Here is a 57,671-nt window from a genome sequence, read left to right on the forward strand (position 1 = left end):
GGTACCACCCCTTCCCATCCCGAACAGGACCGTGAAACGACTCTGCGCCAATGATAGTGCTGCAACCAGTGTGAAAGTAGGTTATCGTCAGGCTCCCTATTGCTACCCCTCTCTGCTATCGCAGTGAAGGGTTTTGCTTTTAACGAGAACGATAAAAAGTTAAGAAATTAGGAAGTACGAGAAATATAAGAAGTAAAAAAAGTTTTAGGACTACAAGAAGTTAAGAAGTTAAGAAGTTAAGAAGTACCGGAAGTACAGGAAGTACAGAAAGCATCAAAATACCAAAGGTAAGGAAATATACCTCTTTACTTTACAACGATGAACGAAGCTCGTTGAGAAAGTGAAATCGATCCAGTAGTGTTGGTGTGACTTGTACCTTCCTACTTGTTAGATCGGCGAAGTCGGATTATCCGGCTTGTAAAGAATTTTGATTGATTGTGTTGCGCTCTCATGTAAGCACAAGAAATCACCCAGTTATGCCTGATGACCATAGCGAGTTGGTACCACCCCTTCCCATCCCGAACAGGACTGTGAAACGACTCTGCGCCAATGATAGTGCTGCAACCAGTGTGAAAGTAGGTTATCGTCAGGCTCATTATTCAGACCCCTCTCTGTGAAAGCAGTGAGGGGTTTTGTTTTTATTCAAGTCAATTGTTGACGTGGATCACATTGCCGATGCTGAATACGAATACGATAGGGGTACTGGGAATTTTCCTCACTTATTCAGGAGTTATTATGCAAGTTGACCATCATCCATTGGCAGTTGATTTTCCAGAATTCAAAGATCAAATCCATGTTCTGAAAGCGAATGACGCGCATTTCTCGAAATTATTCGATGAGTATGGCGTTGCAGATAAAGCAGTGAATCGTGCTGAGAATGGGGTAGATCATTTGGGTGACGCAGCACTAGAAAATCTCAAAAAAGTGCGTATCCATCTGAAGGATCAATTATTCCAATTATTGCAAGCGAGTGCTAAGGTATAACTGAAAAAGGCATTGGCTCATGAAATCGTCGCGTTAAAACGGCATTTCGACTAGCCCTGGATCAGTAACGATCAATAAGCGGACAAAGACTGTCCGCTTATTTTTTTTGTCGTGGTGGTCGGAATACATCACGATCGGCATAGAAAAGACGATCCTGCTCATTCCACCAATCTGGGATACCTAATACCGGGAGTGGGGTGTAGTCTGCGGTGGTTAATAGATGGTGTTTGAGGGTGTCCGCGATCTCTTGATCCAGCTCTTCTAAAGCAGCATCTCTGTTCAATAAGAAATGCGCAGGCTCCACCCTGACAACCCAAGTATGGGCTGTAATTGCTTTATATGGCGTGACCAACTTCTCCATCAGCGCATGGCCAAAACTCCATACCTTCGCACATTGATTGAACTTATGTCGCTGCGTGATAAAGGCTGATTCCCATTCGTGTTGACGCAAGGCCGAAATTAACTCATCACCCTCAGTGGAGTGTTCAACGACAAGCAGCGCGGCGTTTTCATCGAAAATTGTCGCAGCGTCGCGTGCGGGACCGCGTGATTTGCCTATACCCAAGGAGGCGATTTGGGCGGCTTGTAGCGCATTGAGTTGACGTTTAATCTGGGGGAAACTTAACCAGACGAGCGCATTGAAAAAATCATGCAAATTTTCCCTCGTCGGCACCTTACCCGTTGCACTGATATGCGCTTCATACGCGACGCCATCCGGTAACTCTTCCTGGGGGATGAATTCCAGCGCCATACCTTGATGGTTATGTAGTTGGTGCTCTTGCGCAAGTTGATTGAGTTTCGCGCGCCAGTCAGGCGCAGCGATCAGTTGCTGCGCCATTGGACGGACGAGGTCGAACCATGGTGCTGACCAAGTAATTTGATCAAAAAAACGCATCGACATGGGCCTATACTGCTTGAAGCTTCCAGTGCAAAGTTTCACCACTATTTAACGGCACGATGCTAGCGTCTGCAAAAGGCAGTTCTGTTGGCATTGTCCACTCTTCGCGGATTAATTGTACCTTGTCTGTGTTACGTGGCAATTGATAGAAGTCTGGACCATTGAAGCTCGCAAAAGCTTCCAATTTATCTAACGCATTCGCTTGCTCAAACGCTTGGGCATACAACTCCATAGCGTGGAGGGCGGTGTAGCATCCTGCGCAGCCACAGGCGTGTTCCTTGGCGCCTTTGGCATGCGGTGCGGAGTCTGTTCCAAGGAAGAAACGCTTGCTGTCCGAGGTTGCCGCTTTAACTAACGCCAGACGATGGGTTTCCCGTTTGAGAACAGGGAGGCAATAGTAATGCGGGCGGATCCCACCCTTAAAGATCTCATTACGGTTATAGAGCAGGTGATGCGCAGTGATTGTTGCTGCAATCGGTCCAGATGCTTCGGCAACGTAGGCCGCTGCATCACTGGTGGTGATGTGTTCAAACACCACTTTCAGCTCGGGCATATCCTTGCGGAGAGGCTGCATCACGCGGTCGATAAATACGGCTTCACGGTCAAAAAGATCGATGTCGGGATCTGTCACTTCACCATGCACCAAAAACGGCAAACCCACTTCTTGCATGACTTCTAATGTTTTATAACATTTTTTTAAATCAGTAACACCTGCATCAGAATTAGTTGTAGCACCTGCAGGATAGAGTTTGACAGCATGGACGAAACCACTCTCTTTTGCACGACGGATTTCGTCTGGTGGTGTGTTATTGGTCAGATACAGCGTCATCAGTGGCTCAAATTTCATGCCAGTTGGTAATGCTGCAAGAATACGTTGTCGATAAGCGGCCGCTTGTTCTGTTGTTGTGACGGGCGGTTTCAGATTGGGCATAACGATCGCTCTGCCGAATTGCGCAGCGGTATGCGGTAGCACGCTGGACATGGCAGCACCGTCGCGTAAGTGCAAATGCCAGTCGTCAGGGCGGGTAATCGTGAGTATCTGTTGGGCGGATGTGGACATGATGGCTTTCGGTATCTGATTCTCAATAGCCGTCATTTTACCTTTCTGCGCGATTCGCCGAAAGAATAAAAAATGCGCCAACGTGAGCTCATCAATCGTGTGACGGAATAACCGAACCGTCGTCGACGAAAAATGACGTTAGCGCATTCGCGAAGTACACCTTGTCAATTGGCAAGGTGTGGCACGTCTAGCTTAGTGCGAGATGATTTTTGCTAGAAAATCTCTTGCACGATCGGAGCGGGCGTTGGTAAAGAAATCATCTTTTGGACAATCTTCGACGATGACACCCTTGTCCATGAACACAATACGGTTGGCGACTTTCTTGGCGAAACCCATTTCATGCGTTACGACCATCATCGTCATCCCTTCTTGTGCCAGCCCAACCATGACATCGAGTACTTCGTTGATCATTTCTGGATCGAGCGCCGAAGTAGGTTCATCAAAGAGCATGGCGATCGGGTCCATCGACAAGGCACGTGCGATAGCAACACGTTGCTGTTGACCGCCGGAGAGTTGACCTGGAAACTTATCTTTTTGGTTTAATAAACCGACGCGATCTAAGTACTTCAAACCTCGCTCAATCGCTTCTTCTTCAGAGCGTCCCAATACCTTGACTTGCCCCAGTGTTAAATTTTGACGAATCGTCAGATGGGGGAAGAGCTCAAAATTTTGGAAAACCATGCCAATACGTGCGCGCAGTTTCGAGAGATTTGTTTTCGGATCGCCGACAGACATGCCATCGACGATAATTTCACCCTTTTGAAAAGGTTCTAAGCCATTAACGGTTTTGATCAACGTTGATTTACCCGAGCCTGATGGCCCGCAAACCACAACCACTTCACCTTTTGATACTTGGGTACTGCAATCGGTTAATACCTGAAATTGACCGTACCATTTACTTACGTTATTTAATGTAATCATGTTCTCTCCAACTTCCTTAAAGGAGTTTCGTCGCTTTCGTTGAAACGTTGTTTAACGAATAATCGCAACTTTTTGCTGTAATTTTTTAACCAGACTCGACAGACTAAAGCACAGAATGAAATAAATGACAGCGACAAAGCTGTACATTTCCACGAGTCGTCCATCACGATGCGCTACGGCATTGGCAGAGCCCACAAAATCAGGAATTCCCAGAACAGACACGAGCGAAACGTCTTGGAAAAGGACGATTGTTTGTGTCAGTAAAATGGGGATCATATTTCTGAAGGCTTGTGGCAACACGACATGTGCCATCGTTTGCCAATACGTCATACCAATGGCATAGCCGGCAGAAATCTGTCCGCGAGGGATGGATTGAATCCCTGAACGCATGATTTCGCAGTAATAAGCTGCTTCAAACATAATGAACGTGATCAGACATGACGAAAATGCACCAACCTGAACGGGTTCACTCGCCCCAATGATCCATGCGCCGATGTACGGTGCCAGAAAGTAGAACCAGAAAATCACCAACAACAAAGGCACAGAGCGAATCAGATTGACGTACCCGGTTGCGACCAACGAAATCAGGCGGTTACTGGAGAGGCGCATGAGCGCCAGGAGCGTTCCAAGGATAATTCCGCCTAACATGGCGACCACGGTCAGTTTGATCGTGAAGAGCAATCCTTCAAAAATCAGATGCTGCCACGTGCGTTGAATAACTTCAAAGTCAAAAGCGCCTAACATAGTCATTTTCCTTTCACTTTAGCTGATCCGGTGGTGATAAAGCCCGGGACGGCGGTAACACGTTCAAGGATATTGGACAGTACGATGGCAACGACGGAAATGCAAAGATAAATGATCGTGACTGCGGTAAATGCCTCAAAAACCTGCGCGGAGAATTCTTGCATCGAGCGTGCGCTCTGCATTAGTTCCACGACAAAAATACTCGATGCCACAGAACTATTTTTGATGATCGCCGCAACCTCATTGGTCAATGAAGGAATGATAATGCGGAACGCCATCGGAAGTAGCACGTAACGATAAGTCTGTGGCAATGTTAAACCCAACGCTGTACCCGCTAACCGTTGCCCACGTGGCAAAGCATTGATCCCTGCAGAGACTTGTACTGCCACGCGTGCCGAAGTGAAAAACCCGAGACTGAGTGCCGCAGTGATAAACGCCATATTGGGCAGTGATTTGAGCCAATCTCCCATCGCCGTCGGTACCACTTCGGGCATCACGAAATACCAAAGGAACATCTGCACCAATAAGGGGATGTTTCGAAATAATTCCACATAGGCGTTCGCTGACCTTGCCATCCATTTATTGGGGGCTGTCCGCATGGTACCGATGATCGCGCCCAACACTAACGCAATCACCCATCCTGCGCCCGCAGTGGCTAGCGTCCATTGCATACCGGAGATCAACGAGTCAAAATAGGTGCCCCCGCCATCAGGGGCATCTTCCCAGAAAATCTTCCAGTTCCAGTTGTAATTCATACTACCTCCTCAACCAACATCTGTTTTCCTTCCCCGTGTTGCTGTAGGGAAAGGATTACACCAAATAAAAGGGGAAGTGAATTCACTCCCCCCATTATGACTACATGACTCTTCACATTGTCTGAAAAACGAAACGACGTTGAAAAGTCGTTATTTTTTCTTTTTCAGTACGGCTTTTTGCGCTTCAGGGACAGCTGCGTAGGCAGATGGCTCACCTGAATCAGTCGGTTTGGCAATAACGGCTTTGAATTGCTCAGACATTGGAATATCGAGCGTGATATTTTTCGGAGGAATCGGCTGTAAGAACCACTTGTTGTAGATGCGATTAATATCGCCCGACGTCAAAATGTTGCTGATCGCAGTATCAACGGCTTTTTTGAACGCTGGGTCATCTTTGCGCAACATAATGCCGTATGGCTCGACTGACAAGGCTTCTTTGCTGATTTCATAATCAGTTGGATTTTTGGAATTTGCGGCGAGCGAAGCGAGCAAAATATCATCCATAACGAACGCAGCGGCACGGCCTGTTTCTACCATCAGGAATGCTTCTGCGTGATCTTTGGCTGGCAGGATATTGATGCCCAGATTTTGATCCGTATTCAGTGTTGCCAGTTGCTTCAGGTTAGAGGTGCCTGAAGTCGAAACCACGACTTTGCCACGCAGGTCAGCGAGCGTTTTAATATGTGCTGATTTTTTTGACAAAATCCGGTTCGCCGTCACAAACGTTGTTGGTGCGAAAGAGACTTGCTTTTGGCGCTCAAGATTGTTGGTTGTCGATCCACATTCCAGATCGATTGTGCCGTTTGCCATCAGCGGGATGCGTGTAGCGGAGGTGACAGGGTTGAGTTTGACATTGAGTGTACTCAAGCCAAGTTGACGCTGTACGGATGTGACAATCTTCATGCACAGGTCAACAGAGTAGCCCTGATAAGATTGCTTGTCGTCCAGATACGAGAAGGGAATCGACGAGTCACGCACACCCAGAACAATCGTGCCGCTGTCTTTGATTTTTTTTAATGTCCCTGTTTCTTGCGCCTGCGCTGCGTTCATCAACATGCCAGCAGCGCCCATCACTACGAGTGCTTTCAGTAATTTCATACGGTCTCCTAAATTAAACGACACTATTCGTATAACAAAGTGTATCAAAGTATACCGAAGTGTCGCTGTGAAATTAAATAAAGTGCCATCATCACAACAAGATCAACTCATTTGTAAGAGAAAGTTTCCCTTTTGAGATGGTCCTTAAGACAAGTCAAAAAACGATTCACTAGCCATTACTGTTATCCCTAGCAATTAGTCTGCCACCTTATCACTTGGAAAACGTAAATTGTCTCGCAACAGAAAACTCATTGGCATGTTTAAGTTTGCGTTATTGGGTGCAACCGGCTTTTTGAACCATTTATCGTACAGTTTTGTTATCTCGCCTTCAGTCATCATACGCGCCATTTCACGGTCCAGGAATTCTTTAAACGCTGGATCGTCCTTGCGCAGCATGATGGCATACGGTTCGGTCGATAACGCATCCCCAACGACAATAAATTTATCGGGTGTTTTACTGTTGGCACGTAATCCAAATAGTAATACATCATCCATACTGAAAGCGTCGGCTTGGAATTTTTCAACCATGTTGAATGATTCTTGATGATCCGAGCCTTCAAGTAAGCGTAAATTCAACCCTCGCACCTTATCACGATCGTGTAATAGTTTCACGGTGGTCGTGCCTTTGGTTGTCACCACTTTTTTGTCTTTTAAGTCTGTCCAATTTTTGATACCAGCATCGGCGCGCACCAACATCCGAGTTGAGGCGAAGAAATGCGGAATCGTAAAGCTCACTTCTTTCCGACGTTCTGCGTTATTGGTCGTTGAGCCGCATTCTAAATCTGCTTTTCCGTCACGAATCGCTTCGATGCGATTACTCGAAGTGACCAACAAATAGTTCACTTTTAATTGTGGTAATTTTAACTCTTTCTTAATACTGTCCACGAGTCTATTGCAAATATCAAGTGAATATCCAACAGGCTTGCCGTTAGCTAAATAAGAGAAGGGTAGTGAAGACTCGCGGTGAGCGATCGTGATGGTCTGGGTATCTTTAATATGACTCAGAGTGTCAGCGTTGCATGACAGGGGTACACCGACCGCCACGACGCAAGAAAAAACTGTCTTTAACCAGATTTGTACTACTTTCATAAGACCTCCGAGTGAGCTAGCTCAGGATGGTAATGACAAACACCACAGTTGTTCAAGAGAAATAGCGATAAATTGCAAAACTTTGTAAGGTAATTGTGGTATTTTTTTACTTAACATAAAGACAAATTTGTCATTTGCTTAATGATTTGAGAGTGATGAGCTAAATAACGATCAATTTATTCGGGTGGCTTATCTGACTGAGAGGATCGCTGGGTATCGTGTAAAGTAAAACGCCCATTCACCGGATGCCAACATGTAGCTTAGGTGATGGGCGGTGTGATTGCCATGACTGATTGATGCATTCAGTCATGGCATTTTCTTGTAGGCGTGTCGATTATGGATACAAACCACGTACTTCACGCGCTTGCAATACGCGGGAGCAGCCGATAATAAATGCCGCGGTACGCAATGACACTTTCTTATCTTCAGTCACCTGCCATACAGAGTTAAAGGCTTCTTTCATGATGCGTGTGAGGCGCTGGTTGATTTCGTCTTCGCTCCAGAAATAGCTTGAGAAATCTTGTACCCACTCAAAGTAAGAGACAGTCACGCCACCTGCATTGGCGATCACGTCTGGCACGACCAAGACGCCTTTGTCACGCAGAATGTCATCCGCCTCTGGTGTTGTCGGGCCGTTAGCGCCTTCCAGAATGATCTTTGCTTTGATCTGATCTGCATTTTTGGTAGTGATTTGCTGCTCCAGCGCTGCTGGGATCATGATGTCGCAATTGACGGACCAGAATTCGTGATCTGGCAATACAGCCTCAATACCTTCAAAACCGGCAACGCTGCCTTTTGCGGCCACGTGTTCCAATAACTTGTTCACATCCAAGCCGTTAGAGTGGAAAATCGTACCGCCATGGTCTTGAACAGCCACAATCTTCGCACCTGCTTCGGCGAATAAACGTGCAGCGATACCACCGACATTACCGAAACCTTGTACCGCAATTTTAGCGCCTGCAACACTCAGACCGCGCTTCGCTGCAGCTTCAGAGCCGACAACAAACACACCACGACCTGTTGCTTCGCGACGTCCCAAACTGCCACCGAGGGAGATTGGCTTACCAGTGACAACGCCAGTCGCTGTACGACCTTCGTTCATGGAGTAGGTATCCATCATCCACGCCATTGTTTGCTCGTTGGTGTTGACATCCGGTGCTGGAATATCTTTGTCTGGTCCGATGATGATGCCAATCTCTGACGTGTAACGACGCGTCATGCGCATCAGCTCGCCCTTGGACAAGGTTTTTGGATCAACGCGGATACCGCCTTTCGCACCACCGTATGGTACGTTGACAGCAGAGTTTTTAATCGTCATCCATGCCGACAACGCCATGACCTCAGACAAGGTCACGTCTTGGTGGAAGCGAACGCCACCTTTACCAGGACCGCGCGATGTATTGTGCTGAACACGATAGCCTTCAAAATGGGCAATCGTTCCGTCATCACGCTCAATGGGCACGTCAACCACCAGAATGCGCTTTGGACGCTTGAGTGTTTCGACCCAACGGGACAAATTGCCGAGGTAAGGGGTAACGCGATCAATTTGCTCGAGGTAAACGGACCAAGGACCGGTCTCTGTCGGGGTCAGATAGGACGGGATCTGGTGTTGGCTGGACATGGTATCTCCGATAATAATGGCAAAAAAGACAAATAAATGACTTCTTTTGGTGCGTTATTTTTAAAACTGCACTAAAAAGGTGAGGCATAGTAGTCTTTTCTGACCTTATTCAGCCAATGCTTTGTTTGCATTAATCTATGCGTCAAATGCATAACCTTGAGGTGGACTGTAGCGGTCGGGGATGACAGGGGGCATCCTTGCGCTAAAAAGCAGCAAGGGGGATTGTCGGTGGTGCGGTTGACCAGGGAGTGTTAGCCCGCTTTTTTGGCGGTTTTTTTATTGTCGGTGGTTTGTAATTGGGAGAGGTAATCCCACAGTCTTGAGACGATCATTTTTCCGGGACGTTGAAGCGAAGGACGTTCACGATAGAGCCGAATTTCCATGTTCACTTCCCATGCGCCACTGCCATCATCGGCGCGCGCGAGTTGTTTTTGCTTGAGTTCTCTGGTGACCGCAGACTCGGGTAAAAATGCGATCCCACGCCCTTCTAAGGCCATCATTTTCAAGCCCTCCGCCATATCGGTCTCGTAGCATTTTTCAAGATGCAATGGCGTGCGTGCATCATTGAGAATCAGATCAACCATGCGACCCAGATAGGCATTGTTGGCATACGCTAAAAACGGTAAAGGTTTATCGGTGTTGCCGGGCAATACGAATTCAGGCTGACCATGCTTATTGCAGCGCGTGTAGGCACGCAATGCTTCATTGCCCATGCTAATCATGTCGTATTGACTGGCGTCGAGCAGCAAGGGTTGGCGCGGGTGGTGATAGCACAACAAGAGATCACATCCGCCTTCGACTAACGTCATGACAGCATCATGAACATTGAGAGCCAGTAATCGACTATGAATCTCACCGAAAGCTGATTCAAGACCTGTGATCCACCGCGGAACGTAGGTGAGGGACAGCGTATGGGGAACCGCAAAATCGATGGTCGTTTGTGTCGTTGTCCGTTTGCCGCGCAGCAGGGCGCGCGCATTGTTAATCTGCCCAAGCATGGCGATGGCTTGTTCATAAAAAACTTCCCCTGCATGCGTGAGCCTTGTTGGGTACGAAGTACGATCAATGAGGTCACTGCCAAGCCACGCTTCCAGCGACTGAATGCGACGTGAAAACGCTGGTTGCGTTACATGGCGTAATTCTGCAGAACGGCTGAAACTATTGGTTTCGGCCAGGGATACAAAATCTTCTAACCATTTCGTTTCCATTCAGACTCCTGCTGCCATCAATGTTGCACTGTCGACGTCACTATTAGCGTCATTGTTGCCGTCGCTATTTTCTGTTTGTCCGCTTTGTTGGCGGTCCCACATTTGGGCATAAGCACCTTGCAGATTGAGTAGCTCTTGATGCGTGCCGCGTTCGATAATTCTTCCCTTATCCATGACTAAAATCTGATGCGCATCGACGATGGTGGACAAGCGGTGGGCGATCACCAGACTTGTGCGGCTACGTGCAATTTCTTTGAGCTGCGCTTGGATCATTTGCTCTGAACGAGAGTCGAGTGCCGACGTCGCTTCATCAAAAATCAGAATCGCTGGATTTTTGAGTAAAGTCCGCGCGATTGCGACACGTTGCTTTTCACCACCAGATAGTTTCAGACCACGCTCCCCCACCATCGATTGATAACCATCAGGCAGTGACTCGATGAAATCATGGATGTATGCAGCCTTCGCGACCGCGATAATTTCTTCTTTCGTGGCGCCTGGTTTTCCGTAGCCGATGTTGTATTCAATGGTGTCGTTAAACAAGACCGTATCTTGTGGAACGATGCCAATGGCCGCACGTACCGAGGACTGGGTCACATGGCGCAGATCCTGACCGTCGATGCGAATGGTGCCCCCTTGGATATCGTAAAAACGGAACAGCAAACGGGACAACGTCGATTTACCTGAGCCACTGTGTCCTACCACGGCAGTTGTGGTTCCTGCGGGAATCGTAAAATCCACATCAAATAAAATCTGACGCTTTGTTTCATAGCTGAAATCGACATGGCTGAAGACAATCTCGCCACCTTGTTGGTGCGTAATGGCCAATGGTTTTGCTCCTGCAGGATCAGCAATTTCCTGATGTTGGTCCAGCAGTGAAAACAATTTTTCCATGTCAGCCAAACTTTGTTTGATCTCACGGTATAGCACACCCAAGAAATTGAGTGGAACATACAATTGCAGCATAAAAGAATTGACCAGAACGAGGTCGCCAATCGTCATGCTTCCGTCCATCACACCCAAGGTTGCACGCCAGAGAATCAGCGTGACAGCTGTAGCGATGATGCTTGATTGTCCGGTGTTCAGTAGCGATAAACTACTCTGCGATTTGACTGCGGCTGTTTCGTAATTTTTGAGGCCTTGGTCATAGCGTTGGGCTTCGTATTCTTCATTGCCAAAATATTTCACCGTCTCGTAATTGAGTAAAGAGTCAATCGCTTTTGTGCTGGCTTTTGAATCAAGCTCGTTCATCGTCCGACGGAAGTGCGTGCGCCATTCGGTGACGGAGATCGTGAAGACAATATAGGTACTCAGCGCAACAAAGGTGATGACGCTGAACCACTTATCGTAATGCGTGCTGAGATAAATCAGGACCAATGTGATTTCTAACAGCGTTGGAACGATGCTGAATAAGGCATACGATACCAACGAGGAGACAGCACGGGTGCCACGTTCTATATCCCGCGTCACGCCGCCGGTCTGGCGATTTAAGTGAAAGCGTAACGACAAAGAATGTAAATGACGAAATACCTTTAACGCAATAGTGCGTACAGCACGTTGCGTGACTTTCGCAAAAATGAATTCACGCAATTCGGTAAAAATCGTTGTTGAAAGGCGCAACGCGCCGTAAGCAATAATTAAGCTGACAGGCAATACCACCATGGCGGCAGGGTGACTTGCCGTGACGGTCATACTATCGACGAGTTTTTTCAGTACCAGCGGTACACCAACCAGTGCCAGTTTTGCGCCTACTAACAGCGAAATTGCCAGCAATACGCGTATTTTGTATGCCCACAAATACGGAAGCAGCGTTTTGATCGTTGCCAAGTCGCTACGTTGCTGGCCTGCAGCAGGGGCAGACGAAGCTTGCGCGTGAGGAGGGGTATTGTTGTCTCGGCGATTACGCATCCTGAGAGTCTTTCGTCTAAGTAGTTTATGATGTCAACCCTGCAAAAAAAGGGGCACAGCATCGGGTCGTCAACGCCAAGCAGAATAGATGCGTCCTCATGCTGGATGTTGACACGCGTTGATAACCATTCGGTGCACGACATTTTGCGCTAAGCTGTAGATTGTAACCCCTCGCTGCACCAATTGTGCACCGTATGATGCCTTTGTAGCGGGCGCATTTTTTGCATAGAAGGTAACGATCGTGACTGCGTGACGCGCGCATGTCTCGAATCTACCCTAATGAACCGCTTCCTCCATTCAATGGATGGTCAGGGAAGTCATGATAGATTGTTTCATATTGATTGTTTTAGAGAGAAATTGATGTCAAGCCAAACTCAAACCACACTTCCACCGCATATGCCGACCTTGCGCGTTATGCCTATGCCCTCTGATGCCAACGTTCATGGTGACGTGTTTGGTGGCTGGATTATGGCGCAGGTGGATATTGCCGGCGCGATTCCAGCGGCACGCCGAGCGAATGGTCGTGTAGCAACTATTGCAGTGAATTCTTTTTTATTTAAGCAACCGGTGTTTGTAGGCGATTTGTTGTCGTTTTATGCCGAGATCGTCAAAGTGGGTAATACCTCGATTACGATCTCAGTAGAAGTTTACGCTGAGCGTAATCGCCTTCAGGCAGACACCGTCAAAGTGACAGAGGCGACACTGACCTATGTCGCGACAGGTGATGACCGCAAACCTCGTCAGATTCCTCCATTGAGTGCGATTGCAGGCCAGCCGTGATATGTGGTCACGTCGTCAATTTTTGCAACGTGGCTTGCAGTTAGGGTCACTTGCGGCGCTGGCGCAAGCTTTTCCTTCGTATGCGGCTGATCAGCTGCCAAGTGGTGCCACCTCTTATCCCTTCACGTTAGGTGTCGCGTCTGGTTCTCCACGTCAAGATAGCGTGGTCTTGTGGACCCGATTGCTGCCAGGGCCATTGAATGCGCTGTTATTACCCCCCGTGCCGTATAAGGTGCGTTGGGAAGTTGCGGAAGATGAGGCGTTTAGACGTATCGTGAGTAAAGGCGAAGCATTTGCATTACCTGAACTTGCGCATAGCGTTCATGTCGATGTGACCGATTTACGTCCTGATCGTTGGTATTGGTATCGCTTTATGTTGGGCGATGCGGTGAGTCCCCACGGCCGTACACGTACGGCGCCTGCGACCGATGCCATCGGCGGTAGTCTGAAGGTGGCTGTTGCATCTTGCCAGCACTGGGAATTTGGCGAGTACGCCGCACATCACCACATCGCACAAGCGACCCCTGATCTCGTTGCTTTTTTGGGCGATTATATATACGAGTGGGGACCTTATGACACAAAGCACCCATTACGCCCACGACGCCGCGATATTGAAAGTTTTACGCTGGATCAGTACCGGGCGCGATATGCTCAGTACAAAACAGATCCTTTGTTGCAAGAAGCGCATCACGCCGCACCTTGGATTGTGACGTGGGATGATCACGAGGTCAGTAATGATTATGGTAACGACCGTGATGAACGTCTTGATCCCCATTTTATCCAACGACGGGCAGCGGCCTATCAGGCATTTTATGAGCACATGCCAGTACGCTTGCAGCAGGTGACGACAACGCCGGATCAGTTTGCGCGTTTGCGTATTTATGATCGTTACGATTGGGGACGGTTGGCACGGTTTCATGTGGTTGATGATCGGCAGTACCGTTCTTATCAGCCTTGTGTGAAGGCAGGGCAGGGTGGGTCAAGCATTGTCAGTCGCGCGGAATGTAGTGACTTACGCGACCCAACACGGACCTTATTAGGGGCAGAACAAGAACAATGGCTGGCGCGCGGTTTCGCGAGTTCAGAAGCAAAGTGGAATGTCCTGACGCAGCAAACCTTGATGGCACAGTGCGACGTGGGTGCCGATTTTCATACGCCTGAGGCGAAGTTTTGGACAGACGGTTGGGATGGTTGTCCGGCAGGACGTCAGCGTTTATTTGATGATCTTCAAAAATACCGACCATCCAATCCCGTGGTCATTTCCGGTGACGTGCATACATTCTACGCAGCGAATCTGAAGCGTGATTTTGATGCGAGAGCGTCTGCGACAAATCCAGTGATTGCCACTGAATTTTGTGGAACGTCGATTACATCTAATTCTCGTCCGCAAGAAAGTACAGATCAAATTCTTGCGCGTAACCCGCATATCAAATTTGGTCGCAGCGACAAGCGTGGATGGATGCTGATGGAAATTTCAGAGAAAAAAATGCTCACGCATTTCATTGCGCTGGACGACGTGATGAAGGTGGATTCAGGCGCAACAACATTGCAGAGCTTTATTGTTGAGGACGGGAAAGCAGGTGTTGTGAAACTGTGATCTTATTTTATGGATCGCATGCTGGATTCTCTGTAGAGCGGAAGAATCCAGCATGGATGGTGTTGCATTGGTGTTGATACTGACGGATTTACGCCGATTTTTTCTCGTCGCGCAATTCACGGCGCAGGATTTTACCTACATTCGTTTTTGGTAAATCCATACGGAACTCGATGTATTTCGGCTTTTTGTAAGCGGTGAATTGCTCTTTGCAATAGTCCATGAGCTGGTCAACTGTGAGGCTCGGATCTTTGCGTACTACAAATAACTTCACTGCTTCACCAGAGTTGGCATCGGGTACGCCGATACAGGCACATTCCAGCACGCCAGGATGAAGAGCAACGACGCCTTCAATTTCATTTGGATAAACGTTAAAGCCAGACACCAAAATCATGTCCTTTTTACGGTCCACGATCGTTGTGTAGCCACGGAAATCCATGATGCCCACGTCACCGGTTTTAAAGAATCCGTCTGGAGTCATGACTTTCGCCGTTTCATCAGGACGATTCCAATAGCCCACCATCACCTGTGGACCACGAATAGCAATTTCACCTGGATGACCCAATGGAACAGGGTTGCCATCATCATCGAGAATCATGATTTCTGTGGAAGGAATCGGCATGCCTATCGTGCCAGAGAACTCTTTGGTGTTCGCCAAGTTCGCTGTCGCAACTGGCGATGTTTCGGATAAACCGTAACCTTCAGCAATGGCGCAGCCTGTCACTTTCAGCCATTTATCAGCAACGGCTTTTTGTACTGCCATACCACCGCCGCTACAGATCTCAAGACCAGAAAAGTCGAGCTTCGCAAAGTCTGGATTGTTTAAAAGACCGTTATATAACGTATTGACGGCAGGGAAGATGTTGACCTTGTAGTTACTGAGCTCTTTCACAAATCCCGGAATATCCCGTGGATTTGGAATCAATAAGTTCATTGCACCAACGCGGGTGCCGAGTAAGCTGCACACCGTGAGCGCAAAAATGTGATACAGCGGTAACGCGCACACAATGATTTTGGCTTCGTTCTCATGACCGGACATGCTTGGCGATAACCACGCATCATTTTGCAACACATTGGCAACGACGTTTCGGTGCGTCAGTGTTGCGCCCTTCGATACGCCAGTCGTCCCACCGGTGTATTGCAGGAAAGCGACGTCGGACGGTGTAATCGTGACAGGCTGAAAACGTAACTGACGGCCTTCCGCCACCACTTTATTAAAGCGGATTGCTGTCGGCAGGCTAAAGTCAGGCACCATTTTTTTGACTTTGCGCACAACGAAATTCACCAAGGTGCCTTTGAAACCGCCGAGCAAATCGCCCATGCTCGCCACAACGACATGTTTTACTTGGGTTTTGCCGATCACGTGTTCGAGTGTCGTTGCAAAATTTTCCAAAATAAAAATGGCTTCAGCGCCTGAATCTGTTAATTGATGTTCTAGTTCGCGCGGTGTGTAGAGGGGGTTGACGTTGACTACGGCATAACCTGCGCGCAAGATGGCGGCCATCACGACAGGATATTGCAACACGTTAGGCATCATGATCGCCACGCGCGCACCTTGCTTCAGACCGCGCTGTTGCAACCATGCAGCAACTTGGCGTGACATGTCATCGAGTTCACTATAAGTCAGAAATTTGCCCATACAGGCATACGCATTGCGGGAGGCAAATTTCTTGAATGATTCTTCTAATAACTGCACCAATGACTGATACTGCGTAACATCGATTTCCGCAGGCATCCCTTCTGGGTAGGATTTCAGCCAAAACTTATCCATATATTTCCTCGTCTCTGATTGTTGTTTTGTATGTAGGGTCATTTAGCATTGGTGGTACAGCAAAAAAAGCATGGTCGTACTTTTTAATGATCGCAGAATGCCAACACCTGATGCTATCGTCTAAATGTGTCTGTTGCAAGCATTTTGAAGGCAAACTGTCCCATCTTGTCGATGGCTGAGATATTGATAGATGGGTAAAAAAAGGATGGTCGGACGATCACGATAAAGGGCTTATGCTGGTGAGCAAGTAGCGATTGGCTACTCAAACACGGAGCATTCTGCGACAATAGCGACCCACGTCAGAACTGCGTTCATACTCCGAATGAATGCTATTTCGTAACAAATAACCGACATCGCTCCTCATTACGTCACTCGGCGTGGCGCCATGGTCTTGCATGATAGCGACCGATTGGCAGTGTCGCTTGTTGTGACCTAATTTGCACGTTGAAAGATCAGATGACAGGCATCAAAAAAAATATTGCATACATGATGCTCGTTCAGGGTGTGACTTATCTCGCTCCGCTGGTGACATTGCCTTATCTGACGCGGGTATTGGGCAATGAGACGTATGGCAGCTTTGGCTTTATTCAAGCGATTGTGCAATATTTTGTGCTGATCACGGATTATGGTTTTGGTATCACCGCGACACGGTTGATCGCTATACACCGTGATGACAAAAAGAATATCTCCTCGGTCGTTGCAAATACCATTGCCGTGAAATTGGCGCTGGCGCTGGTTTCTGCGGGCGTGTCTGTTGGGTTATGTATCCTGTTTCCGTCGATCGCTCAGCACGACGATGTGTTACTGGCGTGTTTTATTGGCGTGTTAGGTAACGCTTTATTTCCTACGTGGATGTTTCAAGGTTTGGAGCGCATGCGCGCACTTGCTGTCATTATTTGCTTGTCGCGGTTATTGCCATTGCCCTTTTTCTTTGTGTGGGTGCATCGTTCATCGGACGTGGTGACAGCTGCCGCGCTACAAAATATCCCTGGCATGATTGCTGCTGTGTTTTCGTTCTATTATGCGTGGCAACAGCAGTTGATAAGGATCGCACCGGTGAGTTTGCACCAGATGAAGCAGATGCTGAGTGAAGGCTGGGCGGTGTTTTTGTCGAACATCTCAACCAGTTTTTATACGACCGTGAACGGTATCTTGATTGGTATGTTCGCAGGCGCGGAGCAAGCCGCATTTTTCTATGCGACAGATAAGCTGCGGCTTGCCGCGCAAGGTTTGATACAGCCCGTGGCGTCGGTATTTTTTCCGCGCGTCGTCGTGTTGCACGAGCAAAACGATCAGTCTTCTGTTTCGCACATGATTAAAAAAGGAGGCATGTTTTTAATCTCGATGGAGCTGATCTGTGGGCTGGTGATGTTTTTTGGAGCGGATATCATCGCACGCCATTATCTGGGTGCTGGCTTTGTTCCTGCAGCGTTGTACCTACGCTCGCTGGCATTTTTACCGGTCATCATTGCCGTTGCTACCATTTTGTCGCAATGGCGTTTTCAAGCCGTTGGGCAGAGCGTTATTCTGAGTAAAATTTATTTGATTGCAGGTCCTTTGCATGCCCTTTACGCAAGTTACCTGACTTACCAATTCCATACCGATGGACTGATCATCAGTTTATATGTGACGGAAATAGGTATTACGGCAGCGATGATGATCGCGCTCAAGAAAAAACATATCGCTGTTTACTGATAGGGAGTTCGTTCAGTGAGTAGCAAACGTCTTATGACTGATTGATAGAAAATTGTAATTTTTATGCCAACGATTGACATTGCGCTCGCCGCTTATAACGGAGAAAAATATATCGCTGATCAAATTCAGTCGATTCTATCCAACCAAATCAATGTGGATGGATTCACGCTCGGAGATATCATTGTTTCCGACAATATGTCCACTGATCGTACACGTGAGATCGTGTTAGACCTTGCTCGTCAGTATCCGAACGTGAAGTATGTCCCCAATGAAAAGCGGGGTGTGGTGCATAACTTTAATTATGCAATCCAAAACACAACGGCGGCGTATGTGATGTTGTCCGACCAGGATGATATTTGGCTAGAAAATAAAATCGCGTTATCGATCACCAAGTTGCTCGAACTTGAAACGCAAGCCGGCAACGACAAACCGCTTCTTGTTTTTACTGATTTACGTGTGACCGACAGCGCGCTCAATACGATTCATCCGTCGTTTATGGCGTATCAAAAAATCAAAGTAGACGGCTATCGTTATCCAAAAAATATTTTTCTCTCGAACGTCGCACCCGGTTGCACAATGCTGATGAACCGCGCGTTGATCAACAAAGCGATCCCTGTACCTACCGGCGCTATCATGCATGATTACTGGCTCATTTTGGTGGCTAGTTCGTTTGGAGAAGTGGGTTATGTGGCAGAGCAAACGATGCTCTACCGACAGCACGAAAATAATCAAATTGGCGCGAAAACACGACGTTATCGCGATCTGTTTTTGTCCCCACATCTGAAATTTAAAGAGGCGCGTAGCAGTCTGGAAAATGCAGGTACGCAGGCAAAAACATTTCTTGCTAGCTTTCCTGATACGCCTGAAAAATGTCATGCAGCGATCCGTTATCTGACTGGGTTTAAGCAGATGTCACGTTTTCAGCGTGTACGTGGGCTGTATCAACAAGATATTGAAAACCGGACCTTTTTTGGGACAGTGATTCTCTATATGCTGGCGCTGGTATTGCCGCGCCGATAGTAGAAAGACGACGGTAATCGTCGTCTTTTACTTTACCTCAGGGCAAGACATTTTCTTTTGTGCCCAGACGATGTCCTAGATTATTCGCCTCGAGGGCGAGCAGGGCGGCTGAATGATCAGCGCTGGGGTGTTCGGCCAGTAAGGCAGCAAAAAGTGCAGTCACATGCTCCGTGAGCGGTAGTTCAAGTCCCGTACGGTGGGCCGCATCCATGATATTGCGCATGTCTTTCGCTTGCGATTTTACTTGTCCACCGGGGATGAACGTGCGATCAAGCATCCGCTGACCATGTACCTCTAAAATCCTACTCTCCGCAAAGCCGCCGCGAAGCGCTTGGCGGACGGCAGCGGGATCTGCGCCACCTGCCTGTGCCAAGAGCAATGCCTCAGCGACGATAGTGATCGTGCCGCCGACGATGAGCTGGTTACACAATTTTGCCAATTGTCCGGCACCAGGCGCGCCAACGTGAGTAGGGCGACCCAGCACGGACAGAATATCTCTGACTGCTGCAAAACTGGCATCACTGGCGCCCGCCATAATCGCCAACTGTCCCTGTTGCGCGCCAATCACGCCACCCGAAACGGGAGCGTCGATGAATATGACACCGTGTTCTTGTAATAACGCGTGAAAATGCTGCGCTTCAGACTGCTTTGTTGAACTCATATCAATGACGATACTGCCAGGCTTGAGGACAGGCAGGACCTGTTGTAATACCTCTTCAACAACGGGACCTGCATCGAGCATCGTAATGATGATATCAGCGGTGACCTGTGCCTCTTTGACCGCGTCAGTAGATGTGGTAGCAACGCGCGCGCCCAAGGCGGCAAGTGGCGCTGCTTTGGCGATGGTCCGGTTCCATACACTGAGTGGATATCCTGCTTGGCATAAGCGGGTTGCCATCGGCAATCCCATGAGGCCCAGCCCCAAAAAGGCGATATGTTCTTTATTCGGCATAACATGAGTGGTCAGAAGATGTCTTTGTGATGATAACGCTTTTCAATTCATGTGCCGTTGTTTTCGCTCATCGGATTTATGTTATTCTTTCGGGATACTGTATTGACAATGTGTAGACCTTAACTATGAAAATCTTAAATAAAAAGCTTCTTTTAGCGTGCTTGGGAATGGCGCTTGTTCATGCGAGCGCTTCGGCAGTCGACTCTGTGTCAGGTGAGGTCGCCACTGGCAACCGTTCACAATTCGTGAGAGCAGGCGCGCAGTGGAACTGGGACAATGAATGGTACAAATCCAATGGCACGTTTATCGGCGGTTATTGGGATGCCACACTGACCCAATGGCGCAATAACGCCTACAAAGGGATTCCAGGGGATACACAAAACATCACAGATATCGGCATTACACCTGTATTCCGTTTTCAGAATGACAGCCGTAAAGGCCTTTACGGTGAAGCAGCGGTCGGTATTCATTTGTTCTCACACATTTACAGCAATAACAATCGTCAGTTTTCTACCGCCTTTCAGTTCGGTGATCACTTAGGTGTCGGCTATGTCTTTAACAATGGTTGGGATGTGGCATTGAAAGTCCAGCATTTCTCTAACGGTGCGATTAAACATCCTAATCCTGGTGCTAACTTGGCTGTGATCAAGGTAGGACATAGTTTCTAATGTGGGTGGTTTGCGTTGATGGATGTGGTTAATGTGATTAAGGTGATTGATTTCTGATTCAATCGACTTGATCACTGAGACCGACGAAGTCAAGGCCACGCATGCAAAAAAAGGGAGCTTTCGCTCCCTTTTTTATTAGATCTGACGCTTCGTGAGAAAATTATTGCTCTCTGACCCAAATCTGTGAGCGACCAATGAATGGTGTGCCGATATAGCCGCGTACATTCAGTTTTTTGTAATTTTCTATGGGAGTGATTTTACTGCTGTAGAGTTTTCCACTACCTGGATCCAGGATTTTGCCACCTGAGTACTCGTCTCCATCCTTTTTTAAACCAAACAAAATCGTCATGCCAATGATCGGTTGGTCTTTATTGACGCCTTCGCATTTATCGCATTTTGGATTTTTATCTGCTTCACCTTCCAGGAACAGCCGCTCAATCTTGCCCTGCAATTCGCCACCGGATTCCGTGATACGGATCAATGCTTTTGGCTTACCTGTTTTGTCGTCGATGTTTTTCCACAGACCAACAGGGGAATCTTCTGCATGAGCAAGTGGTGCGAATGCGATGGCAAAAAGGATGGCAATGAGTCCGGTTTTTTTCATGGTGTCTCCGATGTAAAAGTCGATGGTTCTGTCGCTTTGTTTTTCATCATCCCGCGTCGTTTATGCATTGATCTTGACGCAGGTGCTGTACTGTGAAAATTAATTGTACGTGGTGAAGTGCATCACCACGTACAAAATTTTAGAGCAAGTCCTTTAACAATCGCTTAACAATACTTTTGCGTAAAACTAGGCGGTAGGCAATTTAGAGAATTGCTCGCGCAGTTTTGCCAGCGTCGCTGAGAAGTTGGCCATTCTTTCTTTCTCTTGTGCGACAACGGCTGCAGGTGCGCGGGCGACGAAACTTTCATTGCTCAGTTTGACTTCTGCTTTGGCAATCTCTGTTTCCAAACGTGTGATTTCTTTCGATAAACGTTCACGTTCTGCAGCGACGTCGATTTCGACTTTGAGCATCAATTTCGATTCGCCGACGATAGAAACAGGTGCAGGTGACTCTGGCAAGCTGTCGACGACGTCGACCTCAGACAATTTTGCCAAGGCTTGCAGGTACGGTGCAAAGGATTGCAGACGTGCTTTGTCATCCGCATTGGCTGCTTGCAACAGCAGTGGTACACGCAATGCGGGCGACAACTGCATTTCACCACGCAAGTTGCGGCAAGCGTCGGTCATTGCTTTGAGTGCGTGCATCCATGCTTCTGCTGATTCGTCCACATTGGCTGCAACGAACAACGGATAAGGCTGAACCATAATGGAATCACCAGCCGCATTCAATTGCTTGCCCGCTAATGGTGCTACGGTCTGCCACAGCGCTTCTGTCACGAATGGGATGATAGGGTGGGCCAAACGCAGGATAACTTCCAATACGCGCAATAAAGTGCGGCGTGTTGCACGTTGCTGTGCTTCTGTGCCGTGTTGTACCTGAACTTTTGACACTTCGAGGTACCAGTCGCAATATTCGTCCCAAACAAACTTGTAAATAGCAGACGAGATATTGTCGAAACGGAACTCACTAAAGCCTTTTTCAATGTCGGCTTCAGCGCGTTGCAGTGTGGAGATAATCCATTTATCCGCCAGAGAATAGTCCAGATCCGCGTCAGTGATCTCCGCGCCGAATCCGCAATCTTTCCCTTCCGTGTTCATCAAAACAAAGCGCGTTGCATTCCACAGCTTATTGCAGAAATTACGGTAGCCTTCACAACGGGCGAGATCGAAGTTGATGTTACGTCCGAGGGAAGCATAGCTCGCCATCGTGAAGCGGATCGCGTCAGTGCCGTATGCCTGAATACCATCAGCGTATTCTTTGCGGGTTGCTTTTTCAATTGCCGCCGCTTGCTTCGGATTCATCAAACCTACAGTCCGTTTTGCGACCAGATCATCGACATTGATACCATCGATCAGATCGATCGGATCGAGCGTGTTTCCTTTTGATTTCGACATTTTCTGACCGCTGGAATCACGCACAAGACCATGCACGTACACGGTGTTGAACGGGATTTTTCCGGTAAAGTGCGTGGTCATCATGACCATTCGCGCAACCCAGAAGAAAATAATGTCAAAGCCTGTGACCAGCACGGAGGAGGGCAAGAAGTGCTTCATGTCTGGCGTTTCTTCTGGCCAGCCCATGGTGGAGAACGGCACTAACGCCGAGGAGAACCAGGTATCGAGCACGTCGTCATCACGCTTCAATGCACCAGTGTAGCCAGCCGCCGCCGCTTTGACCTTAGCGTCTTCTTCATTGCGGGCAACGAACACTTCACCGTTGTCACCATACCAGGCTGGAATCTGATGTCCCCACCACAATTGGCGTGAAATACACCAATCTTGGATATTGTTGAGCCATTGGTTATAGGTCGTGGTCCAGTTTTCAGGGACGAACTTAATCTCTCCGGAGGCGACTTTTTCTAAAGCGACTTCAGCGATCGATTTGCCAGGGAAATGCGTTCCTTCTGGCGCTGGCTTACTCATTGCCATGAACCATTGGTCTGTCAGCATTGGCTCGATGATGACGTTCGTACGGTCACCGCGTGGCACCATTAACTTGTGCGGTTTGACTTCGGCTAACAAGCCTTGTGCATCAAGATCGGCAACGATTTGCTTACGTGCGACAAAACGGTCCATGCCTTGATAGGCAGCAGGCGCGTTTTCATTGATTTTGGCATCAAGTGTCATGATACAGATCATCGCCAATTGATGGCGTTGACCAACGGCATAGTCGTTCAGATCATGTGCTGGAGTGATCTTTACGCAGCCAGTACCAAATTCTTTATCGACATAACTATCAGCAATGATAGGAATCTCGCGGTCGGTCAGTGGCAATTTGAGCATTTTGCCAACCAGATGGATATAACGCTCATCCGTCGGGTCGACCGCGACGGCCACGTCACCCAGCAGTGTTTCTGGACGAGTTGTTGCAACGGTCAAATGACCCGTGCCATCCGCAAATGGGTAGCGGATGTGCCACATAAAGCCGTCTTCTTCTTCCGACACGACTTCCAGATCAGATACGGCAGTGCCCAAGACAGGATCCCAGTTGACGAGGCGTTTACCACGGTAGATCAGACCTTGCTCAACCAAGCGCACAAACACCTCGGTGACAACCTTGGAGCGCTCGGAGTCCATGGTGAAATATTCACGATCCCAATCTGCCGATGCACCCAGGCGACGCATCTGACCCGTAATGGTCGAGCCAGATTTTTCTTTCCATTCCCAGACTTTTTCTAAAAACTTTTCGCGACCGAGATCATGACGGGAAATCTTTTGCGCATCTAATTGGCGCTCCACCACGATTTGTGTTGCAATCCCGGCATGATCTGTCCCTGGAACCCAAGCGGTATTATGACCACGCATCCGGTAGTAACGTGTCAAGCCATCCATGATGGTTTGATTGAACGCATGCCCCATGTGCAGGGTGCCAGTGACGTTTGGTGGTGGTAACAAAATAGAAAATGACGGTTTGCCATCATCCATGCTGGCCGCGAAATAGCCGCGTTGCTCCCATTCAGAGCGCCAATATTGTTCGATTTCTGCTGGTTCGAAAGACTTCGCTAATTCCATGATGATCTGTTAGTAGTGTGCTAAACCGTTGATTATAAATGACAGTGACGCTCTTGAAGCCGCAATCGTCTGGCATTTCTCCTAAAAAATAAATGGATGTGGAGCATTAACGACTTGTTCAAATGAAAATCTTGGTTTTGCTGTCATTTTTTTCTTATTTGCACTTATAGTGGTAGGATGCAATGCATAGTGATCTTCACGCTTTGACTGCGAAATGACTACCTATGGTGAATAAACAGTTGCAGATGATCTTGCGTTTTTTGGTCTGTTTCCTACTGAGTTTGTTGCTCAGTGGACATGTCGCGTACGCTGACGACAGTGCCGAACTTGCACAAATTGCTAGTATTCAGACCATCGGCGACACCGACAACACAGAAGCACTCAAACGCCTTCTGGAGCTCAAGCAGAAACAAACGGCTTCCACACCTGTTCAGGTGCGACTGCAAACACTCAAAGTGCTGGTCGATTTATATTATGACGCAGGAAAAATTCAATCCAGTACGGCGACAATTAACGAATTAGTATCATTGGCAACGGCAGAGAACGATGCGGCTGGCATGCGCATCGGCCAAATCATGCTGGTCTACCAAATCATTGATCATGGCAAGCTTCAGGAGGGCTTGAGCCGGCTCAATGCCATTCAGGAAGCCCTTTCCCCCGACACGCCCGTTGAGGTACGGCTCCGACTAGACAGTGCTTTTGGCACCGTCCATTATCTCCTCGGAAACTTTGATTCCTCATTGAAGTACATGTTGGAGGCACTGAAGTTAAGCGATGATATGCCTTCCCGTAAGGTTCAGCACCGGATCCGTCGACTTGATGCAATCGCTAAGTTGTATATCAATATGAAAGATCCAGAAAAAGCCTTGGCGACGGTGGAGGAGGCGCTTGATATTTCTCCTTTGGCGAGGGCGCCGAAGGTGTTGGTCTCGCTGAGTATCAGCCAAGGGATTGCCTACTCGATGCTGAATCAGAACGACAAGTCGATTGAAGCATATAAAAGAGCGTTAAAAGTTTCTCGTGATGCTGGAATGATAACCAATGAGGTCATTTCCCTCATCAACATCAGCGACCACTATCTCACCCTCAATGAATACAAGCAGGCTGAGATTTATGCGCGACAAGGTTTACAGCGGTCTGAAGAGCTCGGCGATAAACAATCCATTTACATTGCGCGTGTGAATCTTGGCTTTTCTCTTGCTGGTCAAGGAAAAATGCAGCAAGGCGTTGAGATGGTCAATGCTGTGATTCATGACATGATGGAATCTGGACAGAAGTCAGATGCAGAAGGCATTATCGGTGAATTAGCGAATACGTACGAGCGGGCAGGGATGTACAAAGATGCATTGGCCACTTTGCGCCAACAGCAAAAACTAAGTGACGAATTATTTCGCTCGGATCGATCAAAGGCCGTTGCTTCGTTGCAGGAGCAATTTAACGCGGGACAACGACAAAAACAAATTGAATTACTGGCGAAAGAAAATGCGCTAAAAGATGCCGAAATTCGTAACCATCAATTGCAGCAAGTGATCACTTTGCTTGGTGCGCTTGTAACGGTGATGGGTGGTATTTTTATTTTCTTGCTATACCGCCGCGTTCAACGCGTTAATAAGCAACTACGTGAAGCAAATACACAACTTGAATTTCATGCTATTCATGACCCATTGACTGGCTTACATAATCGGCGGTCCTTTGTCGAATTGATGAATGCACGTGTGGCGCAAATAAATGCAGATCGTCGCGAAGCCCGAGAAGGGAACCCTGATTGTCTCATTCTGCTTGATATTGATCATTTTAAGCAAATCAACGATACGTTTGGCCATGCTGCGGGGGATACAGTCTTAGCAGAGGTCGCTCAGCGATTGCGTAAAGCGGTGCGTGACACGGATCGCGTGTTACGTTGGGGTGGCGAAGAATTTTTAGTGTATTCGCCAAAATCAGATCCTTCTCAGATTGCTGTTCTCGTTGAGCGAGTTCTGCATTCAGTGGGCGACACATCAATCACGACGAACGGTCATCCGATCCAAGTAACGATGACAGCAGGATTTATTTCATTACCGTTTTCAACGATTCCAGAGGAAAAACTGAATTGGGAAAAAGCACTTCAGATCGCTGATATGGCGCTTTATTTGGGAAAAGCGAACGGTCGCAATCGCGCTTACGGCGTTACCCGGGTGCTGGTGGATGCTGATGTAGCGATGCCCTATTTTGAAGAGGATTTGGCCGCAGCTGTCAGCAGAGGGATTGTTGAGTTGGTCGAAGTGATGGGGCCACCGAAGCGTGACGTCAGTCATTAAACACAGAATGACGTCATAGAGAATGGCTGACACGTGATTTCTTTTTATTTAAATTTGTGCAATTAGCGATATAATGTTGGCACGACGATAGCGTGAAACTAAAACGACACGCTGTGACGTAAAACAATGCTAGGGGTCCTGATATCGATGTGTGATATCGGGTGAGAAATACCCTCGAACCTGATCTGGATAATGCCAGCGAAGGGAAGCCGCTAAAAATCGTGCCCGTGATGGTTGTTGCTGTTTGTCATGCGCGCACTGTGTTTTTAGAAACTCCTTTGCTGGCTCCATGCCAACAAGCAAAGGAGCCAAACTACATGAACGCCAATCCGAAGTTTCTGTCTGCAACAGCGACAGTCGATGAAGCAGCAATCGCACCGCTGCCTAATTCCCGTAAAGTCTATATTCAAGGTAGTCGTCCCGACATCCGCGTACCGATGCGTGAGATCAGCCAATCTGATACCCCCGCTTCTTTTGGTGCAGAAAAGAATCCCCCGATTTATGTCTACGACACATCGGGACCCTATACCGATCCCAACGTCAGCATCGATATTCGCTCCGGTTTGCCCTCTGTGCGCGGCGCATGGATTGCAGAGCGGAACGATACCGAAGAATTATCTGGACCGACTTCCAAATATGGCCAGAAACGGCTCAATGATCCACAATTAGCTGAATTACGTTTTAATCTTAAACGTCTGCCGCGTCGCGCCAAAGCGGGTAAAAACGTATCGCAGATGCACTATGCGCGCCAAGGCATTATCACGCCAGAAATGGAATACATTGCGATCCGTGAAAATCTGCAACGTAAAGAGTATCTCGCCAATCTAAAAGCATCGGGTCCAATGGGGAACAAGCTGGCCGAGATGATGGGGCGTCAGCATCCAGGACAGTCTTTTGGTGCAGCGATTCCAGCAGAAATCACACCGGAATTTGTCCGTTCTGAAGTCGCTCGAGGTCGTGCGATTATTCCTGCCAACATTAATCATCCTGAAGTCGAGCCGATGATTATTGGCCGGAATTTCTTAGTGAAAATTAATGCTAATATTGGTAACTCTGCCGTCACTTCGTCCATCGGCGAAGAGGTAGAAAAAATGACGTGGGCGATTCGTTGGGGTGGCGACAATGTCATGGATCTGTCGACAGGCAAGCACATTCATGAAACACGCGAATGGATTATCCGTAACTCGCCCGTCCCGATTGGTACTGTCCCTATTTACCAAGCACTTGAAAAGGTGAATGGCAAAGCCGAAGACCTTACGTGGGAAATTTTCCGCGATACTTTGATTGAGCAGGCGGAGCAGGGCGTCGATTATTTTACGATCCATGCAGGTGTTCGTTTGCAGTATGTGCCATTAACCGCCAAGCGGATGACCGGCATCGTCTCTCGCGGTGGATCGATTATGGCGAAATGGTGTTTGGCGCATCACAAAGAGAGCTTTTTGTACGAACACTTTGAAGAAATTTGCGAGATCATGAAAGCCTATGATGTCTCGTTTAGTCTCGGCGATGGTCTGCGTCCTGGCTCGATTTACGATGCCAATGATGAAGCCCAATTGGGTGAATTAAAAACCTTGGGTGAATTAACCCAAATCGCTTGGAAACATGACGTGCAAGTCATGATCGAAGGTCCTGGTCATGTGCCGATGCATTTGATCAAAGAAAATATGGATTTGCAGCTGGAGCAATGTCACGAAGCGCCGTTTTACACGCTGGGACCATTGACGACGGATATCGCACCTGGCTATGACCATATCACGTCCGGTATTGGTGCTGCCCAAATCGGTTGGTATGGTACGGCGATGCTGTGCTATGTCACTCCTAAAGAACATCTAGGATTGCCCAATAAAGTTGACGTCAAAGACGGCATCATCACTTACAAAATTGCGGCGCATGCTGCCGATCTCGCCAAAGGACACCCAGGTGCACAGATCCGCGACAACGCATTGTCGAAGGCCCGCTTTGAGTTCCGCTGGGAGGACCAGTTCAACATTGGTCTCGACCCAGATAAAGCACGTGAATTTCATGACGAAACCTTGCCAAAAGATTCTGCCAAAGTAGCCCATTTTTGTTCAATGTGTGGTCCACATTTCTGTTCCATGAAAATTACGCAAGAAGTACGCGACTATGCCGCCAATCAAGGGATCTCCGAGATCGCCGCGCTCAAGCAAGGCATGGAAGTGAAAGCCGTTGAATTTGTGAAAAGCGGTGCGGAACTTTATCGAAAACAGTGAGCGTCATGATGGATTTGGAATTTGACATAGAGCTCAATGGCAGCGCGTATCAAGTGATGTTCGGTCACACGATTGATGACCTGATCGGTGTGCTGGCGCTACGTGAAAAAAACATCGCTGTCGCAGTGAATCGCCACATTATTCCCCGTAGTCAGTGGAGTGGCTTGTTACTGCAACGCGAGGACAAAGTTGATATCGTCCGCGCGATTGGTGGTGGGTGATCGCTCATTGTAGCCGAATACAAAAAGATGTTGCCCAGACCTCTAGCGTGGATGAGCAGCATCGTTCAAGCGTGATGTGAACAAAGGAAATCAAATGCAAACAACAGACGGCTTTACCATTGCCGGAAAAACCTACCGCTCTCGTTTATTGGTCGGTAGCGGTAAATACAAAGATCTTGAACAAACACGATTAGCAACCGAGGCGGCAGGTGCCGAGATCATTACCGTCGCGATCCGACGCGTGAACATCGGACAAGACCCCCACGCGCCGAGTTTACTCGATGTGGTACCACCTTCCCGCTATACGATCTTACCTAATTCTGCGGGATGTTATAACGCTGAAGACGCTGTCTACACCTTGCAGTTGGGGCGTGAATTATTAGGTGGACACAAACTATGTAAACTCGAGGTGCTGGGGGATGAAAAGACGCTATTTCCCAATATGCCTGAAACCTTGAAAGCAGCAAAAACGCTGGTGAAAGACGGATTTGATGTGATGGTCTACTGCAGCGACGATCCTATTCAAGCCAAAATGCTCGAAGAGATCGGCTGTGTTGCTGTCATGCCTCTAGCATCGCTGATTGGATCGGGGATGGGGATTTTGAACCCATGGAATTTATCCTTAATCATCGAACAGGCGAAGGTGCCCGTGTTGGTCGATGCTGGCGTAGGAACCGCTTCCGATGCAGCGATTGCCATGGAATTAGGCTGTGATGGCGTATTGATGAACACAGCCATTGCGGGTGCTCGTGATCCGGTGCGTATGGCCCGCGCAATGGGATTGGCGGTGGAGGCGGGAAGAGAGGCTTTTCTGGCAGGACGAATGGCACGTAAGTTTGCCGCCTCGCCGTCTTCCCCTATGGCAGGGCGTATTGTCTGATGACGCGCGCACAACGCCCCTGTGTTCTCGTGTTTGCGGGGCATGACCCGAGCGGTGGCGCGGGTATTCAGGCCGATATTGAAGCGATCGCTGCGCAAGGAGCGCATGCTTTGCCTGTCATCACCGCCCTGACCGTACAAGACAACGATCACGCTTATGCGGTGCATGCCGTAGACGCACAGATCATCCTTCAGCAAGCGATGACGCTCGTGGCGAAGATCCCTGTGTCTGTGGTTAAAATCGGTATTGTCGCTCACAAAAAAAATGCAGCGGCGATTGCGCGTTTTATCGAACAGTTGCGACAAAAACGTCCTCAACTGCACGTCATTGTCGACCCAGTTCTGGGAAGTGGACAAGGTGATCGCCTCTCGCTTGATGACGCCATTGAGGCAATCCAGCCTTTGTTATCGGTTGCCACACTGATTACGCCTAATTTGCCTGAGTTGTCGCGTTTATCAGCAAGCGCGGACGGTGTGGATGCGCAAGCGCAGGCGCTATTGCTGAGCACATCGGCAGATGTGTTGGTAAAGGGAGGGCATGGATGCGAGGATCAGGTGAGAAATAGTTGGTACCAGACCCAGCATTTGCAGGCGACCCAAGAGTGGCGATGGCCAAAGCTAGCGGGCGAATTTCATGGAAGCGGTTGCACACTCGCATCAGCGATTGCTGGTCGCCTTGCTATGGGTGATTCGCTACCGCGGGCATTGGATCAAGCGCAGCGCTACACTCAGGCATCGCTGGCACACGCCTATGCGATCGCGCCAGGGCAGTTGATCCCTCAACGAGAAAGAAGAAATGATCAATATGACTAAATTAAGCGGGTTATATATTGTCACCCCAGACTGGGATGAGACAGAGAGATTGTTGTCAGTCACAGAGCAGGCCCTACAAGGTGGAGCCAATATTGTTCAGTACCGCCACAAAACAGCGAGCCCTGCATTACGCCAAGAACAAGCCCAGGCCTTGCAACAGTTGTGTCGGCAATATCAAAAGCCGTTCATCATCAATGACCATCTCGATTTATTCTTAGCCTTAGATGCTGATGGGCTTCATGTTGGTGGGACGGACATGTCTGTTGCAGCGGTACGATCACTCGTTGGCCCCGATAAAATTGTGGGTGCATCCTGTTACGGAGATCTCTCACTCGCACAGCAAGCAGTCACGCAGGGCGCAAGCTACATTGCCTTTGGTGGATTTTATCCTTCACGAATTAAAAAGTACGCAGTGACGACACCGTATGAGATTGTGTCAACCGCAGGTGCGACGTGGCACATACCGAAGGTAGTGATTGGTGGCATGACCTTAGAAAATTGTCAGCCGCTCGTTCAACAAGGGGCTGAGATGGTGGCGGTCATTAGCAGCGTTTATATGGCAGCAGATCCCCAGAGTGCAGCACAGTCGTTTGCGCAACTGTGGGATGACGCTGGGAAATAGCCCAACGATGACGTACCCCCTGATATTGCTTCAATTGCATGTTTGTTGATGAGATAGCGATATCGGTCGAAAGACGTTAGGTTTGAGCGAGAGATCGGTGCATTGAACGGCGCAGCGGTCTCTCTCTCCCGTATAATCGGGGTATGCAAAATTTACTTCATAATCTTAATCCTGAGCAGCTTGCTGCAGTGACTCTTCCGGCGCAATCCGCCCTGATTCTGGCGGGTGCCGGATCGGGCAAGACGCGCGTATTAACGACCCGGATTGCATGGTTGATCCAGACTGGGCAAGTCTCGCCGGGCGGTATCCTGGCCGTGACATTTACCAATAAAGCGGCGAAAGAGATGATGTCGCGCTTATCGGCCATGTTGCCTATCAATACGCGTGGTATGTGGATTGGTACGTTCCACGGCTTATGTAATCGTTTGTTGCGCGCACATCATCGCGATGCTGGCTTGCCGCAAACTTTTCAGATTTTAGATTCGGGCGATCAGTTGTCGTTTATTAAACGCTTGTTAAAAGCGAATAATATTGATGACGAGAAATTCCCGCCCAAAACCTTGATGTACTTCATTAACAGTGCCAAGGATCAAGGCTTGCGGGCCGCCCAAGTGGATGCGTACGACGATTTCAACCGCAAAATGGTGGCTTTGTACGATTTATATGACGCACAGTGCCAACGCGAAGGTGTGGTGGATTTTGCCGAGCTGTTATTGCGTACGTATGAATTGTTGAGCCGTAACCAACCGCTGCGTGAACATTATCAAGAGCGTTTCCGCCATGTGCTTGTGGATGAGTTTCAAGATACCAACGATTTGCAATACAAATGGCTCAAACTCATGGCAGGTGCGGGTCAGCGCCGCGCGGGTGCCGTATTTGCGGTGGGGGATGACGATCAGAGTATCTATGCGTTCCGCGGTGCCAATGTGGGCAACATGTCGGCGTTTGAACGTGAATTTGAAGTCAAAAATCTGATTAAACTGGAACAGAATTACCGTTCCCATGGGCATATTCTCGATAGCGCCAATGTTCTGATTGAAAACAATAGCAAGCGACTGGGTAAAAATTTACGTACCGATGCCGGACACGGTGAACTGGTCCGCGTTATGGAAGCAAGCAGTGATATCCAAGAAGCGAATTGGATCATCGAAGAAGCAAAAAATTTGATCCGTGAAGGGTCGTTGCGTAGTGAAATTGCGATCTTATACCGCTCTAATGCGCAATCCCGCGTGATCGAGCATGCTTTGTTCACGGCCAATATTCCGTACCGTGTGTATGGCGGGCAACGCTTTTTTGAACGTGCGGAAATTAAGCATGCGATTGCTTATTTGCAGCTAATGGATAACCCACACAATGATTCTGCATTTTTGCGTGTGGTGAACTTCCCGACGCGCGGTATTGGCGCACGGTCTATCGAGCAGTTGCAAGACGCCGCCAAGCAGCAAGGAAGCTCATTGTATGCCGCTGTGCGCCACGTAGGAGGCAAAGCTGGATCCTCCTTAGCGAACTTCGTGAAACTCATTGAGGGTGCACGCTTCGAGACGCAAAACTTGCCGTTGCCCGAGATGGTGAAGATCGTACTCGATCTGAGTACCTTGATCACGCACTACCAAACGGAAAAAGAAGGCGCAGACCGGATTGAAAACTTGGAGCAGCTCGTCAATGCGGCGACCTTGTTTGTTTCCGAAGAAGGCTTTGGCAAAGAAGCGCCGGCGTTTAGCGGCCCCGCCAGTAATGCCGCCGTGCTCTTAGACAATGGTGACGGGACCAGCATCATTGATGCGGATGCAGCACTACCGACGTTGATGTCGCCATTGTCAGCATTCTTGTCGCACGCTTCGTTAGAGGCGGGTGATAACCAAGCGCAAGCAGGTCAGGATGCGATGCAATTGATGACGGTTCACTCCGCCAAAGGCTTGGAGTTTGATGCGGTATTCATTACGGGGCTTGAAGAGGGCTTATTCCCTCACGAAAATAGCGCGCAAGAAGAATCTGGTGTGGAGGAAGAGCGACGCCTCATGTACGTCGCCATCACCCGTGCACGCAAACGCCTCTATCTGAGTTTTTCACAAACACGGATGTTGCACGGTCAAACCCGCTACAACATGCGGTCACGTTTTTTTGATGAGTTGCCTGAGGACTCGTTGAAATGGTTATCGCCCAAAGTGCAGCCAAGCTGGTTTGGGCAAAGCAAAAAATCAGCGTGGGATGACGTGTCCATGGACGATGCTGGACACGATGCCAACAGGATTGCGCAGCAAATGACGAAGCAAAGTTCGTCGATGACCTGGCGCATCGGTCAGGGCGTTGCTCATCCGAAATTTGGTGAGGGTGTCATTGTCAACATTGAGGGCAGTGGGACCAATGCACGGGCACACATCAATTTTGGCCAATTTGGTATGAAGTTACTCGATTTGAGTGTGGCCAAGTTGGAAAAAATCTAATAGACATCACCAAGGTCATGTCGTGGCGTTCACTGTCGACGGCGGTCTCTTTGCGGGATCGTCCGTCCATTGTGATCGTTAACCGGAACAAGGAAGTACGATGGTAAGAGATCAGTTACTCAATTATGTCGCAGCAGGACTGTTTGGTCTGGCGGTGTTGCATACCTTTTCGACAAAATTTTTTCTTAATCTTGCACACCGTAGTCCGCGACATGCGGGGTTGTGGCATTTGCTCGGTGAGGTAGAAGTTGTTTTCGGTTTTTGGGCGTTGGTGCTCGTGGCGTTAATGGGCGTCATGTTGGATCAGCATCACGCCATTGCCTACCTTGAGGCGCAGAACTTTACAGAACCACTTTTTGTGTTCGTTATTCTGGTGATTGCTGCGACCCGTCCGGTGTTGTGGTTGGTTGAGGACATCATTGCACGGTGCGCTCGGGTTCTCCCTTTTGCCCCGACTTTATCGCTGTATTTGTTGTGTTTAACCCTGGTGCCGTTGCTGGGATCATTCATTACTGAACCAGCAGCGATGACCTTGGCTGCCTTGATGTTGAAGGAGCATTTCTATCAGAAAAATATTTCCTCACGCATGAAATACATGACGCTTGGGGTGTTGTTCGTCAACATTTCCATTGGCGGTGTATTAACGCCATTTGCAGCGCCGCCAGTGCTGATGGTGGCGGAAAAGTGGGGATGGGATATCGCAATGATGAGCAGCGCTTTTGGTTGGAAGGCAGCTTGCGCCGTTGTCTTAAATGGGTTGCTGCTGACGCTGTGGTTTAAACGTGAGTTACTCAGCTTACCCACAGCGAACCAAGAGAAAAATGCGGTGCCAATGCCTTTGACGGTGGTTGCAATACATTTGTTATTTTTGGCGATGACGGTGTGGTTCGCGCACTATCCGGTCGTATTTCTAGGGTTGTTTATGTTTTTTTTGGGCTACACCGAAGCCTATCAGCGCTATCAGGACCGATTGATGCTCAGAGAAGGTCTGCTGGTGGCGTTTTTTCTGGCAGGCTTGGTCGTACTGGGTGGGTTACAACAATGGTGGCTACAGCCGCTGTTAGCGGGGCTCAATAGCACGGTACTCTTCTTTGGCGCGCTGTCATTGACCGCGATTACGGATAATGCCGCATTAACTTACCTTGGTTCGTTGGTGAGTGGCTTATCAGAGCCGGCGAAGTATGCCCTGGTCGCTGGCGCAGTAACAGGTGGCGGATTGACGGTGATTGCAAATGCACCTAACCCGGCGGGCTACGCTATTTTGAGGGAATGTTTTGACGAGGGGGCAATCAGTCCCAGTGGATTACTTCTCGCAGCGATCATCCCAACGATGATGGCGGCGTTCTTCTTTCTCGTGTTTTAAAAAAGCGAGCGACGTATCAGCATTATCCGGTGATGACGTTGTTTTACTGTGATGTCATCAGCCCTCTAATTCAACGCCGTCATTCTTCCGCATTGCAGCAAGTTATTGACAGCGTTGTATTCGCTTTATTAAATGTAATACGCCGTTGTCGTCATGACTTTTGCCATGCACTTCATTCCAAGACGTACAGGCAGTGGTAGCTCGCTGGCACCGAGTGACTTCGCCGCTGCCCCGTGGGCCACTTCATCAACGCGCATCTGTTCAACAATCGCACGTGATTTGATATCGTTGGCTGGCAGGGCTTGTAAATGACTGGCGAGATGGGCTTCGACTTGGCGTTCGGTCTCGACAACAAACCCAAGGCTTGCTGCGTCGCCACATTTAGCCGCAACAACGCCGCAGACATAGGCACCGGCGTACCACAATGGGCTCATGAAGCTGGTGTGGGAGTTCAATTCTTTCAACCGCTGTGCGGTCCAGGCGAGATGATCTTCTTCTTCGATACAGGAGTGTTGTAGCTGGCGAGCAACTTCCGGTGTGTGTGAGAAGCTGCTTTGCGCGTCGTACAGTGCTTGTGCACAAATTTCACCGACATGGTTCACTCGCATCAGCCCAGCACTGTGCTTTTGTTCCTGTTCTGACAGTGCATCAGCGGCAATATGTGCAGCAGGGTTGGGGCGTGAACTTTTTGCTTGTGCTGACACCGTGCGCAGCGCACGATCAAAGGCAATCAATAGACGATCAGGACGAGGTAAAGACATAGCGTGACTCAATCTGGCAATGTGGATCTTGGATGATTGCTATTGTAGAGCAGATAGACGTCCACCGCCTGACACGCTTCTTTGCGCTAACGTAATCTTTCTTCTGATTTTTTTAGGAAAAGATTTTTAACGCACATTTTCAATTGAAAACTTTGTTGCGCCATCACCACAATTAATGCCTTTAGATACGATCGTTCGCAAATTTGCTTTGCTCAAAATCGACTAGTTTGATTCAATCAGACTTAGCTTCTGAATCGACAAATAAATCAATAGGTTTCGAAGTTTTAGCGTTAAAACACAAAAAGAACCAATTAGAGTTCGTTCCATCGCTGGATAATCAATCACAAATTTGGAGACACCCACAATGAAAAAATCACTTATTGCTTTTGCCGTCCTCGGTGCTTTTGCTGCGTCCGCATCAGCGCAATCCAATGTAACGCTCTACGGCATCATTGATGCTGCCGTGATGTACAACACCAATCAGACTGCTGCTGGTGGAAATAAATTGACCCTCGATGCGGGCCAGTTATTAACATCTCGCTGGGGTATTAAGGGTAGCGAAGATCTGGGTGGCGGTATGAAGGCGATGTTCAACCTAGAGGGTACGCTGGCGAACGATACCGGTGCTGCTGGTGCAGGCTTTGGTGGTAATTCTTTCACGCAGGCTGGTAACAGCACTTCGTTGTTTGACCGTTTGTCTTGGTTAGGTTTGAGTGGCGACTTCGGTACTGTTACTGCAGGTCGTAACAACATTTTGGGTGTTGATTCAGTCGGCTTGGCGGATCCAATGGGACTGGCACATGCTGGCAGCAATCCTAACGTGATGTTCAGTGCATTGAACGCGGGTTCGTTATTCGGCGGTTTCGGTACAAACCAAGGTGGTACAGGACTGCGTCAGAACAACTCTGTTAAGTACGTGTCTCCTTACCAAAACATGAACGGCTTCGGTGTTGGCTTAATGTACGGTGCGGGTGAGCAGGCTGGTAACACATCGGGCAGCCGTTATATGGGTGCATCGACATTCTTCACTGATGGTAAAAACGGCGCGGCAATTTCGTACGCGAAACTGAACGATGTCACTGGCAACGCTTCCTTGGCTGGTTTTTCTCTGGGTCTGAAATACTACGTGACACCAGACGTAAAGCTGAACTTCACCTACTCTCAGAATAAAGTAGATGGCTCGATCAAGATTCCTGTGAGTGCTACGTTGGCATTGGATGCAAATCAACGCAAAATCGCTGTGATTGGCGCTGGTGTTGATTATTCTCTGTCTCAGCAGACAACATTGACTGCGGCTTACTATGACACGAAGCGTTCTGGTGACGTAGGCGGCCTGCTCGATGGTAAAGCGGATCAGTACATCTTGCTTGGCAAGTATGCATTGAGCAAGCGTACGACAGCGTATGCGTCGGTTGTGTACGCAAAAGCAGGTTCTTCAGAATCCAAAGATACAGGCCTGTCCTTAGGTATTATCGCAGCCGGCAACTCAACAGCTGTCCGCACAGCAGTGGGTGTGTTGCACTCCTTCTAAGCTGAAGATAATTCGCTAAATTTTAAATTCGCAGTATTTAAAAGCCTCATTCGTGAGGCTTTTATTTTTTTATTTTCCCGAATTATTTTTTTTGAATGAGGCTCAAAAATTTTAATCAGACGATAACTGTTGTAAAACAGCGAAAAAATTATATAAATCATAATTTTCGTTGCTAAAGTGAGACATTTTTGGCTCAACTTCGGTCAATAAGGGCGAATTTGCTTGGCTGTAAGCGGTCATATTTGGTCAAATACGTTAACTTCTCGTTTGCCGAATAAGTAGTTTTAAGTATTAGCACGACATCCGAATGATGTATCACCAGTTCGCCTCGTGCTTCATCAAGTTGTTTTGTATTCAAATCCTTTGGAGAAAAAAATGAAAAAATCACTTATCGCTCTGTCAGTATTGGCAGCTATCTCTGGTGCGGCACAAGCGCAATCCAGCGTAACAATCTACGGTGTTGTTGATATGGCTTTCCAAGCTGAAAGCAACGGCGCAGGTAAAAAATACGCTATCGACAGCGGTGAGCAAGCTGGTTCCCGTCTGGGTTTCAAAGGTACTGAAGATCTGGGTGGCGGTCTGAAAGCAATCTTCGATCTGGAAGCTGGTATCTTGGCTGACAGCGGCGCATCCCAAGGTGGCCTGACATTCGGTCGTCAATCATGGGTTGGTTTGACTGGTGACTTCGGTACAGTAAAAGCTGGCCGTCAATACACACCACAGTTCTACTTCTTCGACGCAGTTGACCCATTTGATCTGGGATTCACTTCCGGTAACGCTGGTGCTTCCACTTCCACAGGCGGCGTATTCGGTTTCTTGTCCGCAAGCTCATGGCGCGTGAACAACAGCGTTAGCTACCAAACAGCTAACATCGATGGCTTCAGCGCAATGGCATTGTATGCTGCTGGCGAAGTTGCTGGTGACACATCTGCAAACCGCTCTGTCGGTATCAGCGCTCAATACGCTGCGGGTCCAGTGTACGTTGGTGGTGTTTACTACTCTCAAAACGACGCTAAAGGCGTTGCTTTGAAATCTGGCTTGTTGGGTGCAACTTATGACTTCGGCGTTGCTAAAGGCGCAGTTGGCTACTCCCAAGACAAAAAAGACGACAACACTATCGATCGTAAAGGCTACACACTGGGCGTAACAGTACCAGTTACAGCAGCTGACAACATCTTGGCAACTGTTGCACGTCTGAAAGACAACGCTGCTAACGGTAACAGCACACAATTGGCAATCGGCGCAACACACGCATTGTCTAAGCGTACTAACCTGTACACTTCTGCATCCCGCGTAAGCAACGATGCAACAGTGAACGGCGGTGGCTTGGCTGCATTCAAAGGCGCAAAAGACTACCTGTTCAACTTCGGCGTTCTGCACTCCTTCTAATATACGGCAGGCGTAAGCCTGCTTGGTTAAAGAACGAAAAAAAAGCACCTTCGGGTGCTTTTTTATTTGCGCTCAAAAAATGTAGCTTGGTATCAGATAGATATTCGGATGACTGAAGTTGGCGCGGGAAGTGGGTGTGTGAAGTGGAGGGTGATCTGGCGTGATGTTGGCGGCACCACACCGAGTTCAATACTCAATAGGTGTGGTATCCGCGAAGGCTCGTGGAGAGCGTAATGCTGCCCTCAGTCGGGCGTATTAGACTGGTTGGGTGGAGTAACGCCAAAGTGCTCGTAAGCCAACGTTGTCGCAATTCGACCGCGTGGCGTCCGTTGCAAATAACCTTGCTGGATCAGATAGGGCTCTAGGACGTCTTCAATCGTGTCTCTTTCTTCACCAATTGCTGCAGCAACGTTATCGAGGCCGACAGGGCCGCCGCCGAATTTAAATAGGATTGCTTCGAGTAGCTTTCTGTCCATCAGATCAAAGCCTACCGTATCGACATCGAGCATCTTTAATGCCGCATCGGCAATGGCTTTCGTGATTTCACCATTGCCTTTGACCTCCGCATAATCTCTCACACGGCGTAGCAAGCGGTTGGCAATACGTGGTGTGCCTCGGGCACGGTTAGCGATCTCACGTGCACCGTCTTCTTGGATTGGTGCATTGAGTAATGATGCTGAGCGTGTGACGATGCGGGTTAATTGTTCCGGTGTGTAAAACTCCAAGCGCGCCACGATACCAAAACGATCCCGTAATGGATTGGTGAGCATACCTGCACGCGTCGTTGCACCAACGAGTGTGAACGGTTGCAAATCAAGTTTGACTGAGCGCGCAGCTGGCCCCTCGCCGATCATGATATCGATTTGGTAGTCTTCCAGCGCGGGATACAAAATCTCTTCCACGACCGGTGATAAGCGGTGGATTTCGTCGATAAATAAGACGTCGTTGGCTTCTAAGTTCGTGAGCAGGGCGGCGAGATCGCCTGCGCGTTCAAGCACCGGGCCTGAGGTCTGGCGCAGATTCACCCCCATTTCGCGGGCAATAATGTGCGCTAAGGTTGTTTTACCTAAACCTGGTGGTCCGAACAACAAAGTGTGATCGAGTGCTTCTTTGCGCTGGCGCGCTGCCGTAATAAAAATCTCGAGCTGTGAACGTATTTTTTCCTGTCCTACGTAGTCGTCTAATTGCTTAGGACGTAACGCGCGCTCGATCGCTTCTTCACTGGAGGAGACTGGTGTCGCAGAAATAATCCGCGTCTCTGCCACTTCGGAAAAGAGATTGTCGGTTTGTATGCTCATCGCTTACCCTTTTGACAGTGCTTTAAGAGCCAGTTTGATGCCTTCAGAGACACCGCTGCCCGCAGGTACGGATTTCATGGCAATCGTGGCTTCTTTGTCTGAATATCCTAGGGCAAGTAAGGCATTTAAAATATCGCCGCTATGATCGCCCGCCGCCATGGCAGCGCTGGCGCTAAATAAGTCTGCGCCGAGTTTACCTTTGAGTTCAAGCAATAGACGTTCTGCTGTTTTTTTCCCAATGCCCGGAATCCGCGTCAGTCGACCGGCTTCCTGCAAGGTAATCGCTTGTGATAAGTCTGCCACTGACATCCCAGATAAAATCGCCAGCGCTGTCCGAGAGCCAACCCCACTGATTTTGATCAGTTGGCGAAACGTGGCGCGCTCTTCAGCACTCCCAAAACCAAACAAGACATGCGCATCTTCACGGATAGCCAGATGCGTCAGTAACGCTACTTTTTCACCGAGTGGGGGGAGATTGTAAAACGTGCTCATTGGCACATCGACTTCATAGCCAACCCCTTGGCAATCAATCAGCAATTGTGGAGGATTTTTTTCGAGTAGCGTGCCTGCAATGCGACCTATCATGAGACGGCTTTCATACTGTATGAATAAACAGTGATCATAAACGATTCTCTTCCACTTGACGAGAACCATTGCGATCTTGGTGTTGCAGGCATTCGATCAGCGTTTAGCCAATCAAACGTCCCCCTTTGACGCGCAATCCTTTTTTGGCTAACTCAGGTGCAATCGCGCTCAGCGTGGCTAATGCTTCACCGCTGTGCGCGTGGCAGATCGCCACCCCTAATGCGTCGGCAGCATCAGGACTAGGTTTGCCTGAGAGCTTTAATAAGCGTTGCACCATATCCTGCACCTGTTCTTTTTTCGCTCGACCATGACCAACAACGCCTTGCTTCACCTGCAGCGCGGTATATTCAGCGACGGGTAAGTCGGCCCCAACGAGTGCACAGATGGCCGCGCCACGTGCTTGTCCCAGCAGCAAGGTCGATTGTGGATTGACATTGACGAAGACGATTTCAATCGCAGCACAGTCAGGTTGGTAGGTGCTGACTACTTCAGAGACGCTCGCTAAGATTGTTTTTAGACGCTCAGGTAAGGACCCTTCAACGGTTTTAATGGTACCCGAGGCAACATAAGTGAGTTGGCTTCCCTGCTTTTGAATAATGCCAAAGCCGGTAGTGCGAAGACCGGGGTCGATGCCGAGAATTTTCATTGTGGGTCAGGTGTTCCAGTGTCGGCTGGATGGTTGTGGCGTGATGCGATGGGAGAATGATAGCCCAAACTGGCGGGATCTGGCAGCTTCGTCGCATTGATGGGATGCGGGAGATAGATGTCAGAGGTCCAAGCACGTCGGACACGAATCAAGGGCTGGACCATAGCGTCTTCCTAAAAAAAAGCCCCCAATAGGCATTGGGGGCGATATTTTCACGATGACACTGCGTGAGCAGATTAATGACGGAAGTGACGTGTTCCTGTATAGACCATCACAACACCGCGTTCATCGGCTGCATCGATCACTTCTTGATCGCGCATGGAGCCACCTGGGTGAATCACACACGTTGCACCTGCATCGACAACAACGTCGAGGCCATCGCGGAATGGGAAGAATGCGTCAGACGCAACAGCAGACCCAGCCAGTGTCAGACCTGCATTTTGTGCCTTGATGGATGCGATCCGTGCGGAGTCGATACGGCTCATTTGACCTGCACCCACGCCCAATGTCATTCCGTTACCGCAGAACACGATTGCATTGGATTTCACATACTTCGCCACGCGCCATGCAAACATCATGTCCGCCATTTGTTGTGGCGTTGGTTGCAATTTAGAAACGACGCGCAGTTCTTCTTGCAACACATTTTTCGCATCAGGTGCTTGCACTAACAATCCACCGCCGACGCGTTTGACGTCGTATTGGTTCACAGCATTGCCCAACGAAATTTCTAACAGACGCACATTTTGTTTTGCGGCAAAAATGGCTTTGGCTTCTGCTGTGAAAGACGGCGCGATCAATACTTCAACGAATTGTTTGGCAACGATTTCTGCCGCTTTACCATCGAGTTCACGGTTGAAGGCGATGATGCCACCGAACGCAGACGTCGGATCGGTTTGCAAGGCTTTGCTGTAGGCTTCAAACGGCGTTACACCGAGAGCTACGCCACATGGATTAGCATGCTTGACGATCACACAGGCAGATTCATTGAACGACTTCACGCATTCCCATGCTGCATCAGCATCGGCGATGTTGTTGTAGGACAGTTCTTTGCCTTGCAATTGCTTGTAGTTAGCCAATGCACCATCAACCGCTTTTAAATCACGATAAAACGCAGCAGATTGATGTGGGTTTTCGCCGTAGCGCATTTCTTGTACTTTGTCGAAATGCAGGTTCAGCGTTTGCGGATAAGCGCTGCGCGTTGTGTGTGCTTTGTCTTCGCCGAGGCTGGTCAAATAGTTGGTGATCGCACCATCGTATTGTGCTGTGTGAGCAAAGACTTTTTTTGCCAACGTGAATTTCGTGTCATAGCTCACGACGTTATTGTTGGCTTTCATTTCAGAGAGCACAATCGCGTAATCGCTTGGATCAACGATCACAGTAACGTCTTTATGATTTTTAGCAGATGAACGCAACATCGTTGGACCACCGATGTCGATGTTTTCAATCGCGTCTTCTAAAGAGCATTCTGCTTTAGCAACAGTTTGCTGAAATGGATACAAGTTCACGACGACCATATCGATCGTTGGAATACCGTGCTCTTCGAGCGCAGCGACGTGCTCAGGAAAATCGCGGCGGGCCAAAATACCACCGTGCACTTTAGGGTGCAGTGTTTTGACGCGGCCGTCGAGCATTTCTGGAAAGCCCGTGTAATCAGCAACTTCAGTCACGGCGAGACCGTTATCTGCAAGTAACTTCGCTGTACCGCCAGTCGATAAAATCTTGACACCGAGTGCCGACAATTCACGTGCAAAATCGAGCACACCAGTCTTGTCTGAGACGGATATGAGGGCTTGTTTGATCATGATGAGAATGAAAGAGTAAGGAAATCGGTGTCAGAGAGCGACATAATGTTGGGTGGATATGGCTTAAAGCAAACCGTGATGCTGCAATTTTTTGCGCAAGGTATTCCGGTTAATCCCTAACATGTCCGCTGCTTGGGACTGGTTGCTATCAGCGCGTGTCATGACCATTTCAAGCATAGGTTTTTCCACGGCTAATACGACCATATCGTAAATATTGGATGCAGGTTGCTCACCCAGATCACGGAAATATTTTTCCAGATTTTTGTGAACGGCGTCTTGGATGCTATCTTTGCTCATATTTTTATTGTCACTAATTGGTTATGCTGGCCAGCGAAAAGTCCACTTTTGGCGGACGTTCTGGCGCCATGGTTGTTACTGTGTTGCTCAGGTTTTACAACGAGTGCGCTATGCGGCCATTTTTTCTTCAAAGGGGCGGTATTGTAACCGTTCCCCAGCCATGCGATCAAAAAAATGACTGACTGCTGCTAACTGCTCGTTGCAATCGGTCAGGAGATTCATTTCTTGCCTGAATTCCTCACCACCTACCAGATCCTGTACGTACCAGCCGATGTGCTTGCGTGCCGTCCTAACACCAAGATACTCACCGTAAAACGCGTAATGCTCTTTCAAGTGGTTATCCATGAGACGCCGGACTTCACTGATCAGTGGTGGAGGTAAGTGTTCACCTGTGCGTAAGTAATGGTCAATTTCCCTGAAAATCCACGGTCGACCTTGTGCGGCGCGGCCTACCATGATGGCATCAGCACCGGTGTATTGCAAAACGAACTTCGCTTTTTCTGGTGTCGTAATGTCACCATTAGCAACAACCGGAATGCCAACAGCCGCTTTGACAGCAGCGATGGTGTCGTATTCGGCATCACCTTTGTAGCCATCGGCACGGGTTCTACCGTGTAGCGTCAGCATTTGGATGCCCGCTGCTTCGGCCATTCGTGCAATCGTTAGTGCATTTTTGTTGGAGCGATCCCAGCCAGTGCGGAATTTCAGCGTCACGGGGACATCCACAGCCTTTACAACGGCATCGAGAATCTGCCCAACAAGGCTTTCGTGTTGCAAGAGCGCAGAACCACACCACGCGTTGCATACTTTTTTGACTGGGCAGCCCATATTGATATCGATGATTTGCGCACCTTTATCGACATTGAACTTTGCACAGTCAGCCAACATGACAGGATCTGCTCCTGCAATCTGCACAGCCTTCGGCTCCATTTCACCTTCGTGATTGGTGCGTCGGGTTGATTTTTCGGTTTCCCATAATTTCGGATTTGACGCCGCCATTTCAGAAACAGCATAGCCCGCACCCAGTTCTTTGCATAATTGCCGAAACGGCCTATCTGTTACTCCAGCCATCGGAGCAACAAAAATATTATTACGCAAGACATAGGAACCGATTTGCACGATGAGGATCAGGGGAAATTTGAAGAAGCGCTATTCTACCTGAAACTTGCCTAAATAATTGGCAAAATTCCCCACGGTTTATAGGAATATTTATTTCTATGAATAGCTGTTTTAGATAGATTTAGACTTGCTATTCTAAATTAGCGATAAAAATTTGTTCTTCGTTATCTTCATCGCGCAATGTCTCGCTGATTTTATTGCGATGCAGTGAAAAAGAATGGCGATTTTTGCTTGATCGACAAAGTGATCACCTCAACATCGTGATCACTTTTTGTTTAGCATCGTCGCCTTTTTTCTAAGAGCAGATCATTTTTTTATGTATTTTGATTAATTTCATCGATTGCATCGGCATCGAGATGCGCGATGTCACCCCAAGAAATTAATTGCAAACGAGCATTTTCATAGTGAAAGCGATTAATGCTGGCGTTGTAAATGGTGACTTCCCGTGGGGCGTTTAAGGGGAGATCTTTTGAGGCGCGATAAGCACACTCTAACACGCCACCATGCGCCACGATGGCGATTTTCTTGCCACTGAATTGCTCTGCGTAGTGATTGAGGTGTGTCACGATACGCTGATGAAACTGACGTATGGTCTCGCCCTGGTTTTCTCCGGGAGGAAACGCCGCATCCGGATCGTGCGATTTCCATGCCGCATGCTCAATGGGAAACAGATGCGGTAAGTCGCTATACAATTGACCTTCAAAGCCACCGAAACAGCGCTCACGTAATCCCGCATCGAGCCGCGTGCTCAACCCCTGAAGCCGCGCGATTTCACCTGCGGTTTGTACGGCTCGCTGCAAATCACTTGAAATGATGGCATCTAACTTTTCATTTTGCAGCGCTGCAGCAAGCGCCTTGGCTTGGCGAGTACCTTCCCCATTCAGGGGAATGTCTAAGTGACCTTGCAGACGTTTGATCGCGTTCCATGCAGTTTCACCATGGCGTATTAATAAAATTTCAGTCATGAGGTAATGATTGTTATGCAGCGCGTTTGGTTTCTAACCAAAACGTGACCGGACCATCGTTGGTCAGGGAAACCTTCATATCCGCGCCAAACTGCCCGCTGGCAACGTACGGATGCAAGCGTTGAGCTTGCTGAAGAAAATAGTCGAACAATTCCTTGGCAATCGCCGGTGGCGCTGCTGGCGTGAATGAGGGGCGCGTACCAGAGTTCGTATCAGCGGCAAGTGTAAATTGCGGCACGAGTAATAAGCCGCCACCGGTCTCTTTAATACTGAGGTTCATCTTTCCCGCAGCATCAGAAAATACGCGATAGCTCAGTAATTTGGTCAGTAACGCATCCGCTTCTTTTTCTGTGTCGCCACGCTCTGCACAGACTAACACCATCAGACCAGCATCGATGGCGCCGATGGTGATGCCATCGACAACGACACTGGCCTGCGTTACCCGCTGTAATAATGCGATCATGCTGACAAGGTCACGCGGGCAAATTTACGTTTGCCCACTTGCAGGACAAATGTGCCCGCGTCCAGTTTCAGTCCTTTGTCACTGATCACGCTGCCGTCAACGCGAACACCACCTTGTTCCACCATCCGCAAGGCTTCCGATGTGGAGGCGCAGAGATTTGCTTGTTTGAGCAATTGAGCAACACCCACTGGTGCACCGCTCAGGCTGACTTCTGGAATGTCATCCGGAATGCCGCCTTTAGAGCGATTGACGAAATCGGCTAAGGCATCCTCGCCGGCTTGTTTACTATGGAAGCGAGCGACAATTTCTTGCGCCAGGGCGACTTTGATATCGCGTGGATTTTGTCCTTCAGCAACCGCTTTCTTGTAACTTGTAATTTGTTCTATCGAGGTGAATGACAACAAATCATAGTATTTCCACATCATTTCATCGGAAATACTCATTACTTTCGCAAACATGGTGTTGGCGGGTTCTGTAATGGCGATGTAGTTGTTTTTGGATTTTGACATTTTTTCAACACCATCCAGACCTTCCAGTAATGGCATGGTCAAAATGCATTGTTGTTCTTGTCCATAATCTTTTTGCAACTCGCGCCCAACTAACAGATTGAATTTCTGGTCGGTACCCCCAAGTTCGAGATCGGCATGCAATGCCACCGAGTCGTAACCTTGCATTAATGGATACAGAAATTCATGCACAGAAATTGGTGTGCCAGCTTTAAATCGTTTGGTAAAGTCGTCGCGCTCCATCATGCGGGCGACCGTGTATTTAGACGACAACTGGATCATGCCGCGTGCACCGAGGGGATCGCACCACTCTGAGTTGTAACGGATTTCTGTTTTGGCGGCGTCCAATACCAAACTTGCTTGTTTAAAGTAGGTCTGGGCGTTGGCTTCAATCTGCTCGCGCGTCAGTGGTGGACGCGTGGCATTACGACCAGATGGATCGCCAATCATGGAGGTAAAGTCGCCAATCAGAAAGATGACGGTATGGCCCAGATCTTGCAACTGGCGCATCTTATTGAGCACAACGGTATGACCTAAGTGCAAATCTGGTGCAGTAGGATCGAGACCCAGTTTAATACGCAAAGGCTTGCCAGTTTGCTCACTACGTGCGAGTTTTTGGGCGAATTCAGATTCAATGAGTAATTCGTCAACACCGCGTTTCGTCACAGCGAGTGCATGTTGAACCGCATCAGAAAGTGGCAATGTCGCCGGGGAGGAATTGGAATTTTGTACAGAAGTCATAGTTAATTTACATCACATTTTTTTGTAACACCGCTGGTCAGGTTTCGTATTCTGAATCCATAATCAGCGTTTGCCAAATTCTGGGTGTTGGTTTTATTGATGGGACCAGGCTAAGTTGTTTTATAATCCCGTCTTCGTTTGTCGCCGAGGTGTCTCTCCTAGTACGTTGAAATAGTTGATATTTATTTCACAAGAGGCACATCACTAAGGGTAGGTGTCGAGCACAATGTGCTGAACATTGTTCCACAGACCATGACGACAGCAACCACGAATTTTCGATTAAAACAGTTAATTTTAACTTATTGCATGCGTCCATTAGATAAATTCCTTCATTTCGCTTCTGGCAGAAGGCAGCTTTTCGGATCCAGTCGCGTTTCTCGCGCGGTATCGATTTCTGCTTTGTTCTTTGCCGTGTGCGCGATTGGCGCGGCCGCTGTTGCTCCGTTGGCGCCAGATGCCGCGGATTTGCCAGTCAAAAAAATTATCCAAGAACTGCCGCTTCCTAAGCTCGACGAACAGATCGCTGCCATTGAAGACAGCGAACAGCATTTTGTTCGTGAGGAAACCATCCGTCGTGGAGACACCTTGAGTGCATTGCTATTGCGCTTGGGTGTGGAAGACGAAGAAGCGGATAAGTTCATCAAGACCGACAGCGTTGCACGCGCATTACTGCAACTGCGTACGGACAAAGCGGTTCGTGTCAAAACCAATGACGAAGGTGAACTTGAATGGTTGCAAACGACCATCGTCGATGGTGGCGATAAACCTGCCCGTATTTTGGAAATTACGCGTGACAAGAACGGCCATTTTAAGGCGGTGGATTCCGAAGCGAATCTTGAGCGTCGTGTCGAAATGGCGTCGGGTAACATTGTATCGTCCCTGTTTGCGGCGACGGATGATGCCAATATTCCGGATAGCATTGCTTCGCAGATCATCAGCATGTTTGAAACCAACATTGATTTCCGCAAATTACAACGCGGCGATCAGTTTAATGTTGTGTATGAAAGCTTTTGGCAAAATGGCCAAAAAGTAAAAACAGGTCGTGTATTGGCAGGTGAATTTACGAATGCAGGTAAAAATTATCAGGCAGTTTGGTTTGATGAGGCCGCCGGTCAAGGTGGCTATTACACATTTGATGGTAAATCACTCAAAAAAGCGTTCCTGAAGTCGCCATTGGCATTCACGCGTATTTCTTCTGGTTTTTCGATGCGTGTGCATCCGATTTCTGGTCAATGGAAACAGCATAAAGGTGTTGATTTTGCGGCGGCGTTGGGTACGCCAATTCGTGCTACCGCGGATGGTGTCGTTGATTCGGCGGCGATGAGTGGCGGTTATGGTAACTTGGTGGTGATCAAGCATTGGGGTGGTTACAGCACGGCTTATGCCCACATGATGCGATTTGCACCCGGTATCCGCAAAGGGGCGCATGTGTCCCAAGGTGACGTCATTGGTTATGTTGGTGTGACTGGTTGGTCAACCGGCCCGCACGTTCATTACGAGTTCCGCGTGAACAATGATGCCCGTGATCCAATGTCGGTGGTTGTGACGAATGTCCAAGCGTTATCCAACACTGATTTGCCGCGATTTAAGGCCGTTGCCAATGATATGCATCACCGCTTTGATTTACTGCGCCCTGAGCGTCTGGCTCAAAATGGTAAACCAGCAGCGAGCTAAATCGATTCTGAATCATCAGGCCGAACTGCATGTTCGGCCTTTTTTTTATGTGAGCCGTCATAGATTGCCTAGGGAGGCTGAGGGTGTCGATGAAATACGTTACGTCTGAGGAAGGGCTGCCATCTTCCATCTATATCGGACTCATGTCGGGGACGAGTCTTGATGGTGTGGATGGCGTGTTGGTACGCCTACCCGTTGCCGCTGGAGAGCCCATGGCATTACTCGGCACTGCTTACGTTCCCTTTAACGAGGCACTGCGTTCAGAGGCTGCGCAATTGCAGCAAGCGGGTGACAATGAAATTCATCGTGAGGCCTCGCTGGCGAATGCATTGGCGCATGCTTATGCAGCGTGCGTGTCACAGCTATTAACGGCGCTATCTACGCCGCACCCACGAACCGCGGTCCGTGCCATCGGTGTTCATGGTCAAACCATTCGACATCGTCCCGAACTCGGCTTTACACGACAAACAAACAATCCTGCCTTATTGGCCGAGTTGACGGGTATTGATGTGATTGCAGATTTCCGTAGTCGTGACGTGGCGGCTGGTGGACAAGGTGCTCCCTTGGTCCCTGCTTTTCATCGGGCAATCTTTGCTCATGCAGGGCAATGTCGCGTGGTGGCGAATATCGGTGGCATTAGTAATATTAGTGTCCTTGGTGAGGATGGCACGACAATCGGTTTTGATACCGGACCGGGCAATGTGCTCATGGACTATTGGATTGGACGCCATCAGCATCGCAGTTACGACGCGGATGGTGCGTGGGCTGCGCAAGGTATCGTGAACACAGCCTTATTACAGCGGCTGATGGCTGAGCCTTTTCTGGGATTGCCCCCACCTAAAAGCACCGGGCGCGATTTATTTCATACCGATTGGCTACAAACACATTTACAGCATTTCCCGACGATCGCTGCGGTCGATGTGCAAGCGACTTTATGTGCCTTTACTGCACACAGTCTCGCGCAAGCAATCGTTCGCAATGCGACGCAAGCGGAGACCGTCTATGTCTGTGGCGGTGGCGCTTACAATGCAACACTGATGCGTTCGTTGCAGGCGGCATTAACCGAGGCCGGATCCGACGCGCAAGTCCAAAGTACGGCACAATTAGGTGTTGCGCCGGAACATGTTGAGGCTCTCGCCTTTGCTTGGCTGGCGCAGCAGTTTTGTTTGCGTCAGCCGGGTAATTTGCCGGCAGTGACAGGCGCGCATGGTTCACGGATTCTTGGTGCGTTGTACCCAGCATAGCTGGATGGTCTCGGTGTCGGTTGCAAAAACAGCCAGTTGATATCGAGGTGCGCTGGAATGTATGACGTCTTCCATACTTACTCACTACTTTTATGCCACATTTTATTTATATCGCTGACCCCATGTGTTCTTGGTGCTATGGATTTGGTCCTGAGCTCACGGCACTTATGAACGAGACACCTAACGCAAGCCTCGAAATTATTGTGGGTGGTTTGCGTGCTTATAACAAGCAGGCCATGGATGACGCGCAGCGCACGATGATTCGCGGGCACTGGCAGCATGTCGCAGAAGCGAGTGGATTACCGTTCTCAGACGTCGGCATGACACAACCTGGGTTTATTTACGATACAGAGCCCGCTTGTCGCGCCCTCGTTGCGACTAAAATCATTGCAGATCATTTGAACGGTCAGCAATTACTTCAAGTATTTCACGCGATTCAGGCTGCATTTTATGCGCAGGGCCGCGATATTACGCAAACATCGGTGTTAGCCGAGGTCGTTGTTAATGCGCTCAATAACATCGATGGTGAAGATAGTTATGACCAAGAAAGTTTTATAGAAACCTTTGTCTCGCCACAATGTATGTCAGACGTTCGTGCTGAATTTGAGCAGTGCCAGCGTTGGGGTATTCGTGGATTTCCCGGCTTACTGATTGTGCACAACGAAGCACTGCATATGATCGCTGCTGGTTATACCAAAATCACCGAATTACGCGCTGCGATCAAGCATGTGTTGAGTCAACAATAATTCTGCTCGTCCAATCATCAATCTACTTCAACATCGTCGATAAGCCCTATTTCTATGACGCTTTCATCTCCTTCTTCTCATCTTCCCCGCATTCAAATCGCTCCGAATGGACCGGAATTTTCTCGTGTCGTCCTTGGTTTATGGCGGTTGGCCGATTGGCGTATGTCGCCGCAAGAGCGCGTCAGCTTTCTGAAACAAGCACTTGATCTGGGCATCACTACGATCGATCAGGCGGATATTTATGGTGACTACCAAAGCGAAACTTTGCTGGGCGAAGCTTTACAACTGGCACCAGAATTGCGCCACCAGTTTCAATTCGTCAGTAAGTGCGGCATTAAACTGATCTCCGCAGCGCGTCCAGCACACGGCATTCAACACTACGATACGAGCCGTGCGCATATTATTGCTTCGGCAGAAAATTCATTGCGCGCGATGCAGATTGAACAACTGGATTTATTGCTCATCCACCGTCCTGATCCGCTGATGAACGCCGATGAAATGGCTGACGCTTTTGATTCCCTGCAACGTAGCGGTAAAGTGCGGCATTTTGGTGTCTCCAACTTTACGCTGTCTCAATTTGAATTATTGGCATCACGCTTCCCTCTGGTGACGAATCAAGTCGAATTGTCGCTCTTGCATCTCAATCCGCTGCACGATGGTACCTTGGACTTATGTCAGCGATTGCGCATCGCGCCGATGATCTGGTCTGCGTTAGGGGGAGGGGATTTGTTCCGAGCATCGGCAGCGACAGATCCGCAAGTGGTCCGTGTCAGAGAAGTACTCTCTGCGTTGTCTGCTGAGTTAAATTTACCTGCGAGTACGATTGCCTTGTCTTGGATTTTGCAGCATCCCTCTCGTCCACTGGTGCTGACAGGCTCGGGTCGGGTCGCTGCGTTGCAAGAGGCGGCGTTGGCTTGTCAACATACCTTATCGCGCGAACATTGGTTCCGATTATGGTGTGCTTCCGCAGGCAAGGGTGTTGATTAGGATCGACGTAACGAGGCAAGCATTGAGGGATCAATCGGGGGAGCGAAGACGCTTCCCCGATTGTTTATGCGACGTAAAATAAAATCGCGAAATACTGTGACATACTGCCTGCGAGAACAAACAAATGCCAGATGCCGTGACCATGTTTGAGTTTTTCATCGGTGGCATAAAAAATGATTCCTACCGTATAAAAAACGCCGCCGAGTGCCAGCCAATAAAATCCATTGTGTAAGATGGCGATGAGCGGCACGATAACGGCGATGGCGAGCCAACCCATCATGACGTAGATGGCGAGTGATAACCATCGCGCGCCTTTGGCGAACAGAATTTCTTGAACGATGCCAATCACGGCGAGTCCCCATTCCAGTCCAAAGATAATCCACCCTGAATGCTCTCGCAGCGTCACTAGGGTGAACGGTGTATAGCTACCAGCGATCAGCAAGTAAATGGCGCAATGATCTAGTTTCTGAAAGACATTTTTCGCTTTTCCACGCAGGCTATGGTAGAGCGCGGATATCGCATACAGTAAAAAAAGCATCGCCCCATAAATGCTAAAGCTCACAATTTTCCAGGGATCACCAAGCCGTGCACCCACTGTAATGAGAACGGCCGCACCGCCAATCGCTAATGCAGCGCCTGCGAGGTGGGTAATGCTATTGAACTTCTCTCCGTAATACATAAAGCAACGATCCTGTGATGACGATTGAGTGAACATTGTGCACCAAGTTGCGCTTTGGCGTTGGCTACCTCGTCCCGTCGGTGACTTGATGGTTCGCAATGCATGTGCAATAAGAGGTGCAATAAGAGGTGCAATAGGAGGTGCAATGGAGCGTCCAGTCGCCTCATCGCCCACACATAAAAAAACAGAGCAGACGCATTGAGGATGCGCTGCTCTGACCTTTTGTCTCAAACGAGGAAGACGCTTTAGTGTGCTTTAAAGCGCTTTAGGAAGTTTTAGGACGTTTTTTGGGTGTCAGGCGTCTGAAACGTCGATTGCATCCAATTGATAAAGATGTCGACTTCCGGCCGCAACACGGGTTGCGCTTCATGTACAAGATGATAAGCGTGCGGAGGCGTTGCGAGTTGGGTGTCGAAGAGTCTGACCACTTCGCCAGATCGAATCATGTCTTCTGCAAAATGCTGCCTTGTTAAACCGACGCCATGGCCATGCTTGATTGCCTCGAGCAATAACCCGAGATCATCAATACGCAAGCCGTTTGCGGGTTCGGGCCAATCTAATCCTGCTACTTCGAACCAAGGCTGCCATGGCTCCAAGGCAGAACGCAACAAATTGGCATGGCGTAAATCAGCGGGGGTCTTGATGGGTGGAATTGTTTTTAAATAGCCGGGACTAGCAACAGCAAAGCTGGGTTCGACGAACAATTTTTTGGTGACCAAGTTCGGATATTCGCCCGCGCCAAACCGCACTTCAACATCGCTCTCCGATAAACTCAGATCATAGAGAGGAACAAACAAATACACCTCGATTTCAATATCGGGATATTTCTTTGCGAAATCAGCCAGGCGTGGCATGAACATATACCGAGCAAAGGTCGGTGGAACCGTGACTTTGACGCGCATCTGATTCTGCGTCACTTTATTGGGCAAAGGGAAATCAGATAAGGTCCGCAGTGCTGCTCTGACGACATCTAAATAACGGCGACCAAATTCGGTGAGTGTGACGCTACGTCCTTCACGAACGAACACGCGTTCACACAGATGCTCTTCCAGTAGCCGGATGCGGTGTGACAGCGCAGAGGGAGTAATACAGAGCTCTTCAGCAGCAATTGCAAAAGAACCAAAGCGCGCCGCCGCCTCGAAGGCCGAGAGTGCATGCACTGGGGGAAGTCTTGTTGCCATTCTTTATCCTGATGTCTTCTTTGTTATGACGTGATGAGCACATGGATCGTCCGATCAACGGTGGTCGGGAATGATTCATGTTGCCGTATTTTTACTGCACCGGTATTACTGCATCAGTACGCATATGCTGTCGGTCGCCTCAAGACTGCGCACCCTACGCAAGGTGTCGCCGCTAGGAACCCATCTTATGGATGTTGAGATCAATACCACGGGTGTGATATTTGTTGTGTTGCATTGGGCTCTGTTATCGACATTTCCTCTTGAGTTCGTGGGCGATAGCAGCCTGAGATATGTCGTATGATAGCGTGATTTTGGCTGTCAATTGCAGTTTCGCACGCCCCAAACGCTAAACATTATTCTGTTTTTGGTGAAATTGTCTACCTAATGAGTCACCAATGCGTGGCGTGTCGTCGGTTTGTGACGTTGTTTCTTTTTGTCCTGACCAACGATGATGGTGCTCGTGCATTCTCGCCGTTTTTGGCTTATCCTCAGCGACTTCTTTATATTGAAAATAATTATGGGTAATCGACTCTCAAAAATTGCAACGCGAACAGGCGATGCGGGGACCACCGGACTTGGGGATGGCAGCCGAGTAGATAAAGATGCATTACGTGTGCATGCCATGGGGGATGTCGATGAATTAAATTCGCACATCGGCGTCCTGCTTTGCGAGCCGTTGCCGCCAACGATGAAGCACGAATTAGTCTCTATCCAGCACGATTTGTTTGATATGGGTGGTGAGTTGTGTATCCCTGGCTATACCTTAATTACGGATGCACAGGTCGCACGGCTTGATGCATTATTAGAAAAATACAACGCCGATTTGCCTCCACTCAAGGATTTCATTTTGCCCGGAGGCTCTCGCGCTGCTGCGATCGCGCATGTTTGCCGTACCGTCTGTCGTCGCGCAGAACGTGCCATTGTGAGCGTTGGGAAAAGTGAAGCGATCAATGATCATCCACGCCAATACATGAATCGCTTATCTGATTTGCTCTTTGTTTTATCGAGAGTGCTCAATCGCGTTGATGGTGGAAACGATGTCTTGTGGGAAAAAGATCGCCACCGTTAAAATGGAGGTTGAGGGCGCTCACTTGTCAGACGACGAGTGACGCGCCAGCAAGCGGGATAGTGCCGCGCGAAGTCCTGCATTTTGCGCGTTGTCTTCGATGGTTTTTTCGAGATGGCTCAATGCTTGCAGGGCTGTTGTTGGGATCGCTAACTGCTTGACTGGTGGCGGTTTTTCAACAACGCGCTTCACTTGTACTTTGATGCGGATTGCGTTAATCTGCCAGCCGCGTTGCTGTAATTGTAATTGTAATTTTGGACATTGTTGTTTGAGCTTTGTCGCAATGGCAGCGTTGGCTGCACCCAAGACAAGTTCGCCGTCAGCGACTTGCATGACTTCACAATGTTCGAACAAGGACGATAAGATCGACTCGCAATCTTTTTGCAGCGCCAAATTGCGCTGGATTGCGGGGAGCAACGGAGCGAGTTTATCGTTTGCACGCAAAAAATCACTCGCGCCGCTCGTCATGGAGACGGCGCGGCCACGTTTAATATGGATACGATTGGGTGGTGGTAAAGGTGCTGACATAATGCACACCTTACCACAGACAATGTATTTTCACGCAGCTTGAACACGCCATTTCAGAGGGAAATGACTGATGCAGATTATTTTGATGCATTCTCGGTTTACCCAGGCTAAATCGGTCACGCTATCGACACGTCACGTTGTGTACGCGGTCATCGGGTTTGTGATACTGATGGCGCTCAGTGGGGCATTGATGGCCACCTTGACGTTACGCTTGGCGAGCGCGGATCTCCCTATTCTCCGCAACATTTTACCAGCAACTACCTCATCCCCTTTATCGGGCGATCTGAATGCAAAAGACCGTTACGTCAAAGAAAATCTGACAGCCATGGCGGTCAAGCTCGGTGAAATGCAAGCCCAACTGATGCGGCTTGATGCGTTGGGCGAGCGGGTGCAAGGGTTGGCTGGCGTCAAACCAGAAGAATTCAATTTTAAAGAGTCGCCGGGCCGTGGCGGTCCTGAAATCACCGCTGCCCCATCCCAAGAGCTCAATATCGCTGAGTTGCAGGCAGCGCTTGATGCTTTTCAAAAGGACGTTGACCACCGTTCGGATTACCTCAATGTCGTTGAAACGAATTTGATGGGTTTTAAAATTCAATCTAAATTATTGCCAACAATTCAACCTGTGAATGTTGCATATAATGCATCTGGCTTTGGTTGGCGTCTTGATCCATTCACTGGGCATAATGCGTTTCATGAGGGAATCGATTTTCCTGCGCCGACCGGAACACCAATCGTGGCTGCGGCGGGTGGTGTGGTGATTGCGGCAGAATTCCATCCTCAATTCGGCAATATGATTGAAATTGATCACGGCGGGGAGTTGATCACCCGCTACGCTCATACGTCCAAGGTGTACGTCAAGTTGGGCGATATTGTGAAGCGTGGTCAACATATTGCGGACATTGGTTCGACAGGGCGCTCAACGGGATCGCATTTACACTTTGAGGTCCGGATTAAGGACGTGCCTCAGGATCCGAACAAATTCCTCACCGCTGGTGCCAATCAGGCCAAACTTGCCGCCCTTAAGCAAAAATAGACTTGTTTTTGCGCAATTTGCCACCAAATCAAAAATGCTGGAAGGTTTTGCTCAGGCTTTTCATGGTCAATGCCGAACAGCATGGTAAAATCGTGAGTTATCCTATATTGTTGCTGTGCAAGCAAGTTTTTGCCGCGGCGTTTTTCAGAATTTAACTTTCCGTTCATAGCATGTCATTCCTGACCAAGATATTCGGCAGCCGTAATCAACGGCTTTTGAAGCAATACCAAAAGACGGTGCGTGAGATCAACGCATTGGAACCCCAGCTGGAGACTTTGTCAGACGAGGCGTTACAAGCCAAGACTGCTGAATTTAAAGCACGTGTGGCCGAAGGAGCGACGCTCGATAGCATTTTGGTGGAAGCTTTTGCCGTCTGTCGCGAGGCAAGTAAGCGCGTCCTGAAAATGCGCCACTTTGATGTGCAGATGATCGGTGGTATGGTCTTGCATTACGGCAAGATTGCTGAAATGGGTACGGGCGAAGGTAAAACGCTCATGGGTACATTGCCGATCTACCTCAATGCGCTGTCTGGTAAAGGCGTGCATGTGGTCACGGTCAATGATTACTTGGCGCAGCGTGACGCCGAGTGGATGGGTCGCTTGTATAGCTGGTTGGGTCTGACGACAGGCATCAACTTGTCACAGCTTGACCACGACGCGAAGCAAGTTGCGTATGCCTCTGACATTACCTACGGTACTAATAACGAATTCGGTTTTGACTACCTGCGCGACAACATGGTTTTCGAAGCCAAAGACCGTGTGCAACGTGGGCTCAATTTTGCTGTCGTCGATGAAGTGGACTCGATCCTGATCGATGAGGCACGTACCCCGCTGATCATTTCTGGTCAGGCTGAAAATCACACAGAGCTGTACTACAAGATTAACGAAGTACCTAAGCTGCTGACCTTGCAGATCGGTGAAGAAACTCCCGATGGCACAGGCACCGTTGAAGTACCGGGTGATTACACCAAAGATGAAAAAGCGCATCAGGTCTTGCTGACCGAAGCGGGTCACGAAAAAGCAGAAAAAATTCTGACGCAAATGGGCTTGTTGCCTGAAGGCGCGTCGCTCTACGATCCAGCGCATATCACGCTGATTCATCACCTGTATGCAGCATTACGTGCACATGCACTGTATTTCAAAGACCAGCACTATGTCGTGTTGAACGATGAAATCGTGATC

Annotated in this window: 52 protein-coding genes, 2 rRNA genes and 1 riboswitch (1 of these 55 running past the window's edge); of the genes, 25 read left to right on the forward strand and 29 right to left on the reverse strand. The window is 48.8% G+C overall.

From position 1 onward, the window contains the following. From rrf (ACO0K2_RS00005) to ACO0K2_RS00015, 3 genes are all read left to right on the forward strand, one after another. Positions 1-93 (forward strand): 5S ribosomal RNA (rrf, locus tag ACO0K2_RS00005); the annotation flags it as partial. Between the two features lie 386 nt (positions 94-479). After that, a 5S ribosomal RNA gene (gene rrf, locus ACO0K2_RS00010) occupies positions 480-592 on the forward strand. 143 nt (positions 593-735) lie between these two features. Further along, complete coding sequence (locus tag ACO0K2_RS00015; RefSeq protein ID WP_423014463.1) at positions 736-984, forward strand: YdcH family protein; 249 nt, start codon at positions 736-738, stop codon at positions 982-984. 97 nt (positions 985-1,081) lie between these two features. Here ACO0K2_RS00015 and ACO0K2_RS00020 read toward each other — a convergent pair whose 3' ends face one another. The 10 genes from ACO0K2_RS00020 to ACO0K2_RS00065 form a co-directional block, all read right to left on the reverse strand. Then, positions 1,082-1,885: a DUF3025 domain-containing protein gene (locus tag ACO0K2_RS00020; protein ID WP_423014465.1), complete on the reverse strand. Its 804-nt coding sequence runs from the start codon at positions 1,883-1,885 to the stop codon at positions 1,082-1,084. A gap of 4 nt (positions 1,886-1,889) precedes the next feature. After that, the gene (pyrC, locus tag ACO0K2_RS00025) at positions 1,890-2,978 is read right to left on the reverse strand and encodes a dihydroorotase (RefSeq protein WP_423014467.1); all 1,089 of its coding nucleotides are present in this window, start codon (positions 2,976-2,978) and stop codon (positions 1,890-1,892) included. Between the two features lie 156 nt (positions 2,979-3,134). After that, entirely contained in the window at positions 3,135-3,863 is a 729-nt protein-coding gene (locus tag ACO0K2_RS00030) for an amino acid ABC transporter ATP-binding protein (RefSeq protein ID WP_423014469.1), read from the reverse strand. 51 nt (positions 3,864-3,914) lie between these two features. Next, the gene (locus ACO0K2_RS00035; protein WP_423014471.1) at positions 3,915-4,607 is read right to left on the reverse strand and encodes an amino acid ABC transporter permease; all 693 of its coding nucleotides are present in this window, start codon (positions 4,605-4,607) and stop codon (positions 3,915-3,917) included. A gap of 2 nt (positions 4,608-4,609) precedes the next feature. Next, the gene (locus ACO0K2_RS00040) at positions 4,610-5,362 is read right to left on the reverse strand and encodes an amino acid ABC transporter permease (RefSeq protein WP_423014473.1); all 753 of its coding nucleotides are present in this window, start codon (positions 5,360-5,362) and stop codon (positions 4,610-4,612) included. Between the two features lie 150 nt (positions 5,363-5,512). Further along, positions 5,513-6,460: an amino acid ABC transporter substrate-binding protein gene (locus tag ACO0K2_RS00045; protein ID WP_423014474.1), complete on the reverse strand. Its 948-nt coding sequence runs from the start codon at positions 6,458-6,460 to the stop codon at positions 5,513-5,515. 195 nt (positions 6,461-6,655) lie between these two features. Next, positions 6,656-7,549, reverse strand: coding sequence for an amino acid ABC transporter substrate-binding protein (locus ACO0K2_RS00050; RefSeq protein WP_423014476.1), 894 nt, complete (start codon positions 7,547-7,549; stop codon positions 6,656-6,658). Positions 7,550-7,883: 334 nt separating this feature from the next. Beyond that, positions 7,884-9,170 (reverse strand): Glu/Leu/Phe/Val family dehydrogenase, encoded by a 1,287-nt coding sequence (locus ACO0K2_RS00055; protein WP_423014478.1) that lies wholly within the window; start codon positions 9,168-9,170, stop codon positions 7,884-7,886. Between the two features lie 251 nt (positions 9,171-9,421). Next, positions 9,422-10,378, reverse strand: coding sequence for a LysR family transcriptional regulator (locus ACO0K2_RS00060; RefSeq protein WP_423014480.1), 957 nt, complete (start codon positions 10,376-10,378; stop codon positions 9,422-9,424). Then, a complete protein-coding gene (locus ACO0K2_RS00065; RefSeq protein WP_423014482.1) occupies positions 10,379-12,283 on the reverse strand; it encodes an ABCB family ABC transporter ATP-binding protein/permease in 1,905 nt (634 codons plus the stop codon). It lies immediately after the preceding gene. Positions 12,284-12,643: 360 nt separating this feature from the next. Between ACO0K2_RS00065 and ACO0K2_RS00070 the strand changes: the two genes are divergently transcribed. After that, positions 12,644-13,063: an acyl-CoA thioesterase gene (locus ACO0K2_RS00070; protein ID WP_423014484.1), complete on the forward strand. Its 420-nt coding sequence runs from the start codon at positions 12,644-12,646 to the stop codon at positions 13,061-13,063. 1 nt (position 13,064) lies between these two features. Continuing rightward, positions 13,065-14,660 carry an alkaline phosphatase D family protein gene (locus ACO0K2_RS00075; protein WP_423014486.1) on the forward strand — a complete coding sequence of 532 codons (1,596 nt, stop codon included), beginning with the start codon at positions 13,065-13,067 and terminating at the stop codon, positions 14,658-14,660. 88 nt (positions 14,661-14,748) lie between these two features. On the opposite strand, the gene ACO0K2_RS00080 is transcribed toward ACO0K2_RS00075, so the two are convergent. Then, positions 14,749-16,428, reverse strand: coding sequence for a long-chain-fatty-acid--CoA ligase (locus ACO0K2_RS00080; protein ID WP_423014488.1), 1,680 nt, complete (start codon positions 16,426-16,428; stop codon positions 14,749-14,751). 456 nt (positions 16,429-16,884) lie between these two features. Here ACO0K2_RS00080 and ACO0K2_RS00085 point away from each other — a divergent pair, with 456 nt between their 5' ends. Together ACO0K2_RS00085 and ACO0K2_RS00090 are read left to right on the forward strand one after the other, a co-directional pair. Continuing rightward, positions 16,885-18,123 carry a flippase gene (locus ACO0K2_RS00085; protein ID WP_423014490.1) on the forward strand — a complete coding sequence of 413 codons (1,239 nt, stop codon included), beginning with the start codon at positions 16,885-16,887 and terminating at the stop codon, positions 18,121-18,123. A gap of 63 nt (positions 18,124-18,186) precedes the next feature. After that, positions 18,187-19,143: a glycosyltransferase family 2 protein gene (locus tag ACO0K2_RS00090; RefSeq protein WP_423014492.1), complete on the forward strand. Its 957-nt coding sequence runs from the start codon at positions 18,187-18,189 to the stop codon at positions 19,141-19,143. A 37-nt stretch (positions 19,144-19,180) separates the two neighbouring features. Here ACO0K2_RS00090 and ACO0K2_RS00095 read toward each other — a convergent pair whose 3' ends face one another. After that, positions 19,181-20,095, reverse strand: coding sequence for an NAD(P)-dependent oxidoreductase (locus tag ACO0K2_RS00095; protein ID WP_423014494.1), 915 nt, complete (start codon positions 20,093-20,095; stop codon positions 19,181-19,183). A 125-nt stretch (positions 20,096-20,220) separates the two neighbouring features. On the opposite strand from ACO0K2_RS00095, the gene ACO0K2_RS00100 reads away from it, so the two are divergent. Further along, on the forward strand, positions 20,221-20,763 hold the full coding sequence (locus ACO0K2_RS00100) for an acyloxyacyl hydrolase (protein ID WP_423014496.1): 543 nt from the start codon (positions 20,221-20,223) through the stop codon (positions 20,761-20,763). Between the two features lie 160 nt (positions 20,764-20,923). Here the strand turns inward: ACO0K2_RS00100 and ACO0K2_RS00105 are convergent, their stop codons facing one another. After that, a complete protein-coding gene (locus tag ACO0K2_RS00105; protein WP_423014498.1) occupies positions 20,924-21,367 on the reverse strand; it encodes a DUF2147 domain-containing protein in 444 nt (147 codons plus the stop codon). Positions 21,368-21,553: 186 nt separating this feature from the next. Further along, a complete protein-coding gene (locus ACO0K2_RS00110) occupies positions 21,554-24,379 on the reverse strand; it encodes a valine--tRNA ligase (RefSeq protein WP_423014500.1) in 2,826 nt (941 codons plus the stop codon). A gap of 224 nt (positions 24,380-24,603) precedes the next feature. Between ACO0K2_RS00110 and ACO0K2_RS00115 the strand changes: the two genes are divergently transcribed. From ACO0K2_RS00115 to ACO0K2_RS00150, 8 genes are all read left to right on the forward strand, one after another. Beyond that, positions 24,604-26,676, forward strand: a complete 2,073-nt coding sequence (locus ACO0K2_RS00115) for a tetratricopeptide repeat-containing diguanylate cyclase (RefSeq protein ID WP_423014502.1) — start codon at positions 24,604-24,606, stop codon at positions 26,674-26,676. A gap of 121 nt (positions 26,677-26,797) precedes the next feature. Further along, positions 26,798-26,900: riboswitch (TPP riboswitch) on the forward strand. Between the two features lie 93 nt (positions 26,901-26,993). Beyond that, positions 26,994-28,907, forward strand: coding sequence for a phosphomethylpyrimidine synthase ThiC (gene thiC / locus ACO0K2_RS00120; protein WP_423014504.1), 1,914 nt, complete (start codon positions 26,994-26,996; stop codon positions 28,905-28,907). Between the two features lie 5 nt (positions 28,908-28,912). Then, positions 28,913-29,128: a sulfur carrier protein ThiS gene (thiS, locus tag ACO0K2_RS00125; RefSeq protein WP_423014506.1), complete on the forward strand. Its 216-nt coding sequence runs from the start codon at positions 28,913-28,915 to the stop codon at positions 29,126-29,128. Between the two features lie 94 nt (positions 29,129-29,222). Next, positions 29,223-30,008, forward strand: coding sequence for a thiazole synthase (locus ACO0K2_RS00130; protein WP_423014508.1), 786 nt, complete (start codon positions 29,223-29,225; stop codon positions 30,006-30,008). Beyond that, complete coding sequence (thiD, locus tag ACO0K2_RS00135) at positions 30,008-30,820, forward strand: bifunctional hydroxymethylpyrimidine kinase/phosphomethylpyrimidine kinase (RefSeq protein WP_423014510.1); 813 nt, start codon at positions 30,008-30,010, stop codon at positions 30,818-30,820. Before ACO0K2_RS00130 ends, thiD begins: the two co-directional genes overlap by 1 nt. Then, positions 30,813-31,442, forward strand: a complete 630-nt coding sequence (thiE, locus tag ACO0K2_RS00140) for a thiamine phosphate synthase (protein ID WP_423014512.1) — start codon at positions 30,813-30,815, stop codon at positions 31,440-31,442. The genes thiD and thiE overlap by 8 nt, the downstream gene beginning before the upstream one ends. Positions 31,443-31,585: 143 nt before the next feature. Continuing rightward, positions 31,586-33,886, forward strand: a complete 2,301-nt coding sequence (locus ACO0K2_RS00145; RefSeq protein WP_423014514.1) for a UvrD-helicase domain-containing protein — start codon at positions 31,586-31,588, stop codon at positions 33,884-33,886. A 100-nt stretch (positions 33,887-33,986) separates the two neighbouring features. Further along, positions 33,987-35,249 (forward strand): putative Na+/H+ antiporter, encoded by a 1,263-nt coding sequence (locus ACO0K2_RS00150; RefSeq protein ID WP_423014516.1) that lies wholly within the window; start codon positions 33,987-33,989, stop codon positions 35,247-35,249. A gap of 128 nt (positions 35,250-35,377) precedes the next feature. Here the strand turns inward: ACO0K2_RS00150 and coq7 are convergent, their stop codons facing one another. Further along, a complete protein-coding gene (gene coq7 / locus ACO0K2_RS00155) occupies positions 35,378-36,010 on the reverse strand; it encodes a 2-polyprenyl-3-methyl-6-methoxy-1,4-benzoquinone monooxygenase (RefSeq protein ID WP_423014518.1) in 633 nt (210 codons plus the stop codon). Between the two features lie 364 nt (positions 36,011-36,374). On the opposite strand from coq7, the gene ACO0K2_RS00160 reads away from it, so the two are divergent. Together ACO0K2_RS00160 and ACO0K2_RS00165 are read left to right on the forward strand one after the other, a co-directional pair. Next, complete coding sequence (locus tag ACO0K2_RS00160) at positions 36,375-37,541, forward strand: porin (RefSeq protein ID WP_423014520.1); 1,167 nt, start codon at positions 36,375-36,377, stop codon at positions 37,539-37,541. A 375-nt stretch (positions 37,542-37,916) separates the two neighbouring features. Further along, the gene (locus tag ACO0K2_RS00165; protein WP_423014522.1) at positions 37,917-38,930 is read left to right on the forward strand and encodes a porin; all 1,014 of its coding nucleotides are present in this window, start codon (positions 37,917-37,919) and stop codon (positions 38,928-38,930) included. A gap of 242 nt (positions 38,931-39,172) precedes the next feature. Here ACO0K2_RS00165 and ruvB read toward each other — a convergent pair whose 3' ends face one another. The 10 genes from ruvB to tyrS all read right to left on the reverse strand — a co-directional run bounded on the left by ruvB (position 39,173) and on the right by tyrS (position 47,352). Then, the gene (gene ruvB, locus ACO0K2_RS00170; RefSeq protein ID WP_423014524.1) at positions 39,173-40,228 is read right to left on the reverse strand and encodes a Holliday junction branch migration DNA helicase RuvB; all 1,056 of its coding nucleotides are present in this window, start codon (positions 40,226-40,228) and stop codon (positions 39,173-39,175) included. A gap of 3 nt (positions 40,229-40,231) precedes the next feature. Then, positions 40,232-40,813 (reverse strand): Holliday junction branch migration protein RuvA, encoded by a 582-nt coding sequence (gene ruvA / locus ACO0K2_RS00175; protein WP_423014526.1) that lies wholly within the window; start codon positions 40,811-40,813, stop codon positions 40,232-40,234. Positions 40,814-40,916: 103 nt separating this feature from the next. Next, entirely contained in the window at positions 40,917-41,459 is a 543-nt protein-coding gene (ruvC, locus tag ACO0K2_RS00180) for a crossover junction endodeoxyribonuclease RuvC (RefSeq protein WP_423014528.1), read from the reverse strand. Next, positions 41,456-41,623, reverse strand: a complete 168-nt coding sequence (locus tag ACO0K2_RS00185; RefSeq protein ID WP_423014530.1) for a hypothetical protein — start codon at positions 41,621-41,623, stop codon at positions 41,456-41,458. The genes ruvC and ACO0K2_RS00185 overlap by 4 nt, the downstream gene beginning before the upstream one ends. 72 nt (positions 41,624-41,695) lie before the next feature. Next, positions 41,696-43,261 (reverse strand): bifunctional phosphoribosylaminoimidazolecarboxamide formyltransferase/IMP cyclohydrolase, encoded by a 1,566-nt coding sequence (gene purH / locus ACO0K2_RS00190; RefSeq protein ID WP_423014532.1) that lies wholly within the window; start codon positions 43,259-43,261, stop codon positions 41,696-41,698. A 63-nt stretch (positions 43,262-43,324) separates the two neighbouring features. Continuing rightward, entirely contained in the window at positions 43,325-43,558 is a 234-nt protein-coding gene (locus ACO0K2_RS00195; RefSeq protein ID WP_423014534.1) for a helix-turn-helix domain-containing protein, read from the reverse strand. Between the two features lie 108 nt (positions 43,559-43,666). Then, positions 43,667-44,677, reverse strand: a complete 1,011-nt coding sequence (dusB, locus tag ACO0K2_RS00200; RefSeq protein WP_423014536.1) for a tRNA dihydrouridine synthase DusB — start codon at positions 44,675-44,677, stop codon at positions 43,667-43,669. Positions 44,678-44,991: 314 nt separating this feature from the next. After that, complete coding sequence (locus ACO0K2_RS00205; protein WP_423014538.1) at positions 44,992-45,642, reverse strand: histidine phosphatase family protein; 651 nt, start codon at positions 45,640-45,642, stop codon at positions 44,992-44,994. Positions 45,643-45,655: 13 nt separating this feature from the next. Beyond that, the gene (gene dtd, locus ACO0K2_RS00210; protein WP_423014540.1) at positions 45,656-46,105 is read right to left on the reverse strand and encodes a D-aminoacyl-tRNA deacylase; all 450 of its coding nucleotides are present in this window, start codon (positions 46,103-46,105) and stop codon (positions 45,656-45,658) included. Next, positions 46,102-47,352, reverse strand: coding sequence for a tyrosine--tRNA ligase (gene tyrS / locus ACO0K2_RS00215; RefSeq protein WP_423014542.1), 1,251 nt, complete (start codon positions 47,350-47,352; stop codon positions 46,102-46,104). Before tyrS ends, dtd begins: the two co-directional genes overlap by 4 nt. Positions 47,353-47,658: 306 nt before the next feature. Between tyrS and ACO0K2_RS00220 the strand changes: the two genes are divergently transcribed. From ACO0K2_RS00220 to ACO0K2_RS00235, 4 genes are all read left to right on the forward strand, one after another. Next, the gene (locus tag ACO0K2_RS00220; protein WP_423014544.1) at positions 47,659-49,026 is read left to right on the forward strand and encodes a peptidoglycan DD-metalloendopeptidase family protein; all 1,368 of its coding nucleotides are present in this window, start codon (positions 47,659-47,661) and stop codon (positions 49,024-49,026) included. 89 nt (positions 49,027-49,115) lie between these two features. Further along, a complete protein-coding gene (locus ACO0K2_RS00225; RefSeq protein WP_423014546.1) occupies positions 49,116-50,270 on the forward strand; it encodes an anhydro-N-acetylmuramic acid kinase in 1,155 nt (384 codons plus the stop codon). Between the two features lie 122 nt (positions 50,271-50,392). Then, complete coding sequence (locus tag ACO0K2_RS00230) at positions 50,393-51,016, forward strand: DsbA family protein (protein WP_423016099.1); 624 nt, start codon at positions 50,393-50,395, stop codon at positions 51,014-51,016. Between the two features lie 54 nt (positions 51,017-51,070). Further along, entirely contained in the window at positions 51,071-52,003 is a 933-nt protein-coding gene (locus tag ACO0K2_RS00235; protein WP_423014548.1) for an aldo/keto reductase, read from the forward strand. Positions 52,004-52,067: 64 nt separating this feature from the next. On the opposite strand, the gene trhA is transcribed toward ACO0K2_RS00235, so the two are convergent. Beyond that, entirely contained in the window at positions 52,068-52,682 is a 615-nt protein-coding gene (gene trhA / locus ACO0K2_RS00240; protein WP_423016101.1) for a PAQR family membrane homeostasis protein TrhA, read from the reverse strand. 275 nt (positions 52,683-52,957) lie between these two features. Then, entirely contained in the window at positions 52,958-53,863 is a 906-nt protein-coding gene (locus ACO0K2_RS00245; RefSeq protein ID WP_423014550.1) for a LysR substrate-binding domain-containing protein, read from the reverse strand. A 517-nt stretch (positions 53,864-54,380) separates the two neighbouring features. On the opposite strand from ACO0K2_RS00245, the gene ACO0K2_RS00250 reads away from it, so the two are divergent. Continuing rightward, positions 54,381-54,932: a cob(I)yrinic acid a,c-diamide adenosyltransferase gene (locus tag ACO0K2_RS00250; RefSeq protein ID WP_423014552.1), complete on the forward strand. Its 552-nt coding sequence runs from the start codon at positions 54,381-54,383 to the stop codon at positions 54,930-54,932. Between the two features lie 18 nt (positions 54,933-54,950). Here ACO0K2_RS00250 and ACO0K2_RS00255 read toward each other — a convergent pair whose 3' ends face one another. Beyond that, entirely contained in the window at positions 54,951-55,457 is a 507-nt protein-coding gene (locus ACO0K2_RS00255) for a DciA family protein (RefSeq protein WP_423014554.1), read from the reverse strand. Between the two features lie 70 nt (positions 55,458-55,527). Between ACO0K2_RS00255 and ACO0K2_RS00260 the strand changes: the two genes are divergently transcribed. After that, the gene (locus ACO0K2_RS00260; protein WP_423014556.1) at positions 55,528-56,490 is read left to right on the forward strand and encodes a M23 family metallopeptidase; all 963 of its coding nucleotides are present in this window, start codon (positions 55,528-55,530) and stop codon (positions 56,488-56,490) included. Here ACO0K2_RS00260 and ACO0K2_RS00265 read toward each other — a convergent pair. After that, positions 56,457-56,657 carry a hypothetical protein gene (locus tag ACO0K2_RS00265; protein ID WP_423014558.1) on the reverse strand — a complete coding sequence of 67 codons (201 nt, stop codon included), beginning with the start codon at positions 56,655-56,657 and terminating at the stop codon, positions 56,457-56,459. The two genes, ACO0K2_RS00260 and ACO0K2_RS00265, sit on opposite strands and share 34 nt — an antisense overlap. A gap of 3 nt (positions 56,658-56,660) precedes the next feature. On the opposite strand from ACO0K2_RS00265, the gene secA reads away from it, so the two are divergent. After that, positions 56,661-57,671 carry the 5' portion of a preprotein translocase subunit SecA gene (gene secA, locus ACO0K2_RS00270; RefSeq protein ID WP_423014560.1) on the forward strand. 1,749 nt of this gene lie beyond the right edge of the window, so 1,011 of the gene's 2,760 nt are visible here — the first part of the coding sequence; the start codon lies at positions 56,661-56,663; the stop codon falls past the right edge of the window.

Origin of the sequence: Undibacterium sp. MH2W (genome assembly GCF_049340215.1) — a bacterium.
GTDB lineage: Bacteria > Pseudomonadota > Gammaproteobacteria > Burkholderiales > Burkholderiaceae_D > Undibacterium.

What these genes read in the sequence shown, in the direction of transcription:
- ACO0K2_RS00015 (WP_423014463.1), top strand. Translation starts at nt 736, where the DNA reads ATGCAAGTTGACCATCATCCATTGGCAGTTGATTTTCCAGAATTCAAA.
- ACO0K2_RS00020 (WP_423014465.1), bottom strand. Translation starts at nt 1,885, where the DNA reads ATGTCGATGCGTTTTTTTGATCAAATTACTTGGTCAGCACCATGGTTC.
- pyrC (WP_423014467.1), bottom strand. Translation starts at nt 2,978, where the DNA reads ATGACGGCTATTGAGAATCAGATACCGAAAGCCATCATGTCCACATCC.
- ACO0K2_RS00030 (WP_423014469.1), bottom strand. Translation starts at nt 3,863, where the DNA reads ATGATTACATTAAATAACGTAAGTAAATGGTACGGTCAATTTCAGGTA.
- ACO0K2_RS00035 (WP_423014471.1), bottom strand. Translation starts at nt 4,607, where the DNA reads ATGTTAGGCGCTTTTGACTTTGAAGTTATTCAACGCACGTGGCAGCAT.
- ACO0K2_RS00040 (WP_423014473.1), bottom strand. Translation starts at nt 5,362, where the DNA reads ATGAATTACAACTGGAACTGGAAGATTTTCTGGGAAGATGCCCCTGAT.
- ACO0K2_RS00045 (WP_423014474.1), bottom strand. Translation starts at nt 6,460, where the DNA reads ATGAAATTACTGAAAGCACTCGTAGTGATGGGCGCTGCTGGCATGTTG.
- ACO0K2_RS00050 (WP_423014476.1), bottom strand. Translation starts at nt 7,549, where the DNA reads ATGAAAGTAGTACAAATCTGGTTAAAGACAGTTTTTTCTTGCGTCGTG.
- ACO0K2_RS00055 (WP_423014478.1), bottom strand. Translation starts at nt 9,170, where the DNA reads ATGTCCAGCCAACACCAGATCCCGTCCTATCTGACCCCGACAGAGACC.
- ACO0K2_RS00060 (WP_423014480.1), bottom strand. Translation starts at nt 10,378, where the DNA reads ATGGAAACGAAATGGTTAGAAGATTTTGTATCCCTGGCCGAAACCAAT.
- ACO0K2_RS00065 (WP_423014482.1), bottom strand. Translation starts at nt 12,283, where the DNA reads ATGCGTAATCGCCGAGACAACAATACCCCTCCTCACGCGCAAGCTTCG.
- ACO0K2_RS00070 (WP_423014484.1), top strand. Translation starts at nt 12,644, where the DNA reads ATGTCAAGCCAAACTCAAACCACACTTCCACCGCATATGCCGACCTTG.
- ACO0K2_RS00075 (WP_423014486.1), top strand. Translation starts at nt 13,065, where the DNA reads ATGTGGTCACGTCGTCAATTTTTGCAACGTGGCTTGCAGTTAGGGTCA.
- ACO0K2_RS00080 (WP_423014488.1), bottom strand. Translation starts at nt 16,428, where the DNA reads ATGGATAAGTTTTGGCTGAAATCCTACCCAGAAGGGATGCCTGCGGAA.
- ACO0K2_RS00085 (WP_423014490.1), top strand. Translation starts at nt 16,885, where the DNA reads ATGACAGGCATCAAAAAAAATATTGCATACATGATGCTCGTTCAGGGT.
- ACO0K2_RS00090 (WP_423014492.1), top strand. Translation starts at nt 18,187, where the DNA reads ATGCCAACGATTGACATTGCGCTCGCCGCTTATAACGGAGAAAAATAT.
- ACO0K2_RS00095 (WP_423014494.1), bottom strand. Translation starts at nt 20,095, where the DNA reads ATGCCGAATAAAGAACATATCGCCTTTTTGGGGCTGGGCCTCATGGGA.
- ACO0K2_RS00100 (WP_423014496.1), top strand. Translation starts at nt 20,221, where the DNA reads ATGAAAATCTTAAATAAAAAGCTTCTTTTAGCGTGCTTGGGAATGGCG.
- ACO0K2_RS00105 (WP_423014498.1), bottom strand. Translation starts at nt 21,367, where the DNA reads ATGAAAAAAACCGGACTCATTGCCATCCTTTTTGCCATCGCATTCGCA.
- ACO0K2_RS00110 (WP_423014500.1), bottom strand. Translation starts at nt 24,379, where the DNA reads ATGGAATTAGCGAAGTCTTTCGAACCAGCAGAAATCGAACAATATTGG.
- ACO0K2_RS00115 (WP_423014502.1), top strand. Translation starts at nt 24,604, where the DNA reads ATGGTGAATAAACAGTTGCAGATGATCTTGCGTTTTTTGGTCTGTTTC.
- thiC (WP_423014504.1), top strand. Translation starts at nt 26,994, where the DNA reads ATGAACGCCAATCCGAAGTTTCTGTCTGCAACAGCGACAGTCGATGAA.
- thiS (WP_423014506.1), top strand. Translation starts at nt 28,913, where the DNA reads ATGATGGATTTGGAATTTGACATAGAGCTCAATGGCAGCGCGTATCAA.
- ACO0K2_RS00130 (WP_423014508.1), top strand. Translation starts at nt 29,223, where the DNA reads ATGCAAACAACAGACGGCTTTACCATTGCCGGAAAAACCTACCGCTCT.
- thiD (WP_423014510.1), top strand. Translation starts at nt 30,008, where the DNA reads ATGACGCGCGCACAACGCCCCTGTGTTCTCGTGTTTGCGGGGCATGAC.
- thiE (WP_423014512.1), top strand. Translation starts at nt 30,813, where the DNA reads ATGACTAAATTAAGCGGGTTATATATTGTCACCCCAGACTGGGATGAG.
- ACO0K2_RS00145 (WP_423014514.1), top strand. Translation starts at nt 31,586, where the DNA reads ATGCAAAATTTACTTCATAATCTTAATCCTGAGCAGCTTGCTGCAGTG.
- ACO0K2_RS00150 (WP_423014516.1), top strand. Translation starts at nt 33,987, where the DNA reads ATGGTAAGAGATCAGTTACTCAATTATGTCGCAGCAGGACTGTTTGGT.
- coq7 (WP_423014518.1), bottom strand. Translation starts at nt 36,010, where the DNA reads ATGTCTTTACCTCGTCCTGATCGTCTATTGATTGCCTTTGATCGTGCG.
- ACO0K2_RS00160 (WP_423014520.1), top strand. Translation starts at nt 36,375, where the DNA reads ATGAAAAAATCACTTATTGCTTTTGCCGTCCTCGGTGCTTTTGCTGCG.
- ACO0K2_RS00165 (WP_423014522.1), top strand. Translation starts at nt 37,917, where the DNA reads ATGAAAAAATCACTTATCGCTCTGTCAGTATTGGCAGCTATCTCTGGT.
- ruvB (WP_423014524.1), bottom strand. Translation starts at nt 40,228, where the DNA reads ATGAGCATACAAACCGACAATCTCTTTTCCGAAGTGGCAGAGACGCGG.
- ruvA (WP_423014526.1), bottom strand. Translation starts at nt 40,813, where the DNA reads ATGATAGGTCGCATTGCAGGCACGCTACTCGAAAAAAATCCTCCACAA.
- ruvC (WP_423014528.1), bottom strand. Translation starts at nt 41,459, where the DNA reads ATGAAAATTCTCGGCATCGACCCCGGTCTTCGCACTACCGGCTTTGGC.
- ACO0K2_RS00185 (WP_423014530.1), bottom strand. Translation starts at nt 41,623, where the DNA reads ATGGTCCAGCCCTTGATTCGTGTCCGACGTGCTTGGACCTCTGACATC.
- purH (WP_423014532.1), bottom strand. Translation starts at nt 43,261, where the DNA reads ATGATCAAACAAGCCCTCATATCCGTCTCAGACAAGACTGGTGTGCTC.
- ACO0K2_RS00195 (WP_423014534.1), bottom strand. Translation starts at nt 43,558, where the DNA reads ATGAGCAAAGATAGCATCCAAGACGCCGTTCACAAAAATCTGGAAAAA.
- ACO0K2_RS00205 (WP_423014538.1), bottom strand. Translation starts at nt 45,642, where the DNA reads ATGACTGAAATTTTATTAATACGCCATGGTGAAACTGCATGGAACGCG.
- dtd (WP_423014540.1), bottom strand. Translation starts at nt 46,105, where the DNA reads ATGATCGCATTATTACAGCGGGTAACGCAGGCCAGTGTCGTTGTCGAT.
- tyrS (WP_423014542.1), bottom strand. Translation starts at nt 47,352, where the DNA reads ATGACTTCTGTACAAAATTCCAATTCCTCCCCGGCGACATTGCCACTT.
- ACO0K2_RS00220 (WP_423014544.1), top strand. Translation starts at nt 47,659, where the DNA reads ATGCGTCCATTAGATAAATTCCTTCATTTCGCTTCTGGCAGAAGGCAG.
- ACO0K2_RS00225 (WP_423014546.1), top strand. Translation starts at nt 49,116, where the DNA reads ATGAAATACGTTACGTCTGAGGAAGGGCTGCCATCTTCCATCTATATC.
- ACO0K2_RS00230 (WP_423016099.1), top strand. Translation starts at nt 50,393, where the DNA reads ATGTGTTCTTGGTGCTATGGATTTGGTCCTGAGCTCACGGCACTTATG.
- ACO0K2_RS00235 (WP_423014548.1), top strand. Translation starts at nt 51,071, where the DNA reads ATGACGCTTTCATCTCCTTCTTCTCATCTTCCCCGCATTCAAATCGCT.
- trhA (WP_423016101.1), bottom strand. Translation starts at nt 52,682, where the DNA reads ATGTATTACGGAGAGAAGTTCAATAGCATTACCCACCTCGCAGGCGCT.
- ACO0K2_RS00245 (WP_423014550.1), bottom strand. Translation starts at nt 53,863, where the DNA reads ATGGCAACAAGACTTCCCCCAGTGCATGCACTCTCGGCCTTCGAGGCG.
- ACO0K2_RS00250 (WP_423014552.1), top strand. Translation starts at nt 54,381, where the DNA reads ATGGGTAATCGACTCTCAAAAATTGCAACGCGAACAGGCGATGCGGGG.
- ACO0K2_RS00255 (WP_423014554.1), bottom strand. Translation starts at nt 55,457, where the DNA reads ATGTCAGCACCTTTACCACCACCCAATCGTATCCATATTAAACGTGGC.
- ACO0K2_RS00260 (WP_423014556.1), top strand. Translation starts at nt 55,528, where the DNA reads ATGCAGATTATTTTGATGCATTCTCGGTTTACCCAGGCTAAATCGGTC.
- ACO0K2_RS00265 (WP_423014558.1), bottom strand. Translation starts at nt 56,657, where the DNA reads ATGAACGGAAAGTTAAATTCTGAAAAACGCCGCGGCAAAAACTTGCTT.